This window comes from Amycolatopsis pretoriensis, assembly GCF_900107925.1.
Lineage (GTDB): Bacteria > Actinomycetota > Actinomycetes > Mycobacteriales > Pseudonocardiaceae > Amycolatopsis > Amycolatopsis pretoriensis.
Window position 1 is genome coordinate 278,740 of record NZ_FNUJ01000005.1, and the last position, 55,792, is coordinate 334,531.

The 55,792-nt window shown below is 71.2% G+C and carries 49 protein-coding genes and 3 tRNA genes (2 of these 52 running past the window's edge); 28 read left to right on the forward strand and 24 right to left on the reverse strand.

Annotated elements, in window-relative coordinates; genetic code table 11:
- Positions 1-490 carry the 3' end of a pseudaminic acid synthase gene (pseI, locus tag BLV96_RS23010; protein ID WP_086682189.1) on the forward strand. It extends 560 nt beyond the left edge of the window, so 490 of the gene's 1,050 nt are visible here — the last part of the coding sequence; its start codon lies beyond the left edge, outside the window; its stop codon occupies positions 488-490.
- Here pseI and pseC read toward each other — a convergent pair.
- Together pseC and pseB are read right to left on the reverse strand one after the other, a co-directional pair.
- Positions 487-1,617 carry a UDP-4-amino-4,6-dideoxy-N-acetyl-beta-L-altrosamine transaminase gene (gene pseC, locus BLV96_RS23015; RefSeq protein ID WP_086682186.1) on the reverse strand — a complete coding sequence of 377 codons (1,131 nt, stop codon included), beginning with the start codon at positions 1,615-1,617 and terminating at the stop codon, positions 487-489. The genes pseI and pseC overlap by 4 nt on opposite strands.
- Positions 1,610-2,593: a UDP-N-acetylglucosamine 4,6-dehydratase (inverting) gene (pseB, locus tag BLV96_RS23020; RefSeq protein WP_086682183.1), complete on the reverse strand. Its 984-nt coding sequence runs from the start codon at positions 2,591-2,593 to the stop codon at positions 1,610-1,612. Before pseB ends, pseC begins: the two co-directional genes overlap by 8 nt.
- 41 nt (positions 2,594-2,634) lie before the next feature.
- Between pseB and BLV96_RS23025 the strand changes: the two genes are divergently transcribed.
- From BLV96_RS23025 to BLV96_RS23035, 3 genes are read left to right on the forward strand one after another with little or no spacing between them, the layout of a single operon-like run.
- Entirely contained in the window at positions 2,635-3,381 is a 747-nt protein-coding gene (locus tag BLV96_RS23025; protein ID WP_208608300.1) for a cytidylyltransferase domain-containing protein, read from the forward strand.
- Complete coding sequence (locus BLV96_RS23030; protein WP_086682178.1) at positions 3,378-4,337, forward strand: spore coat protein; 960 nt, start codon at positions 3,378-3,380, stop codon at positions 4,335-4,337. Before BLV96_RS23025 ends, BLV96_RS23030 begins: the two co-directional genes overlap by 4 nt.
- A 16-nt stretch (positions 4,338-4,353) precedes the next feature.
- On the forward strand, positions 4,354-5,499 hold the full coding sequence (locus BLV96_RS23035; RefSeq protein ID WP_086682175.1) for an epoxide hydrolase family protein: 1,146 nt from the start codon (positions 4,354-4,356) through the stop codon (positions 5,497-5,499).
- 539 nt (positions 5,500-6,038) lie between these two features.
- Here BLV96_RS23035 and BLV96_RS23040 read toward each other — a convergent pair.
- On the reverse strand, positions 6,039-6,581 hold the full coding sequence (locus BLV96_RS23040) for a bacterial proteasome activator family protein (RefSeq protein ID WP_086682172.1): 543 nt from the start codon (positions 6,579-6,581) through the stop codon (positions 6,039-6,041).
- A 134-nt stretch (positions 6,582-6,715) separates the two neighbouring features.
- Here BLV96_RS23040 and BLV96_RS23045 point away from each other — a divergent pair, with 134 nt between their 5' ends.
- Positions 6,716-7,915: a cysteine desulfurase-like protein gene (locus tag BLV96_RS23045; RefSeq protein ID WP_086682167.1), complete on the forward strand. Its 1,200-nt coding sequence runs from the start codon at positions 6,716-6,718 to the stop codon at positions 7,913-7,915.
- On the opposite strand, the gene BLV96_RS23050 is transcribed toward BLV96_RS23045, so the two are convergent.
- Positions 7,912-8,889: an NAD(P)H-quinone oxidoreductase gene (locus BLV96_RS23050; RefSeq protein WP_086682164.1), complete on the reverse strand. Its 978-nt coding sequence runs from the start codon at positions 8,887-8,889 to the stop codon at positions 7,912-7,914. The two genes, BLV96_RS23045 and BLV96_RS23050, sit on opposite strands and share 4 nt — an antisense overlap.
- Positions 8,890-8,971: 82 nt before the next feature.
- Between BLV96_RS23050 and BLV96_RS23055 the strand changes: the two genes are divergently transcribed.
- Positions 8,972-10,513 carry a M28 family metallopeptidase gene (locus BLV96_RS23055; RefSeq protein WP_208608301.1) on the forward strand — a complete coding sequence of 514 codons (1,542 nt, stop codon included), beginning with the start codon at positions 8,972-8,974 and terminating at the stop codon, positions 10,511-10,513.
- Positions 10,514-10,563: 50 nt separating this feature from the next.
- Here the strand turns inward: BLV96_RS23055 and ypfJ are convergent, their stop codons facing one another.
- Entirely contained in the window at positions 10,564-11,496 is a 933-nt protein-coding gene (ypfJ, locus tag BLV96_RS23060) for a KPN_02809 family neutral zinc metallopeptidase (RefSeq protein WP_086682161.1), read from the reverse strand.
- A gap of 506 nt (positions 11,497-12,002) precedes the next feature.
- Here ypfJ and BLV96_RS23065 point away from each other — a divergent pair.
- Complete coding sequence (locus BLV96_RS23065) at positions 12,003-12,476, forward strand: MarR family winged helix-turn-helix transcriptional regulator (protein ID WP_208608302.1); 474 nt, start codon at positions 12,003-12,005, stop codon at positions 12,474-12,476.
- 37 nt (positions 12,477-12,513) lie between these two features.
- On the opposite strand, the gene BLV96_RS23070 is transcribed toward BLV96_RS23065, so the two are convergent.
- The 3 genes from BLV96_RS23070 to BLV96_RS23080 form a co-directional block, all read right to left on the reverse strand.
- A tRNA-Ser gene (locus BLV96_RS23070) sits at positions 12,514-12,600 on the reverse strand.
- 463 nt (positions 12,601-13,063) lie between these two features.
- Positions 13,064-13,906 (reverse strand): patatin-like phospholipase family protein, encoded by an 843-nt coding sequence (locus BLV96_RS23075; RefSeq protein ID WP_167379703.1) that lies wholly within the window; start codon positions 13,904-13,906, stop codon positions 13,064-13,066.
- A 30-nt stretch (positions 13,907-13,936) separates the two neighbouring features.
- Complete coding sequence (locus BLV96_RS23080) at positions 13,937-14,218, reverse strand: DUF2277 domain-containing protein (RefSeq protein ID WP_086675629.1); 282 nt, start codon at positions 14,216-14,218, stop codon at positions 13,937-13,939.
- A 102-nt stretch (positions 14,219-14,320) separates the two neighbouring features.
- On the opposite strand from BLV96_RS23080, the gene BLV96_RS23085 reads away from it, so the two are divergent.
- Positions 14,321-15,262, forward strand: coding sequence for an Ldh family oxidoreductase (locus BLV96_RS23085; protein WP_167379704.1), 942 nt, complete (start codon positions 14,321-14,323; stop codon positions 15,260-15,262).
- On the opposite strand, the gene BLV96_RS23090 is transcribed toward BLV96_RS23085, so the two are convergent.
- Together BLV96_RS23090 and BLV96_RS23095 are read right to left on the reverse strand one after the other, a co-directional pair.
- The gene (locus tag BLV96_RS23090) at positions 15,259-15,483 is read right to left on the reverse strand and encodes an RNA-binding S4 domain-containing protein (RefSeq protein WP_086675627.1); all 225 of its coding nucleotides are present in this window, start codon (positions 15,481-15,483) and stop codon (positions 15,259-15,261) included. The genes BLV96_RS23085 and BLV96_RS23090 overlap by 4 nt on opposite strands.
- Positions 15,484-15,490: 7 nt before the next feature.
- Entirely contained in the window at positions 15,491-16,294 is an 804-nt protein-coding gene (locus tag BLV96_RS23095; protein WP_086675626.1) for a trypsin-like serine peptidase, read from the reverse strand.
- Between the two features lie 149 nt (positions 16,295-16,443).
- Here BLV96_RS23095 and BLV96_RS23100 point away from each other — a divergent pair, with 149 nt between their 5' ends.
- Both BLV96_RS23100 and BLV96_RS23105 read left to right on the forward strand, forming a co-directional pair.
- The gene (locus BLV96_RS23100) at positions 16,444-17,262 is read left to right on the forward strand and encodes an SDR family oxidoreductase (RefSeq protein ID WP_086675625.1); all 819 of its coding nucleotides are present in this window, start codon (positions 16,444-16,446) and stop codon (positions 17,260-17,262) included.
- Positions 17,263-17,352: 90 nt separating this feature from the next.
- The gene (locus BLV96_RS23105; protein ID WP_086675624.1) at positions 17,353-17,964 is read left to right on the forward strand and encodes a hypothetical protein; all 612 of its coding nucleotides are present in this window, start codon (positions 17,353-17,355) and stop codon (positions 17,962-17,964) included.
- 2 nt (positions 17,965-17,966) lie between these two features.
- On the opposite strand, the gene BLV96_RS23110 is transcribed toward BLV96_RS23105, so the two are convergent.
- Both BLV96_RS23110 and BLV96_RS23115 read right to left on the reverse strand, forming a co-directional pair.
- A complete protein-coding gene (locus BLV96_RS23110) occupies positions 17,967-18,626 on the reverse strand; it encodes a response regulator (protein WP_086675623.1) in 660 nt (219 codons plus the stop codon).
- A complete protein-coding gene (locus BLV96_RS23115) occupies positions 18,623-20,206 on the reverse strand; it encodes a sensor histidine kinase (RefSeq protein ID WP_086675622.1) in 1,584 nt (527 codons plus the stop codon). Before BLV96_RS23115 ends, BLV96_RS23110 begins: the two co-directional genes overlap by 4 nt.
- A 194-nt stretch (positions 20,207-20,400) precedes the next feature.
- On the opposite strand from BLV96_RS23115, the gene BLV96_RS23120 reads away from it, so the two are divergent.
- From BLV96_RS23120 to BLV96_RS23135, 4 genes are all read left to right on the forward strand, one after another.
- Positions 20,401-21,207 (forward strand): ABC transporter ATP-binding protein, encoded by an 807-nt coding sequence (locus BLV96_RS23120; protein WP_086675621.1) that lies wholly within the window; start codon positions 20,401-20,403, stop codon positions 21,205-21,207.
- Entirely contained in the window at positions 21,197-22,081 is an 885-nt protein-coding gene (locus BLV96_RS23125) for an ABC transporter permease (protein ID WP_086675620.1), read from the forward strand. Before BLV96_RS23120 ends, BLV96_RS23125 begins: the two co-directional genes overlap by 11 nt.
- Before the next feature lie 13 nt (positions 22,082-22,094).
- Positions 22,095-23,144 carry an ABC transporter substrate-binding protein gene (locus BLV96_RS23130; RefSeq protein ID WP_086675619.1) on the forward strand — a complete coding sequence of 350 codons (1,050 nt, stop codon included), beginning with the start codon at positions 22,095-22,097 and terminating at the stop codon, positions 23,142-23,144.
- Between the two features lie 191 nt (positions 23,145-23,335).
- On the forward strand, positions 23,336-24,046 hold the full coding sequence (locus BLV96_RS23135; RefSeq protein WP_086675618.1) for a G1 family glutamic endopeptidase: 711 nt from the start codon (positions 23,336-23,338) through the stop codon (positions 24,044-24,046).
- Between the two features lies 1 nt (position 24,047).
- On the opposite strand, the gene BLV96_RS23140 is transcribed toward BLV96_RS23135, so the two are convergent.
- Both BLV96_RS23140 and BLV96_RS23145 read right to left on the reverse strand, forming a co-directional pair.
- The gene (locus BLV96_RS23140; RefSeq protein WP_086675617.1) at positions 24,048-24,656 is read right to left on the reverse strand and encodes a DUF1345 domain-containing protein; all 609 of its coding nucleotides are present in this window, start codon (positions 24,654-24,656) and stop codon (positions 24,048-24,050) included.
- Positions 24,657-24,747: 91 nt separating this feature from the next.
- Positions 24,748-27,657, reverse strand: a complete 2,910-nt coding sequence (locus BLV96_RS23145) for an ATP-binding protein (protein WP_086675616.1) — start codon at positions 27,655-27,657, stop codon at positions 24,748-24,750.
- Between the two features lie 445 nt (positions 27,658-28,102).
- Between BLV96_RS23145 and BLV96_RS23150 the strand changes: the two genes are divergently transcribed.
- The gene (locus BLV96_RS23150) at positions 28,103-29,206 is read left to right on the forward strand and encodes a S1 family peptidase (RefSeq protein WP_086675615.1); all 1,104 of its coding nucleotides are present in this window, start codon (positions 28,103-28,105) and stop codon (positions 29,204-29,206) included.
- A gap of 95 nt (positions 29,207-29,301) precedes the next feature.
- On the opposite strand, the gene BLV96_RS23155 is transcribed toward BLV96_RS23150, so the two are convergent.
- The 3 genes from BLV96_RS23155 to BLV96_RS23165 all read right to left on the reverse strand — a co-directional run bounded on the left by BLV96_RS23155 (position 29,302) and on the right by BLV96_RS23165 (position 31,597).
- Positions 29,302-29,706, reverse strand: a complete 405-nt coding sequence (locus BLV96_RS23155; protein WP_086675614.1) for an SsgA family sporulation/cell division regulator — start codon at positions 29,704-29,706, stop codon at positions 29,302-29,304.
- Between the two features lie 154 nt (positions 29,707-29,860).
- The gene (locus tag BLV96_RS23160) at positions 29,861-31,087 is read right to left on the reverse strand and encodes an MFS transporter (RefSeq protein ID WP_086675630.1); all 1,227 of its coding nucleotides are present in this window, start codon (positions 31,085-31,087) and stop codon (positions 29,861-29,863) included.
- Between the two features lie 36 nt (positions 31,088-31,123).
- Complete coding sequence (locus BLV96_RS23165; protein ID WP_086675613.1) at positions 31,124-31,597, reverse strand: Lrp/AsnC family transcriptional regulator; 474 nt, start codon at positions 31,595-31,597, stop codon at positions 31,124-31,126.
- Positions 31,598-31,810: 213 nt separating this feature from the next.
- On the opposite strand from BLV96_RS23165, the gene BLV96_RS23170 reads away from it, so the two are divergent.
- A complete protein-coding gene (locus BLV96_RS23170) occupies positions 31,811-32,800 on the forward strand; it encodes a beta-ketoacyl-ACP synthase III (protein WP_086675612.1) in 990 nt (329 codons plus the stop codon).
- On the opposite strand, the gene BLV96_RS23175 is transcribed toward BLV96_RS23170, so the two are convergent.
- Genes BLV96_RS23175 through BLV96_RS23185 form a run of 3 tightly spaced genes read right to left on the reverse strand, consistent with a single transcriptional unit; the run spans position 32,788 to position 35,811 of the window.
- Entirely contained in the window at positions 32,788-34,287 is a 1,500-nt protein-coding gene (locus BLV96_RS23175) for an adenylate/guanylate cyclase domain-containing protein (protein WP_086675611.1), read from the reverse strand. The genes BLV96_RS23170 and BLV96_RS23175 overlap by 13 nt on opposite strands.
- 28 nt (positions 34,288-34,315) lie before the next feature.
- Entirely contained in the window at positions 34,316-35,128 is an 813-nt protein-coding gene (locus BLV96_RS23180) for a class I SAM-dependent methyltransferase (RefSeq protein ID WP_086675610.1), read from the reverse strand.
- Positions 35,128-35,811 carry a FadR/GntR family transcriptional regulator gene (locus BLV96_RS23185; RefSeq protein WP_086675609.1) on the reverse strand — a complete coding sequence of 228 codons (684 nt, stop codon included), beginning with the start codon at positions 35,809-35,811 and terminating at the stop codon, positions 35,128-35,130. The genes BLV96_RS23180 and BLV96_RS23185 overlap by 1 nt, the downstream gene beginning before the upstream one ends.
- Before the next feature lie 44 nt (positions 35,812-35,855).
- Between BLV96_RS23185 and BLV96_RS23190 the strand changes: the two genes are divergently transcribed.
- Together BLV96_RS23190 and BLV96_RS23200 are read left to right on the forward strand one after the other, a co-directional pair.
- The gene (locus BLV96_RS23190) at positions 35,856-36,479 is read left to right on the forward strand and encodes a GNAT family N-acetyltransferase (RefSeq protein ID WP_086675608.1); all 624 of its coding nucleotides are present in this window, start codon (positions 35,856-35,858) and stop codon (positions 36,477-36,479) included.
- 260 nt (positions 36,480-36,739) lie between these two features.
- A complete protein-coding gene (locus BLV96_RS23200; RefSeq protein WP_086675607.1) occupies positions 36,740-37,516 on the forward strand; it encodes a sulfite exporter TauE/SafE family protein in 777 nt (258 codons plus the stop codon).
- On the opposite strand, the gene hisC is transcribed toward BLV96_RS23200, so the two are convergent.
- The gene (gene hisC, locus BLV96_RS23205; RefSeq protein WP_086675606.1) at positions 37,506-38,561 is read right to left on the reverse strand and encodes a histidinol-phosphate transaminase; all 1,056 of its coding nucleotides are present in this window, start codon (positions 38,559-38,561) and stop codon (positions 37,506-37,508) included. The two genes, BLV96_RS23200 and hisC, sit on opposite strands and share 11 nt — an antisense overlap.
- Positions 38,562-38,707: 146 nt before the next feature.
- On the opposite strand from hisC, the gene BLV96_RS23210 reads away from it, so the two are divergent.
- The 6 genes from BLV96_RS23210 to BLV96_RS23235 all read left to right on the forward strand — a co-directional run bounded on the left by BLV96_RS23210 (position 38,708) and on the right by BLV96_RS23235 (position 46,389).
- Positions 38,708-39,337, forward strand: coding sequence for a dienelactone hydrolase family protein (locus BLV96_RS23210; RefSeq protein WP_086675605.1), 630 nt, complete (start codon positions 38,708-38,710; stop codon positions 39,335-39,337).
- A 19-nt stretch (positions 39,338-39,356) separates the two neighbouring features.
- A complete protein-coding gene (locus tag BLV96_RS23215) occupies positions 39,357-41,336 on the forward strand; it encodes an acetoacetate--CoA ligase (RefSeq protein ID WP_086675604.1) in 1,980 nt (659 codons plus the stop codon).
- Between the two features lie 37 nt (positions 41,337-41,373).
- Positions 41,374-43,089 (forward strand): phosphatidylglycerol lysyltransferase domain-containing protein, encoded by a 1,716-nt coding sequence (locus tag BLV96_RS23220; RefSeq protein WP_086675603.1) that lies wholly within the window; start codon positions 41,374-41,376, stop codon positions 43,087-43,089.
- A gap of 65 nt (positions 43,090-43,154) precedes the next feature.
- Positions 43,155-43,244 (forward strand) — tRNA-Ser (locus BLV96_RS23225).
- Between the two features lie 46 nt (positions 43,245-43,290).
- A tRNA-Arg gene (locus BLV96_RS23230) sits at positions 43,291-43,364 on the forward strand.
- Between the two features lie 187 nt (positions 43,365-43,551).
- Positions 43,552-46,389 (forward strand): AfsR/SARP family transcriptional regulator, encoded by a 2,838-nt coding sequence (locus tag BLV96_RS23235; RefSeq protein ID WP_143051018.1) that lies wholly within the window; start codon positions 43,552-43,554, stop codon positions 46,387-46,389.
- Positions 46,390-46,395: 6 nt separating this feature from the next.
- Here BLV96_RS23235 and BLV96_RS23240 read toward each other — a convergent pair whose 3' ends face one another.
- Together BLV96_RS23240 and BLV96_RS23245 are read right to left on the reverse strand one after the other, a co-directional pair.
- Positions 46,396-46,962 carry an RNA polymerase sigma factor gene (locus BLV96_RS23240; protein WP_086675601.1) on the reverse strand — a complete coding sequence of 189 codons (567 nt, stop codon included), beginning with the start codon at positions 46,960-46,962 and terminating at the stop codon, positions 46,396-46,398.
- A gap of 118 nt (positions 46,963-47,080) precedes the next feature.
- Positions 47,081-49,681 carry a CHAT domain-containing protein gene (locus tag BLV96_RS23245; protein WP_143051019.1) on the reverse strand — a complete coding sequence of 867 codons (2,601 nt, stop codon included), beginning with the start codon at positions 49,679-49,681 and terminating at the stop codon, positions 47,081-47,083.
- Positions 49,682-49,752: 71 nt separating this feature from the next.
- On the opposite strand from BLV96_RS23245, the gene BLV96_RS23250 reads away from it, so the two are divergent.
- The 3 genes from BLV96_RS23250 (at position 49,753) to BLV96_RS23260 (ending at position 54,144) form a co-directional block, all read left to right on the forward strand.
- The gene (locus BLV96_RS23250) at positions 49,753-50,928 is read left to right on the forward strand and encodes a S8 family peptidase (RefSeq protein WP_086675599.1); all 1,176 of its coding nucleotides are present in this window, start codon (positions 49,753-49,755) and stop codon (positions 50,926-50,928) included.
- A 244-nt stretch (positions 50,929-51,172) separates the two neighbouring features.
- On the forward strand, positions 51,173-52,801 hold the full coding sequence (locus tag BLV96_RS23255; protein ID WP_091389474.1) for a glycosyl hydrolase family 18 protein: 1,629 nt from the start codon (positions 51,173-51,175) through the stop codon (positions 52,799-52,801).
- A complete protein-coding gene (locus BLV96_RS23260; RefSeq protein WP_086684770.1) occupies positions 52,798-54,144 on the forward strand; it encodes a cellulose binding domain-containing protein in 1,347 nt (448 codons plus the stop codon). The genes BLV96_RS23255 and BLV96_RS23260 overlap by 4 nt, the downstream gene beginning before the upstream one ends.
- Positions 54,145-54,205: 61 nt before the next feature.
- Here BLV96_RS23260 and BLV96_RS23265 read toward each other — a convergent pair whose 3' ends face one another.
- Complete coding sequence (locus BLV96_RS23265) at positions 54,206-55,507, reverse strand: aspartate aminotransferase family protein (protein ID WP_086684766.1); 1,302 nt, start codon at positions 55,505-55,507, stop codon at positions 54,206-54,208.
- Positions 55,508-55,594: 87 nt separating this feature from the next.
- On the opposite strand from BLV96_RS23265, the gene BLV96_RS23270 reads away from it, so the two are divergent.
- On the forward strand, positions 55,595-55,792 hold the beginning of the coding sequence (locus BLV96_RS23270) for a LysR family transcriptional regulator (RefSeq protein WP_086684763.1). The gene runs 720 nt beyond the window's last position; only the first 198 of its 918 coding nucleotides appear in the window; its start codon is at positions 55,595-55,597; its stop codon lies off the right edge, out of view.

Genomic DNA, 55,792 nt, shown 5'->3' on the forward strand with positions numbered 1-55,792 from the left:
CGCGAGCTACCCGGCGTCGCCGACCGAGAGCAACCTGCGCGGCCTGCCGCTGCTCGCGGGCCTGACGCAGACGCTGGTGGGTCTGTCCGACCACACCCCGGGCATCGGGGCGCCGGTCGCGGCCGTCGCGCTAGGCGCGGTGGCCATCGAGAAGCACGTCACGCTGGCCCGGGCCGACGGCGGCGTCGACTCCGAGTTCTCGCTGGAGCCGTCGGAGCTGGCCGCCCTGGTCACCGAGACGCACCGCGCGTGGGAAGCACTGGGGCAGCCGGTGCTGGGCCCGCGCGAGAGCGAGAAGGAGGGCCTGCGGCTGCGCCGGTCCCTCTACGTCGTCGAGGACGTGCGTGCGGGCGACGAGGTGACCGCGGCGAACGTCCGCTCGATCCGGCCCGCGGGTGGCTTGGCACCGGCCGAAATCACCAAGGTCGTGGGGCGCACCTTCCGCGTCGACGCCGCGAAGGGCACGCCCCTGACCTGGGACCTGCTCTAGAAGAACGCGCGCACGGCGTCGACGACGCGGTCGACGTCGGCGTCCGTCAGCGACGGGAACAGCGGCAGCGACAGCTCCTGCTCGTAGTACGCCTCGGCGTTCGGGCAGAGGCCGCGCCGGTAGCCGAGGTCCTCGAACACCGGGTGCCAGTACGCCGGGATGTAGTTCACCTGGACGCCGATGCCGGCCCCGCGCAGGTGCTCGAACAGCGCCTTGCGGCGGCCTTCGAGGACCCGCAGCGGGTAGAGGTGCCACACGGGATCGGCGCCCGGGCGGCTCGGCGGCGTCGCCACGCCGTCGAGGTCGGCCAGCGCCGCGTTGTAGCGGGCGTGGATCTCGGCGCGGCGCTTCTTGAACTCGGCCAGCCGGGTGAGCTGGCTGGACCCGAGTGCGCAGAGGACGTCCGGCAGGCGGTAGTTCAGGCCGAACTCGTGCACTTCCTGGTGCCAGCCGCCCTCGTCGGGGTAGCGCTGCTCGGCGCGGTCGCGGACCAGGCCGTGGTTGCGGAACTTCCGCGCCCGGTCGAGCAGCTTTTCGTCCGGCGTGACGACGGCGCCACCTTCGGCCGTCGTGAGGTTCTTCGTCGGGAAGAACGAGAACGTCGTCAGGTCGGCGATCGAGCCCACCGGACGGCCCTGCCAGGAGCCGCCGACGGAGTGCGCCGCGTCCTCCAGCAGCAGCGCGCCGGCGCCGTGGGCGATCTCGGCGAGTGCGTCCAGCTCGGCTGGGTGCCCGGCGTAGTCGACGGCGGCGATGACCTTCGTGCGGTCGGTCACCGCCGCTTTCGCCGCCTCGACGTCGAGGTTGCCGGTGTCCGCCTCGACGTCGGCGAAGACCACCTTGGCGCCGTGCAGCGCGGCGGTCGCGGCGGTGGCGACGAATGTCATCGGCGACGCGACGACCTCGTCACCGGCCTTGATGCCGGCGGCCGCGTAGGCGACGTGCAGCGCCGCCGTGCCCGAGGTCACGGCGACGGCCGGTGTCCCGCCGGTGTGCGCCGCGAGGTCCGTCTCGAACTGCTGGACCGCGGGGCCGGTGGTCAGCCAGTCGCCGCGCAGCACGTCGACGACGGCCTGGATGTCCTCGTCGCTGATCGACTGGCGGCCGTAGGGGAGGAAGTCAGGCATGCTGCTCGACCAGTTCGCGCAGCTCCTCGCCGTTCAGCCAGAGGTCGTTGGTGTCCGAGCGGTAGGCGAAGCCCTCCGGCATCGGCGTGCCGTCCGCCGGCGGCTGGAAGCCCCAGCCGGCCAGGTGCGGCTGCACGACGTAGCGGTCCTTGAGCTGGACCGTCCGGCGCGCGTCGTCCGGGGCGATCATCTCCTCGTGCAGCTTCTCGCCCGGGCGGATGCCGACCTCGTGCATCTCGCTGCCCGGCGCGATCGCCTGGGCCAGGTCGACCAGCCGCATGCTGGGGATCCGCGGCACGTACAGCTCGCCGCCGTGCATCTGGTCGAACGAGTCGACGACGAACCGGACGGCCTGGGGGAGCGTGATCCAGAACCGGGTCATGTCCTTGTGCGTGATCGGCAGCGACTCGCCCTGCTCGGCCAGCTTGCGGAAGAACGGGATGACGCTGCCGCGCGAGCCCATCACGTTGCCGTAGCGGACCACGGAGAAGCGCGTCACGTGCGCGGCCGCGTAGTGGTTGCCGCTGATGAACATCCGGTCGGCGCACAGCTTGGTGGCGCCGTAGAGGTTGATCGGGCTGGACGCCTTGTCCGTCGACAGCGCGACGACCTTCTTGACGCCGGTGTCGATCGCGGCCTCGATCACGTTCTGCGAGCCCACGACGTTGGTCTGGACGAATTCGAACGGGTTGTACTCGCCGGTGTCGACCTGCTTGAGCGCGGCGGCGTGCACGACGTAGTCGACGCCGTGCATGGCGCGCTCCAGCCGGCGCCGGTCGCGGATGTCGCCGATGAACCAGCGCAGGCGCGGGTCGTCGTTGAACAGCTGCCGGGCTTCGTACTGCTTCAGCTCGTCGCGGGAGAGCACGACCAGCCGGCTCGGGTTCAGTTCGGCGAGCGCGTGCGCGATGAACGCCTTGCCGAAGGAACCGGTCCCGCCGGTGAGCAGGATGCTGGAGCCATCCAGCTCGGACATCGTTGACCTCCGCGTTTCGGTGACTGTGGCCGTCGGCCATCATGTCACCCATGCGTGAAGCGCCCGTGGTCAACGCCGTCATCCAGGCCCGGTCGTCGTCGACCAGGCTCCCGGGCAAGGTGCTGCGCCCGCTCGGCGGCCGCAGCGTGCTGGGCTGGGTGGTCCGGGCCGCGGCGGCCGCGTCCGGCGTCGACCAGGTGGTCGTCGCGACCTCTTCGGACGCTTCGGACGACGACGTCGCTCTCGAAGCCGCCCGCTGCGGTGCCGTGGTGGTCCGGGGGCCTTTGGACGACGTCCTCGAGCGGTTCGCGGTGGCGTTGCGTGAGCACCCCGCCGACGCCGTGATCAGGCTCACCGCGGACTGCCCGCTGCTCGACCCGGCGTTGATCGGCCGGCTCGCGACGCTGTGGCGGGCCGAGCCGTCGCTGGACTACGTGAGCACGACGCTCGTCCGGACGCTGCCACGCGGGTTCGACGCCGAGCTGGTGCGCGCTTCCGTGCTGGCCGAGCAGGTCGCCTCCGCGACCGGCGCGGACCGCGAGCACGTGACTTCGGGGATCTATTCGCAGCCTTCGCGCTATTCGTGCAGCGGCGTCGTGGTGAGTCCGGCCGCCGACGACCTGCGCGTGACGCTCGACACCGCCGAGGACTGGGAGCTGCTGACCGCTTTGGTGGCCGAACTCGGCGACGGCGTCGGCGACTGGCGCGCGGTCGTCGGGCTGCTGCGGTCGCGGCCGGACCTGGTGGCGCTGAACGCGCACGTCGAGCAGAAGAAGGTCGGTTCGTGAGGTTGCTGCTGCGCGCGGACGCCTCGGCGTCGATCGGCGCGGGGCACGTCGCGCGGATGGTCGCCTACGCCGAGCGGGCGGTGGCGCGGGGCTGGTTCGTCGCTTTCTCGGGCAGCGTCGACGGTGTCGGGTGGCTCGCTTCGCGCTTCGACGAGCTGGGCGTCACGCGGGTAGCTTTCGACGCTTCCGGGTTCGACGCGGTGGTCGTCGACCACTACGGCCTCGGTGACCTGCGGAGCGAGGTCAACGCTTCGGGCGCGCTGCTGGTGTCGATCGAGGACGACGTGTTCGGTCGGCGGCCCGCGGACATCGTCGTCGACTCGGGGTTCGCGCCTTCGTCCCGGCCCGAGGACGGCTCGGACGTCCTGCTGCGCGGTATCGCGTACGCGCCGCTGCGGGACGTCGTGCGGTCTGTGCGCCGGGTGCCCGCCGGGCCGCCGCCGCACGTCACGGTGGCCCTCGGCGGCGGCGACCAGTGGGCGCCCACGGTCGGGTTGCTGCTTCGCGCGCTTCGCGACACGGAGCTGCCCTTCGCGGCGGACGTGCTGGTGCGCGGCGAACCGTCGCTGCCCGCTCTGCGGCCGGGCCAGTCGGTCCGGATCGCGGCGCCGAGCCCCGCGCTGCTGGAGCTGTTCGCGACGACGGACGTCGCGGTGAGCGCGGCCGGGGTGACGTTCGTGGAGCTGTGCTGCCTCGGCGTCCCGACGGCCGCGGTGCGGCTGGTGGACAACCAGGAGCCGGGCTACCGGGCGGCGCTGGACCTCGGTTTGGCGGTGGGTCTCGGCCCCGCCGAATCCCTTTCTTCGCGGCTGCCGGCGGTGACGGAAGTGCTGCGGTCGCTGTTGTCCGACGCGGCGCTCCGCGAGCGGTTGTCGGCGACGGCGTCGTCCACAGTGGACGGCCGGGGCGTGGACCGGGTACTGGATCGCCTCGAGGACCGGATCTGTCCGCGATAGCTCCTACTGTCGGGATATGACGATCACGCCGTTCCGCATCGACGTTCCCCAAGCCGATCTCGACGATCTCCGCGCGCGCCTGGCGAACACGCGTTGGCCCGATCAGCCCGCCGACGCCGGCTGGCGGCTCGGGGCGCCGGTCGACTACGTGCGTGAGCTCGCCGAATACTGGCGCACGGGCTTCGACTGGCGGGCGCAAGAGGAGCGCATCAACGGCTTCCCGCAGTTCACGACTTTCATCGACGGCACGACGGTGCACTTCCTGCACGTAGTTTCCCCGGAGCATGGCGCGACACCGGTGCTGCTGACGCACGGCTGGCCGGGTTCGATCGTCGAGTTCCTGGACGTGATCGGGCCCCTGACGGACCCGCGCGCTTACGGCGGCGACCCGGCAGACGCGGTGACGGTGGTCGTGCCGTCGATCCCGGGCTACGGCTTCTCGGGCCCGACGCCGACGCCGGACTGGGGACCGGACCGGATCGCGCGGGCGTTCGCCACGCTGATGACGCTGCTGGGTTACGAGCGCTTCGGCGCCCACGGCGGCGACTGGGGCGCGACCATCTCGCGCGAGCTGGCGGTCCAGTTCCCGTCGCGGCTGCTGGGGATCCACGTGACGATGCTGGCGTCGGCGGTGGCGCGTTCGTCGGCGGACCTGGAGGGCTTGACGGGCGACGAGCTGGCCGCCGGCCGCCGGTCGCTGGAGAAGGGCCAGGCGTTCTCGGCATCGGGCACGGGGTACGCGATCCTCCAGGCGACGAAGCCGCAAACGCTTGCGTACGGCCTGCACGACTCCCCGGCGGGCCAGCTGGCGTGGATCGCGGAGAAGTTCCGTTCGTTCTCGAACACGTCAGGAGACCTGATCGACCGCGACGACCTGCTGGCGGACGTGTCGATCTACTGGTTCACGGAGACGGCGAACTCCTCGGCCCGCCTGTACGCGGCGCTCACGGGAGGGTGGGGAGCACCCCCGGCGCCGAACCCGGTCCCGACGGGAGTGGCGGTCTTCCCGGACGACATCGGTCTGCCGATCCGGACGCTGGCGGAGCGAACGGACAAGATCGTGCGCTGGACGGAGTTCCCGAGGGGCGGGCACTTCCCGGCGCTGGAGGAACCGGACGCCTTGATCGGCGACATCCGGGAGTTCTTCCGCTCACTGGGCTGAGGGCCACAGGCCGGCGGTCGGTTGGTGCTCGCGGGCCGGTCCCGGCTGGTGGCGATCCGATCCCGTTCCTCCAGATTCACAAACCGGGGACGAGCACTGTCGACGCCGCAGCGGCAGGGGCGTTTCGCGGTCCAGCTGATTCCGGCTCGCCGGACCGCCTCCCGATCCCTGCCCCATCAACACACGGAAGCGGCCGCCGCTGCGGCCGACGCCAGGACCGATCCCAGCGAATGCCGCATCCCGCGCTGATTCCGCGGGGCACATATCTATGCCAGGTATTCACGCAGGTCAGCTACCTGATCGAGGTCGCTGGAGGCCAGTCGGGGCCAGTACGGCGGGGGTGCGAGACGACGCAGCAGTAGGCACGGCTGTTTGCAGATCATGGGCCACAGGCCGGGAAAGCGGCCCCCGCCCTTCCCTGGGGGCCGTCCCCTTGGCCAGTCTATCGGCGCGCCCGGACGAAACTCGCTGCCGAGCGAGTTATCCACAGGGGTTGTCCACATCCCCCTCGGTCTGTGGACAACCCCCGGGACAAACCCTCAGAGGTACTGGCCCCCGGGCCCATGCGGCTCAAGACCCCCACCGCCGGCCGAAGGCCCGGCCGGCAAGCCGCGCCGCATCTGCTCCAGCTGGACCCGGGCCGCCATCTGCTGGGCGAACAGCGCCGTCTGGATTCCGCTGAACAACCCCTCCAGCCACCCCACCAGCTGCGCCTGGGCGATCCGCAGCTCGGCGTCCGACGGGGTCGAGTCGTCCGTGAACGGGCGGACCAGCCTCTCCAGCTCGTCCTGGAGCTCCGGGGCCAGCGAGGCCGCCAGCTCCTTCACCGACGTCTGGTGGATCTCGCGCACCCGGTTGCGGGACGCGTCGTCCAGCGGGGCCGCGCGGACCTCCTCCAGCAGCTGCTTGATCATCGTGCCGATGCGCATCACCTTGGCCGGCTCTTCGATGAGCTCGCCCACCGCCTCGGCGTGCTCCGCGCCCTCGAGCGGCGAGCCGTCCTGCCCGACTACCACCACGTGGGGTGAAGATTCGTTGCTCGCGTCACCCGCTGTGAAGTTCGGCTCGGTCATGTGCTCCATCCTGGCTTGCGTTCGCCACGCTCCGCGACACCCGCGGGGTGTCCGTCTCCGAGCGTAGCCGTAAACCGGGTTCCCGGTGGCTCTCCACCCAACCCCGGACGCACGGCGAAACCGCACGTCCGTACGGTGTCCCCATGGCGTTCGACGTCGCTCGTATCCGTGGGCTCTTTCCCGCGCTGGGTGACGGCTGGATTCACTTCGACGGCGCCGCCGGAATGCTGGTCCCGGAACAGGTCGCTTCGGCCGTTTCCACGGCGATGCGCGCCCCGGTGTCCGGGCCGGGCGGAGCGTTTCCGGCCTCACAGCGCGCGGAAAGCATCGTGACCGCGGCCCGCAGGGCCGTGGCCGACCTGGTCGGGGCCGACCCGGCCGCCGTCGTGCTCGGACCCAGCTCACCGGTGATGCTGCGCCGCCTCTGCGACGCGCTCGCCGAGCGCTGGACCATCGGCGACGAAGTCGTCGTGTCGAGGCTCGACGAACAGGCCAACCTCGCGCCGTGGCAGCGGGCCGCGAAGCGCGTCGGCGCCGTCGTGCGCTGGGGTGAGATCGACATTGAAACGTGCGAACTTCCCGCGTGGCAGTACGAGCAGCTTGTGTCGGCGCGCACCAAGGCCGTCGCGGTCACGCTCGCGTCCGGGTCCGTCGGCACCCGGCCCGACGTGCCGACCATCATCGAGTTCGCCAAGCGGGTCGGCGCGCTCGTCGTCGTCGACGCCACCTACGCCGCGCCCTTCCTGCCGCTGGACATCACCGCGCTCGGCGCCGACGTCATGGTCGTGTCCGCCCAGGCCTGGGGCGGCCCGTCGGTGGGCGCGCTCGTCTTCCGCGACCCCGAGCTGATCGAACGGATCCCGTCGGTCTCGCTCGACCCGATGGCACGCGGTGCCGCCCGGCTCGAACTCGGGCCGCACGCCTACCCGCTGCTGGCCGGGCTGATCGCGTCGATCGACTACCTCGCGGGCCTCGACGACGCCGCGTCCGGGTCTCGCCGCGAGCGGCTGGTCACCTCGCTCGGCTCGGCGAAGTCGTACCACGCCGGCCTGCTCGCGCAGCTGTCGACGGAACTGCTGTCGCTGCGGCACATCATGGTCATCGGCAACGCCATGCGCCGCATCCCCGCGCTCGCCTTCGCCGTCGCCGGCAAAAAAGCACCCGAGGTCGCCGAATACCTGGCGTCGCAAGGGTTGTGCGCCTTCGCCGATGACGGCGCGGCGGGCGTCTTCGCGTCACTGGGTGTCGGAGAAGTGGGCGGCGCCGTGCGGATCGGGCTCGCCCACTACTCCAACGTCTTCGAGATCAACCAGCTCGTGAGGGTCCTCGAAGAACTGCGTTAGGACTTCGCGGCCAGCAGGACCTTGCCGAACACCGAGCCTTCTTCCAGGATCCGGTGCGCGTTCGCGGCTTCGGCCATCGGTACGACCTGCCCGACGATCGGCTTGACGAGACCGTCGGAAACCAGCGGCCACAGGCGTTCCCGGACGTCGGCGACGATCGCCGCCTTCTGGTCCAGCGGCCGGAAGCGCAGGCCCGCCGCGAACACCGACGCCCGCTTGCCGAGCAGTGAGCCGACGTTCAGCTCGCCCTTCACCCCGCCCTGCATGCCGATGATCACCAGGCGCCCGTCCTGCTGCAGCGCGTCGACGTTGCGCTGCAGGTAGGACGCGCCCATGTTGTCGAGGATGACGTTCGCGCCACCCGTCTCGGCCTTGAGGACCTCGACGAAGTCCTGGTCCTTGTAGTTGATCGTGAGGTCGGCGCCGAGCTGGCGGCAGCTTTCGAGGCGGTCGGCCGAACCCGCGGTGACGGCGACGGTCGCGCCCAGCGCCTTGCCGACCTGGATGGCGTGCGTGCCGATGCCGCCGGCGCCGCCGTGGACCAGCAGCACCTCGCCTTCGGTGAGCTTCGCGTGCATCACGACGTTCGCCCACACCGTGCACGCCACCTCGGGCAGCGCGGCCGCGGTGATCAGGTCGATCTCGCCGGGCACCGGCAGCAGCTGCCCGGCCGGGATGACGGCCTTCTCCGCGTAGCCGCCGCCGGCGAGCAGCGCGCAGACCTCGTCGCCGACGTTCCACCCTTCGACGCCTTCGCCGAGTTCCGCGATCGTGCCGGAGCACTCCAGGCCGATCGTTTCGCTCGCGCCGGGCGGCGGCGGGTAGTGGCCCTGGCGCTGCAGGAGGTCCGCCCGGTTCACCGCACTCGCCGCGACGTCCACCAGCACCTCGCCGGGGCCGGGCCGCGGATCCGCGACCTCCGCCCACTCGAGAACTTCCGGGTCACCTGGTTCACGGATGGTGATCGCGTACATGTGTCGACTGTATACCGGGCGGCGAACTTCCCGCCGAATGACGCATTGACGTCCTTCGCAATCGGAACAAAGGTGAGCAACCATGTCACTCTTCCGAAAGAGAACCCTCCCGCCGGTGGCCCTGGCCGCCTGCGCGACGCTGGCGCTCGGACTGACCCCGGCCGCCGCGGCGAACACGGTCCCCGACGGTCCTGCCCTGGCGAAACAGCTCGTCAAGAAGGTCGACGTCAACGGCGTCAACCGGCACCTGATCGCCCTCCAGCGGATCGCCGACACCAACGGCGGCACCCGGGCGGCGAGCACCGCGGGCCACCAGAAGTCCGCCGAGTACATCGCGACGAAGCTCGAGGCGGCCGGCTTCCAGGTCACCCGCCAGGAGTTCCCGTTCACCTACGCCGAGACCCTGGCCGAGAAGCTGACCGCAGGCGGTCAAAACGTCCCGGTGATCGCGATGGAGTACACCGTCTCGACCCCCGTCGGCGGCATCACCGCGCCGCTCGCCGTGATCCCGGTCGACGACACCAGCGGCTGCGAGGCCACCGACTACACCGCGGACGTCGCCGGCAAGATCGCGCTGATCAAGCGCGGCGGCTGCTCGTTCGCGCAGAAGCAGGAGACCGCCGCGGCGGCGGGCGCGATCGGTGCCATCGTCTACAACAACACCGACGGCGACCTGAACGGGACTCTGGGGGATCCGGCCGTCGCGAAGATCCCGACCGGGGGCGTGACCGCGGCGAACGGGGCGCAGCTGGCCACCCTCGCCGGGCAGCCGGTGACGCTGGAGCTGCGCGCGTTCCAGGAGGCGCGGACCAGCTACAACGTCATCGCCGAGACCAAGACCGGCCGCAAGGACAACGTCGTGATGCTGGGGTCGCACCTCGACAGCGTCCCGGCCGGCCCGGGCATCAACGACAACGGCAGCGGCTCGGCGACCCTGCTCGAGACGGCGCTGCAGCTGGGGAGCAGCCCGAAGGTCAACAACGCCGTCCGCTTCGGCTTCTGGAGCGCGGAGGAGTTCGGCCTGATCGGCTCGACCTACTACGTCGACCAGCTGCCCTTCGAGCAGCAGCTGGACATCGCGCTGTACCTGAACTTCGACATGATCGGCTCGCCGAACGCCGGGTACTTCGCCTACGACGGTGACAACTCCGACGGCGTCGGCGCGGGCGCGGGCCCGTACGGCTCGGCGCAGATCGAAAAGACCTTCGTCGACTTCATGCAGGCCGCGCGGGGCGTGTCCCTCGAGGGCACCGACTTCACCGGGCGCTCGGACTACGGCGAGTTCATCGCCGTCGGCATCCCGGCCGGCGGCCTGGACACCGGCGCCGAGGTGCTGAAGACCCCGGCGCAGGCGGCGAAGTGGGGCGGCACGGCCGGCATCGCGTTCGACCCGTGCTACCACCAGGCCTGTGACAACCTGGGCAACATCGACCGGGTCGCGCTGGACCGCAACGCCGACGGCGTCGCGTGGGCCCTCGGCGTCTACGCGACGAGCACCGAGAGCGTCAACGGCGTGAAGCCGGGCAAGAGCAAGACGGCCAAGCAGAAGGCCGCCGAACGCGGTGCGCAGCGGAACTTCTCCGCCCGCGCCGTCGCCGGTGACCCGCACGCGCTGACCGCGTAACCACACGAAAAAGGGGCCGTCCCGCGCTGGGACGGCCCCTTTTTTTCGTCCTAGCCCAGGTTGTTCGTGCCGAAGGTGTCGCAGCGGGCCGGGTCGCCGGTCTGGAAGCCGGTGGTGAACCACTTCTTGCGCTGCGCGGACGTGCCGTGGGTGAACTTCGAGCGGTCGACCTGGCCGCCGCCGAGGTTCTGCTGGATGTAGTCGTCGCCGATGCGGGACGCGGTGTCCAGCGCGGAGTTGATGTCGTCCTGCGTGACGTCGGTGATCAGCGGCTTGCCGTTCTCGGTCGGCGTCGTCGAGGCGTGGTTGGCCCAGACGCCGGCGTAGCAGTCGGCCTGCAGTTCCAGGCGCACCGAACCGGACGTCGGGCCGGTGCCGGTGCCCTTCTTCGACGTGCCGAGCAGGTTCTGCACGTGGTGGCCGTACTCGTGCGCGAGGACGTACGCCTCGGTGAAGAGGCCACCCTGCGCGCCGAAGCGGGTCTTCAGCTCGTCGAAGAAGGAGAGGTCGATGTAGACCTCGGAGTCGGCCGGGCAGTAGAACGGGCCGGTGTCGGAGGTGGCGCTGCCGCAACCGGTGCGGACGCCGCCGTTGAAGAAGTTCGTCGGCGCCTTGCGGTAGGTCGAACCGGAGCGGGAGAACTGCTGCGTCCAGTAGTCCTGGACGGAGTTGACGATCGCGACGATCGCGCAGTCGTGGTTCTTGTTGGCGTCCGCGCCGGTCTTGCACTCGCTCGACAGCTTCGAGTTGTCGACCTGCTGACCGGAGCCGACGCCACTGAGCCCGCCGCTCAGGCCGTTGCCGCCGCCCAGGCTCACCCCGCCGAGCTGGGAGAGCACGAAGTAGATGATCAGCCCGACGACGCCGAGCCCGCCACCGCCGAGCGCAACGCGGCCGCCGATCCCGCCGCCGCCGCCTCCACCGCTTCCGCGCAGGTCCTGGACTTCGGAGGCGTCCAGGCCGGCGTCGTCGTCGAATCTCACCCGCGAATATTAACGAGCCTGGGCCCGGCCGTCGCGCTGACGGCCGCACCCAGGCTCTTGTACCGAGGTTTGTCTTTGGTCGAGCGGTTGGCCGCGTGGGGCCGGCGTTCAGGCGCTGTCGTCACGACTGCCGAGGTCGTGACCCGATACAGGCCCGATCGACGCCGTATGCGTGAACGCATGGAAGCCCGCGCGTGTGGCTGTCCTCAATCGCGCCCGGCCCGTTCTTGAGCCGTTCCGGTCGCGGGGCGCAGCCGGCGGTCAACCGCGAGGATCACCCGCCACGCAACCACCTGACCTCTCCCGGCGGCGAGCCGGGCCGGCACGTCACCGTCGCCGCGCCTTACCCTGGCCGACCATCCGCCGACAAGCAGAATGCGCCTTTTCCGGCCGAGTCTCAACCTTTTCGTAACCCCACCTTCGGGCGATGTTGCGGGGACGTTTTCACCCGCACGCAGTTCGGACTCGGACCGCGCGGTCCCTTGATCAGCGTTCTAGGCTGCCTTATGACCGAGGAGCCGCCCGTGCGTTGGTTGAACGAAGCCGAGATGGCTGCCTGGCGCTCCTACATCGTCGCGACCCTGCGCCTCCGGCAGCGGCTGCACCGCGAACTGGCCGACCGCCACGACGTGTCGCTCACCGACTACGAGGTGCTCGTCTGCCTGGAGATGCAGGCCGGCCACCGGATGCGGATGTCGGAGCTGGCGGTCCTGATGGGATCGACGAAGAGCCGGCTGTCCCACCAGGTCGGCCGCCTCGAGGACGCGGGCGTGGTCCGGCGCGTGCGCGACCCGGAGGACAAGCGCGGCGTCATCACGGAACTGACGCAAGAGGGCAAGGCCCTGCTGGAAAAGGCGGCGCCGACGCACGTGGAAGGGGTGCGCGAGCACCTGATCGACCTGCTGAGCCCCGAAGAACAGGCGACGATCGCGGCGGCGTTCGACCGGGTCTTCGAGCACCTGGAGCAGGTGGAGGGCTGAAACCCGGGCGCGGCTACTTCGCGCCCGGGGGCCGGAGCGGTAGCGGTGGGATTCGAACCCACGGAGAGGTTGCCCCCTCGCATGTTTTCAAGACATGTTCCTTCGGCCGCTCGGACACGCTACCTCGCCCCACGAGGGTAGCCGACGAGGTCGGCGCCGTTGCCCGGGTGGGCTTCCCGCCGCGGAACGCGCCGGCCTCGGCGGGGCCGGTGTGATCGCCGGAGCGTGGGCGGCGGGCCGGACACAGCGGCTCGCCGCGGGCGGCCCTGCCGTGGCCCGGCTCATCGCGAGCGCTGCGGACAGCGAACCCCGGCGCGCGCCGAGGTGCCCGGCGGCCGCGCGGCTTGGTGAACTTGGGCTTGGCGAACCCTGGCGCGCGCTGAGGTGCCCGGCGGCCGCGCGGCTTGGTGAACTTGGGCTTGGCGAACCTCGGCGCGCAGTGAGGTGCCCGGCGGCCGCGCGGCTTGGCGAACTCGAGCTTGGCGAACCACGGCGCGCGCCGAGGTCCCCCGGCGGACGCGCGGCTCGGCGAACCCCGGCCTGGCGAACCGGGCTCGGCGCTCCCTCGCCTCGGCGCGAACGCCGGCCTAGGTCCAGCTGAGCGTCAACGCCGCCCCTTGCGCTCTCCCCGCTTCCGCCGCCGGGGTCCGGGTCGCCGGGTCGAGCGGGTTCGCGCCGATCGCCGCCACCGAAGCCTCGTCCGGGGTGATCAGCGCGACCTCCGCGCCCGCCGCGCGCAAATCCTCCAGCACCTCCGGCAGCGGTTTCTCCATCGGGAACGGCGAATCCGCCGCTCCCAGCGGGGACACCACCGTGACGCGGGTGCAGCCCGTCGCGTAGTCGGCGTTGTCGGCCGAGCGGACGCCGCCGTCCACGTACCGCTTGCCCTCGATCGTCACCGCCGGCCAGATGCCCGGGACCGCGCAGCTCGCCGCCACCGCGTCGACCAGCGACACCCCCGACGCGCGGTCGAACCGCCGGGGCTCACCGGTCGAGGTTTCCACCGCCACGATCACCACTCGCTGCTCCGGCCATTCGTGCACCGGCAGCCGTTCCGCGACCACCGCGCGGCGGTCGGCTTCGGGCACCGTCTCGGCCGTGAGCGCGAGCCGGCTCACCGCGCGCCGGACCTCGGCCGGGGTCGCCGCGCCGGTGACCGCGCCGCCGAACTCCGCCGCGAACTTCTCGAAGTCGACCTCCACCGGGATCTCCCGGCTCTGCCGCGCCGGGTCCGCTTGGCGCGCGTACAGCTCCGCCAGCGCCACCCCGCTCGTCACCTGCGCCGCGACGACCGAGCCCGCCGACGTCCCGACCAGCAGGTCCGCGCCCGTCAGGTCCTGGCCGTGTTCGGCCAGCCCGGTCAGCAACCCCGTCATCCACGCGACGCCGGCGACTCCGCCGCCGCCCAGCACCAAACCCTGTCCGCCCATGCGGCCAGCCTAGCGACGGGGTCCGACAATTTACGGGCGCTTCAGCGCCTGGGCCGCGATCCGCGCCCGGACCTCGGGACGGCGCAGCGGCGGCACGGTCGCCGGTGGCTGACGGCGTTCGGGCAGCTGCTCGAGCAGTTCCGCGGTGATCCGGGTGATCTCGGCGACCGCCGCTTCGAACGGCTCGCGCGTGGCGTCCGAAAGCGACTGCACGCCGGTCACCTTGCGGACGTACTGGCGGGCCGCGGCCTCGATCTCCTCGCCCGTCGCGGCCGGCTGGAGCCCCCGGAGGGTGGTGATGTTTCGGCACATGCCGCCCAGGGTACGTCGCTTCGGACTCCTCGATCACACGGTCGGGTAGGGCCGGGCGAACCTCGTTGACGCCCGCCCCCGCGCTTGGGCAATGTCGAGGAAGTGCCACTCAGACCGCGTCCCTTCCGCTCCGCCCGCCCCGAACCCCGCGTCCTCGAAGAAGAAACGCCGGAAACCCCGATCCCCGAACAGGCCTGGCCGAGGGTGCGGGCCGACGAGCTGGTCACCCTCGTGGCACACGTCTTCGCCGCGCACGGCTTCCCCGAAGCACGCGCCCGGATCGCCGCGGAAGCGCTCTGCCACGGCGACCTGACCGGCTCGCCGGACACCGGCGTCGCCGACCTGACCCGCGTCCACCTGCCCCTGCTGGAATCCGGGCACGTCGTGCCGCACGCCCAGCCGCTGATGATCGCCGACCGCGGGGCCGCCGCGCTGCTCGACTACCGCCGCGCGTCCGGGCTCTGGGCGGTCGGCGACGCCATGGACCGGGCCGTGGCGCGGGCCGGCCGCTTCGGCGTCGGGCTGATTTCGCTGCGCGGGATCGGGCCGTTCGGCCGGGCCGGGCACCACGCCGCCCGCGCGCTGCCGCACGCCATGATCGGCCTGGTCCTCGCCGCGGGCGGGGAACCTGGCCAGCCGGTGAACCCGCTCGGCATGGCCGCGCCCGGCGGCGCGTACCCCGAGTTCGTCTTCGACATGGACAAGCCGGGCGAGGAAGCCGCCGGCCTGACGCTGCTGGTCGAGGTCCTCGCCGGCGTGCTCTCCGGCGTCGCCGACCACGAACACGACACCGGCCTGCTGGTGCTCGCGATCGCGCCGACGACGTTGCGCAGCGCCGACGGCTTCTACCGCGCGGCCAGCGCGCTGTTCGGCAGCATGCTCGGCTGGGAAGGCGGCGCGCCGATCCGGTACCCCGGCTGGCGCGAGGCGCAGCACCTCGAGCAGTGCCGGGCGCTGGGGGTGCCGCTGCCCGGCCCGGTGCGACGGGAGCTGGACGCGCTGGCCGCGTCGATCGGCCTGCCGCCGCTGACCAGCGTCGGTTAGGCGACCAGGACGACCTTGCCGCTGTCGGCGCCCACCGTGACGACGTCGCCGTCGGTCAGCTGGCGGCCGCGGCGGGTCTCGACCTCGCCGTTGACCGTGACCTCTTCGGCGTCGATCAGGTCCTTCGCGTGGGAGCCGTCTTCGGCGAGGCCGGCCAGCTTGAGGAACTGGCCGAGCCGGATGGGCTCGCCGGTGATGGGTACGTCGACGGGATCGCTCATACGCGCATCATGCCCGGGCGGTCGTCTGCCGGTAGAGGGCCTGGACGTCCGTGTCGAAGTAGCTCGAATACGACGTGTCCGGGTCGTCGCCGCCGTACTCGAACCCGCCGATGACGCCGACGACCGTGCCGAGGCGGGTCTTCGGGTCCGGCGAGGTGACCCACGGGCCGCCGCTGGTGCCGGTCGGGAAGCCCGCGCAGTCGACTTTCAGCTGGTAGGTGTCCTGCTTGCTCGTCGTGTTCCGGCAGACGGCGGGTACCTCGGAGTCGTCCGGGTAGCCGGTGAGCGTGATGGCCTGCTCGAACGCCGTGCCGGTGGCCAGGGTGTTCGCGCCGACCAGGCTTTCCAGGGACCTCGCGGCCCCGGTCTGGTGGGCGGTGGCGAAGCCGACGTCGAGGTCCGGGTCCGACGAGCTGCTCCAGCCGGGCGCGACGAGCTCGTCGGCCACCGTCCAGTAGCCGAACGGCGCGACGCCGTCGTGGTAGCCGGGCGCGAAGGTGACGCCGGTGAGGTAGTCGCCGCCCTCGCCGTCGTGGATGCAGTGGGCCGCGGTCAGCAGGACGTCGCCCTGGTCGCTGTGGACGACGCTGGCGGTGCAGTAGTGCGCGCCGTCGAGGAACAGCGCGCCGACCGCGGGGCTGGACACCGCGGGCAGGTCGGGCGTCGACACCGGCGCCGCTTCGACGACCCCGGCGTCCGGCGGGGTCGCGTTCGCCGTGCGCGCCGGCCGGGTCGCGAAGACGACGAAAGCCGCGCCGAGCAGCAGGACCGCGGCGAGGGTGAGCAGGACGGCGGGCCGCCGCACGCGCATCGCCTCCTCGTCCAATCTCGCAGGGTCCACTCGCCCCCGGGGCACCGACCCCATCACCTTAAGGCGCCGCACCGACACTTTCGGCACACCCACAGCAAGCTCACAGCCGCTAGTATCCGTAACTCGGGAGTAACACCCAAGGAGGGCCGATGAAGCAGTTCGCGGACAAGGTCGTGGTGGTCACCGGGGCGGGCTCGGGGATCGGGCGGGCGCTCTCGCTCGAGTTCGCCCGTCGCGGGGCGCGGATCGCGCTCTCCGACGTCAACGCCGCGAACGCGGAGGAAACCGCGAAACTGGCTGGTGACAACGCCCGCGCGTACACCCTGGACGTCGCCGACCGCGCCGCCGTGCTGGCCCACGCCGACGAGGTCGCCGAGGAGTTCGGCCGCGTCAACGTCGTCGTCAACAACGCGGGCGTGGCGCTGGGCGCGACCGTCGAGGAGATGACCTTCGAGGACTACGACTGGCTGATGGGCATCAACCTCGGCGGGGTCGTGAACGGGACGAAGGCCTTCCTGCCGCACCTGATCGCCTCCGGCGACGGGCACGTCGTGAACATTTCCAGCGTCTTCGGCTTCGTCGGCGTGCCGACGCAGAGCGCGTACAACGCGGCGAAGTTCGCCGTTCGCGGATTCACCGAAGCGCTGCGCGAAGAAATGCTGATCGCGCGGCACCCGGTCGCGGTGAGCTGCGTGCACCCCGGCGGCATCAAGACGAACATCGTGCGCAACGCGCGCAGCATCGCCGACGACCAGGAGGAGGCCGCCCAGGGCTTCGAGCGGATCGCGCGGACGACGCCGGAGAAGGCGGCGCAGACGATCCTGCGCGGCATCGAGCGGAAGTCCGCGCGGATCCTCATCGGACCGGACGCCTACGTCATCGACGCGATCCCGCGCGTGCTCGGCTCGGCGTACCAGCGGCCCTTGGCGATCCTCGCGCGCATGGGACTCAAACAAATGGGCAACTAGGCTTCACTCATTCAGGTTGCCTTTCGGACAGCGTCGTCCGAAATGGTCCAGAATGCGTGGGGTCCGCCAGTCCCGTCCCGGAGGTCCCCGATGCTTCGCACCGCACCGCGCAGTGCGACCCGTTCGTCCAGCGACCGCACCGCGGTGGAACTGCTGGACCGCACCGGCATCGTCGCGGCGAGCCTGCCCCGGCGCCGCCGCACCGACGACGACCTGCCCGCCGCCGAGCCGATCTTCACCCGGCCGCCGGTGTGCGACCAGGACCTGCGGCCGAAGTCGGTCGTGATCCGGCGCCGCGCCCGCACGTGGCTGGGCAGCGGCGCCGCGGTGCTGCTCGTCGCGGCCGGCTGGCTCGCCGGCGGCCTGGCCACCGGGAGCCTGTTCGGCTCGCCGCCGGCCGACGTCGCCCAGCTGGACGCGCGCCCGGCCGTCGCCGAGGCACCCCCGCAAGCCCCGCAGGCGCCGGTCGCCACGCCGGCCCCGTCGACCGTGTACGTCCCCGTGCCCGCGAAGCCGGCCACGAAGAACGTGCAGGCGAAACCGCAGCCCAAGAAGAAGCCGGCGGAGACCGACGAAGCCCGCGTCGACCTGCCGTCACCGACGCCGACGTCGGCCAACCTCGTCCAGTCCTGGGTCGGCGTGGCCGAAAGCATGATGCAGCAGTACCAGTACCGCGCGGACACGACGACCACGCGCCGCTGACGTCAGGCGTCGCTCCAGCGGTACTCGTGCTCCGGGCGCCCGGTGGCGCCGTAGCGCAGCCGCATCTGGACCGTTCCGGACTCGGCGAGCGCCGTCAGGTACCGCTGCGCCGTCGCCCGCGCCATGCCCAGTTCGCCCGCGACCTCCGCGGCCGACAGCGGGCGCCCGGCGCGCCGCAGCTGCTCCGAGACCAGCCGGGACGTCGCCGTCGACTGGCCCTTCGGCGCCGACGTGCGGTCCTGGTCGTGCAGCACGCGGTACGCGCGGTCGACGTCGTCCTGGGCCAGCGCGCGGTCTTCGCCGAGCAGGCCGCGGAAGCGTGCGTACGAGGTCAGCCGTTCCGCGAGCTGGCGTGTGGTGAACGGCTTGATCAGGTAGTTCAGCGCGCCGGCCCGGATCGCCGCCGCGACGGACGCGCTGTCGGTCGCCGCGGACAGCACGATCGTGTCGGTCTGCAGCTCCGGGAGCACCGCGAGCCCGGACTCGTCGGGCAGGTAGACGTCGAGCAGGATCAGGTCCGGCGCGAGCTCCCGGACGCGGGCGCGCGCCTCGGCCGCGGTGTGCGCGGTGCCGACCACCGCGAAGCCCTCGACCTCCTCGACGAACCCGGCGTGCACCCCGGCGACCCGGAAGTCGTCGTCGACGATGAGCGTGCGGATCATCCGTCCTCCGTCAGCATTCCGGGCAGTTTCGCGACGAACAGGGCACCCGTCTCGCCGTCGCCGGGACCGGCCAGCCAGACGTCGCCGCCGTGGGCGCGCGCGGCCTGGCGGGCGAGCGCCAGCCCGAGGCCGTGGCCGGGCGCGATCTTCGTCGAGACACCTTCGTCGAACAACGTCCCCCGCAGGTCCTCCGGCACACCGGGCCCACTGTCCACAACGGACAGGTGCAGCGTCCCGCCCTCGGCCAGCAGGCTGATCTCGACGGTCGCCGGCCGCCGCGGGCCCATCCGGGCGGCGTGCAGGGCGTTGTCGACGAGGTTGCCGATCACGGTGTTCGCGGCGATCGGGTCGGTCACGGTCGTCGGCACCCAGGTGTCGTCGGCGAGCTTGAGCGTGAGACCTTTTTCCTGCGCCTGCTCGGTTTTCGCGACGAGCAGCGCCTGCAGGTACGGGTCGGCGACGGCGTCGCCCAGCTCGCTCGGGCGCGCCGACGGCGAGTCCGTCAGCGTCTGCAGGTACTCGACGGCTTCGGTGTGGTGGCCGAGCTGGAGCAGCCCGTAAAGCGTGTGGAGCCGGTTGGCGAACTCGTGCCGCTGGGCGCGCAGGCCGTCGGACAGCGCGCGGATGCCGTCGAGCTCGCGGGTGAGCGTGTCGAGGTCCGTGCGGTCGCGGAAGGTCAGCACCGTGCCGATGTCCCGGTCGTCCAGCCGGACCGCGCGGGAATTGACCACCAGGACCCGGTTTCCGGCCACCGCAAGCAAGTTGTCGACCGGGCGTCCCTCGGCGACGGCCTTGTGCAGCCGCGGGGAAAGCTCCAGTTCGGACAGACCCGCGCCGAGCGGGAGTTCGGTGCCGAGCAGGCGTTCGGCTTCGTCGTTGCGCACCGAGACGCGGTTCGCGTCGTCGACGGCGAGCACGCCTTCGCCGATCCCGTGCAGCACGGCTTCGCGTTCGTAGAGCAATTCGGTCAGCTCGTGCGGTTCGAGGCCGTGCGTGACGCGCCGCAGCCGCCGGTTCAGCAGCGCCGACGCGCCCGCGCCGAGCAGCAGCGCGCCGCCGGCGAACAGCAGCGTGATCACCAGGAGCCGGTTGAAATCGCCGGTGGGGTCGGCTATTTCGAAGCCGACACTCACTTCGCCGACCACCCGCCGGTGATCCGGTGTCCAGATCGGCGTCTTGCTGCGGACGGACAGTCCAAGCGTGCCGCTCGCCACGGTGTTGACGTCGTCCAGCCCGGCGAGCGCCCGGTCGGCCGAGGTGCTGACCTTCTTGCCGATCTCGCTCGGTGTCGGATGCGCCAGCCGGATGCTGTTGTCGTCGGTGATCACGACGAACAACGCGTCCGTCCGCTCTCGCACCGCCAACGCGCGTTCCTGGAGCGCGCCACCGGGGATCTTCGCGGCCGTGTCGGCCATGACGACCGGATCGACCGCCACCGACTTCGCGATGGCCAGCGCGCGCTCGCCGTACTGCTCGTTGAGCGTCCGGGACAGCAGCACGCTCACCAGCGCGACGCCGATCCCGACCACGAGCACGACCACGCCGATCTGCAGCAGCAGCACCTGCCGGCTGAACCGCATGCTCGGGAAGAGCGCCCTCTTTGGCATGACTGGGGACCATACCCCCAGGTCAAGCGCGTGCGCTAAATGAGCAAAACATTCAGAACGCACAGCTCGCGCGGAGAACGTCGACAAGCTTCACGCGGACGCCACGCCTACTTAACGTCCTCTCCCAACGCGTGACCCCCACCACGTGACGAAGGAGTCACCTCCCCATGGTCCCCCCACTGATCGAACTCACCGGAGCCACCAAACGGTTCCCGAGCGGGTCCGGTTCCGTGCACACGGCCGTCCGCGATCTGACCATGACCGTGCAGCCCGGCGAGTTCGTCGCCGTCGTCGGCCCCACGGGGTGCGGCAAGTCGACGACGCTCTCGCTGGTCTCCGGCCTGCAGCCGCCGTCCGCCGGCCGGGTGCGGGTGAACGGCGAGGACGTGAAGTCCATTCCGGACGGTGTCGGCTACATGTTCCAGACCGACGCGGTGATGCCGTGGCGGTCGGTGCTCGACAACGTCGCGTCCGGCCCGCGCTTCCGCGGTGCGTCGAAGTCCGAGGCCCGCGCGCAGGCCGTCGACTGGATCGCCCGCGTCGGGCTCGCCGGGTTCGAGAAGTACTACCCGCACCAGCTCTCCGGCGGCATGCGCAAGCGCGTCGCGCTGGCCCAGACCCTGGTCACCAAGCCGAAGATCATGCTGATGGACGAGCCGTTCTCGGCGCTGGACGTCCAGACGCGGGCGCTGATGCAGGACGAGCTGCTGCGCCTGTGGTCCGGTTCGGGGGCGGCGGTCATCTTCGTGACGCACGACCTCGACGAGGCGATCGCCTTGGCGGACAAGGTCGTCGTGCTGACCACGTCGCCGGCCACCGTGAAGGACGTCTTCGAGATTCCCCTGGAGCGGCCGCGGAAGGTCGAGGACCTCCGGCTGACCGAGGAGTTCCGCAAGCTCTACGCGGACATCTGGGAATCGCTGCGCAGCGAGGTCGACAAGGCCCGCGAGAAGGGAGCGAGCAATGTCGCTTGAGACCCCCGCGGCCCCGGCCGCTTCCCTGCCGGTGCTGGAAACCGAGCAGGACATCCTGACCAAGGCCAAGCGGGCGACGTCCCGGCGCCGGCGCAACACGTGGCTGCTGCGGCTGGCCCTGGTGGTCGCCTGGCTCGGCAGCTGGGAGCTGACGGCGACCTACTGGATCGACCCGTTCTTCTACTCGAAGCCGTCCCGCATCTGGGAGCGGCTGGTCGAGTGGATCACCGCCGGGACCGACTTCGGCTCGCTCTGGTACCAGCTGTGGGTCACCGTCGAGGAAGCCTTGGTCGGCTTCGCCATCGGCGCGGTCGCCGGTGTCATCTTCGGCGTGATCCTCGGCCGCAGCCAGTACCTGGCCGACGTGCTCGCGCCGTTCATCAAGGCCGCCAACGCGGTCCCGCGCATCGTGCTCGCCTCGCTGTTCGTCATCTGGTTCGGCCTCGGGCTGGCGTCGAAGGTCGCCACCGTCGTCGTGCTGGTGTTCTTCGTGGTGTTCTTCAACGCCTTCACCGGCGCCCGCGAGGTGGACCGCAACCTGATCGACAACGCGCGGATCCTCGGCGCCGGCCGGATGCAGGTGATCAAGGCGATCGTGCTGCCGAGCGCGACGTCGTGGATCTTGTCTTCGCTGCACACCGCGTTCGGCTTCGCGCTGATCGGTGCGGTCGTCGGCGAGTACGCCGGGTCCAAGGCGGGCATCGGCTTCCTCATCTCGAACGCGCAGGGCACGTTCGACTCGGCGGGCATCTACGCCGCCATGATCATCATCACCGTCGTGGCCCTCGTGGCCGAGTGGGGCATCGGAAACCTCGAGAACCGGCTGCTGCGGTGGCGGCCCTCGATGTCCACCTCCACCCAGACCGTCATCTGAAAGGACCGAATCGATGAGGATTCGCCGAATCGCCGGCGCGCTCACCGCGCTGACCGTGGTGGCGGCGCTGACCACCGCCTGCCAGGACTCCCGCACCGCCGCGACGGGCGAGGGGGGCAAGCCGAAGGTCACGATCATGGTCGGTGGCCTGGAGAAGGTCATCTACCTGCCCGCCATGCTCACCCAGCAGCTCGGCAACTTCGCCGCGCAGGGCATCGACGTCGAGCTGCAGAGCGAGCAGTCGGGTGCCAACGCCGAGACCGCGCTCGTCGCCGGGCAGGTGCAGGGTGTGGTCGGGTTCTACGACCACACGATCGACCTGCAGGCCAAGGACCAGTGCATCAAGAGCGTGGTCCAGCTGGCCAACATCCCGGGCGAGGCCGAGGTCGTCGGCACCGCGCACGCCGACGCGATCAAGAGCTCGGCCGACTTCAAGGGCAAGAAGCTGGGCGTCACGTCGCTCGGGTCGTCCACGGACTTCCTGACGAAGGCGCTGGCGGCCAAGGCGGGCGTCGGGGCCGACCAGTACACGCCGGTGAAGGTCGGCGCCGGGCAGACGTTCATCGCCAGCCTGGACAACGGCGGCATCGACGGCGGCATGACGACCGACCCGACGATCGCGCAGCTGACCAACACGGGCAAGGCGAAGGTGCTCTACGACCTGCGCACGCCCGAGGGCACGAAGGCCGCGCTGGGCGGGCTTTACCCGGCGTCGTCGCTGTACATGAGCTGCGACTTCGTGGACCGCAACAAGGACGCCGTGCAGAAACTGGCCAACGCCTTCGTGGCCACGCTGAAGTGGATCGGCCAGCACAGCCCGGAGGAGATCGCTGCGAAGATGCCGCCGTCCTACAGCGGTGGCGACAAGGCGCTGTACGTCAAGTCGGTCAAGGACAGCATCGGGATGTTCAACGGCGACGGCAAGATGGACGCCGACGGCGCGAAGAACGTCCTCGAAGTCCTTTCCAGCTTCTCGAAGAACGTGCAGCCGAAGAAGGATTCGATCGACCTGTCGAAGACGTACACGACCGAGTTCGTCGACGCGGCCGCGAAGCAGGGCTAGCAGCCCCGCTCACCTGACCGGGCGGTTGGTGAGCGAAATGGACCCGTAAAGGCCTCTTTCCCCCGCGGAGGCCTTTACGGGTCTTTTCGGACAATGGCAAGACCATGCGAAAGTAGCTACCTTCTTTTTCGCGTTGCTCCAACACTTGGGGAACGGTTTTCCCGGTCCCCCTCGGTGAACGGAGTCCCCGCATGTCCAGAATCCTTTCGTCGCGTGCTGCCCGCGTCCTCACGGCCGTCGCCGCGGCTGCCGCCGGTCTCGCCGTCTCGGGTACCGCGCACGCGGCTGTCGAGTACGGCTCGCACTTCCACGGCCACCAGTTCTCCGGTGGTAACTGGGGCGGTTACGTCAGCTTCGGCAGCTTCACGACGGCGACGGCGAGCTGGACCGAGCCGACCGTGACCTGCCGGTCGAGCAACGACCTGTTCGCGCCCTGGGTCGGCATCGACGGCGACGGATCGTCCACAGTGGAGCAGACCGGCGTCGAGACGGACTGCTCGAGCGGCCGTCCGGTGTATTCCGCCTGGTACGAGATGTACCCGGCCGCGCCGGTCTACTACAACGTGTCGGTCGGCGCGGGCGACCACATCACCGCGACCGTGACCCGCACGGCCACCAACACCTACCGGCTGGACCTGTCCGACACGACCAAGGGCTGGACCAAGACGACCACGAAGTCGCTGACGTCGAAGCACGCGTCGGCGGAGGCCATCATCGAGTCGCCGACCGACTCCTACCCGACCATTTCCGGCGGCATCAAGTTCACCGGCGTCAAGTTCAACGGCACGAACCTGGCCTCGACCAACCCGTCCGCGCTGAACGCCGACGACCGCGGCACGAACACCTGGATCCCGGGCGCGATCGGCTCGGACGGCCAGAGCTTCACCATTTCGCGCCACTGACTCATTTCAGGTTGTTGATCGCCCAGGCGACCACCATCACCGCGAGGATGAGTGAAATGACGGCTTGCAGCATCATCGTCAGCTTCGCCCAGATCCGCAGCGGCATGACGTCGGTGGGGCTGAAGGCGGCCGCGTTGGTGAACGAGAAGTAGAGGTAGTCCAAATAGGACGGTTCCCAGTCCTGGTGCGCCAGGTCCGGGTCGGCCATCTGCGGGAACTGCAGGTCGGGGAACTCCGCCCGGCCCGCAGCCCGCCGGCCCGGGCCGCCGCGGTCGAACTCCCAGTACCAGAGGGAGAAGGCGACGATGTTCGTCCAGTAGACGATCCCGCCGGTGACCAGCACGGCCCCGGCGTGGTCGCCGATCGTGCCGGCCGCGATGCGGTAGACGAGCGTGACCGCGGACCCGGCGTTCACCGCGGTCACGGCGGCGACGAGCAGCAGCGAGATGACCCGTTCGACGGCGCTGAACTGCGACATCCGGCCCGGGTTGACCAGCAGCAGCGCGACGACGAGCAGCCCCGAGACGGCGGGCAGCAGCCACCGCGGCTGCAGCGCCATGTCGTCGGGCAGGACGACCTGCAGCACGAGGGTGGCGACGACGACGCCCATCGCGGGCCAGCGCGTCTCCCCGGAGGTCCGCCGGCGCCAGGCGGGAAGTGCCTCTTCTGTCACGCGCCCAAAGTAGGACGACCCGGCCCGGCTAGCCAGCCGGTGCCGTCGTCACCTCGCCGGGCAGCTTTCTCGCCACGTCCGTTCTCGACCGCGCGCCCAGCTTCCGCAGCACCTTCGCGACGTGCTGTTCCACTGTGCGCGGCGAGAGGAACAGCCCGTCCGCGATCTCGCGGTTCGTCCGGCCCTCCGCCAGCATCCGCGCGACTTCGCGTTCTCGCGGCGACAACTCGCTGCCGTACCCGCGTCGCCCGCGTTGTGAAGGCGCCCACGCGCCGTGCTCCCGCAACTGGTGGCGGCAGCGTCCGGCGTCCCGGGTCGCGCCCAGGTGCTCGTACGCCTCGGCCGCCGCGGTCAGCTCTTCGACGGCGTCCCGGTTGCCCGCGGCGAGCCGGCACATCGCCGCCCGTTCCCGCATGGCCGTCGCCGGGTACGGCATCGGCAGCGCCGCGTACCCCGACGCGGCCTCGTCGAACAGCGTCGCCGCGGCCAGGTGCTTGCCGCGTGCCTCCAGCAACACCGCCCGGCCGGCCACCAACGCGGCCGCGGCGACCGGCGCGTCCCGGTCTTCGATGCCCCGGGCGAACGCCTCGACCACGCTGTCGGCCTCGGGCCAGCGCCCGGCCCGCGCGTACGCCTGCGCCGCCGCCGGGACCAGCGCCGCCGCCCAGATCCAGACGCCCTTGCGCCCGGCCGCGGCCACCGCCGTGTCGGCCACCGCGCACGCGCCGTCGACGTCGTCGGTCGCCAGCAGCACCGAGATCAGCACCCCGGCGGCCGACAGCACCACCGGGATCGGCCCGCGGTCCGGCGCGTGCACGCTCGCCGCCGTCAGGTGCCGTTGGGCGGCAGCGAACTCCCCGCGCACGGCCGCGAGGCCACCGAGCACCAGCGACGACTCCATGACGATCGGGCCGAGTTCCGGATAGCTGTCCCGCAGCTGCTCGGCCGCTTCGGCGAGGCCGGACCAGCGCCCGCGCACCCAGTCCAGCCGGACGCGGGTGCCCTGGATCAGGCCGATCGCGTACAACGCGCCCGCGTCGGTCGCCCGCCGGACGCCCTCGGTCACCAGCCGTTCGGCGCGGTCGAGGTGGCCCGCCCACGACTGGCCGTCGGCGAGGTTGCACCACAGCCGGGCCAGCTGGACGCGCTCGGCGACCGTGCCGACGGTGTCCGGGAGCGCCTCGAACTCCGCCCACGCCGAGCCGTCGCCGACATGCGACGCCGCCGCGATGCGGTCGGCGGTCAACGCCAGCCGCAGCTCGGGGTCGTCGAGCCGGTCGTACACCTCGCCCGCGCGGGCGCGCCAGGATTCGTGCCACGACAACGGCGTCAGCCCGTCGATCGGCTGGGCGAGCAGCGTGATCCCGCGCGCGGCGAGGTCGGGCCGGTCGGTCAGCTCGCCGACCGCGCGCTCGACCTCGAGGCGCCCGCGGCCGAGGCCGCCGATGGTCCGGACCTGCAGCATGCCGAGGCTCAGCCGGATCGAGCCGCGCACCGACGGCGGCAGCGTCACCTCTTCGAGGACGCGCTGCAGCGTGCCGATCACGTCGGGGCGGAAGCCCCGCAGCGCGACCTGGCTCAGCTTGCCGGCGACGCGCCCGACGTCGGACTCCGCCGGGCCGGGTTCGGCGAGCACCGACTGCAGGAGGTCGATCGCGCGGGACGTCTCGCCGCGGGTGACGGCCTCGTCCGCGGCGGCTTCGGCGTAGTGGCGCCACTGGTCGACGCGGCCGGCCGCGCGGGAGTGGCGGGCCAGCAGCGTGAGTGGCGGGGACGGTTGCGCGGCGAGCACGCGGATCGCCTGCGCGTGCAGCAACGCGCGTTCGGGCCCGCTCACGGTGTCGTAGACCGCCTTGCGCGCCAACGGGTGCCGGAAGCCGTACTTGCTGTCGCCGACTTCGCCGAGCACGCCGCCGGACAACGCGGCGAGCAACGCCGTGCGGAGAGCGTCGTCGGCCAGGCCGGCGAGTTCGCCGAGCACGGCGGCTTCGGCGCCGACGCCGAGCACCGCGGCCGCGCCCGCCAGCAGCACGGCCGGCCCGGGCAGCGCGGCCAGCCGTTCGGTGACGGCTTCCCGCAGCAGCACCGGCACTTCGAGGTTCTCCAGCATCCGGTCGGACAGCACTTCGCCGACCGGCAGCCGCTCGGCCGCCTCGCGCAGGGCCCGCAGGGTTTCCTCGGTCACGAACGGGATCCCGGCGGTGCACTCGTGCAGCTTCGCCGCGAACTCGTCGGTGACGCGGGGCAGTTCGAGGATTTCGACCGCGAGCTCGCGCACGGCCGCGACGTCGAGCGCGCCGAGCGCGACCCGCGCGGAGTGCACGGCCGGGTCGGTCCGGAAGGGCGCGCCGAGCGGGCCGGGCCGCACGTCGGTCGCCGACCGGTAGGTGGCCACCACCGCCAGCTCCGGCGGCATCGAGCCGGCGAGGAACCGCATGAGGTCACGGGTGTCTTCGTCGGCCCACTGGAGGTCGTCGATCAGCACGAGTGTGGGCCCGCAGGCCTGCAGGACTTCCCGCACCGCCCGGAAGACGCGGTGGCGTTCGGCAACGGGGTCGGCGAGTGGTTCAGGCCGCGGGGGAAGCGCTTCCGCGAGCTCCGGCAGTAACGGCCGCAGCACGCCGGCGACCGGGCTGAGCGGGCCGAGTTGCGCGTCGCCGACCTCGCGAAGCGCTTCCAGGACGGGCCCGTAGGGAAAGGGTTCCCGCAGCGGCTGGCAGGCGCCGGTGAGCACGCGGCCGCCGTCGAACTCCTTGCGGCGCCCGATCTCCGCGAGCAGCCGGGTGCGGCCCATGCCCGGCTCGCCCTCGATGAGCACGGCGGCCGGGCGCCGCTTGAGCACATCGACGATCGTGTCGAGCTCGGTGTCGCGCCCGGTCAGCCGGGCGGGTCCCGACCGGACGCTCACCGAGGTGGGGCGGGGAGCCGTGAGCCACATGACGCGCCCTCCTCGACCTACCGGGGTGTGCGCGGAGCCTAAGCAGCGCTCGACGCTCCGTAAACCATTTACCGAATAGGTGGTCGGTACCGCCGTCACACGTCCGCCTACTCGCTGTCACCGGTTTGCCGCGGGATCCGCTGGCCCGGCGTCACCGCGCGTGCGAAACGTCGGCGTTTCGCACGATCCGGCGGTGCTTAACACGTTCAGGGTGGCGAGGCGGCTACCGAAAGTAGTGTCCGGAAACCCTACTTAAGGACCTGTCCGACCGGGTGACAGACCATGGTCGAGACCGCTTGGAGCAGGGGATTCGTCCGGGGTGAATGCGTATACCCATTCGCCGGGCGCCCGGATTGCACCGTAACGCCCACTGCGGGGACGCTCACCCGGGGGAGTACCACTGCGTGGCCGGTGCAGAGCCGCGCGTAACCACCTAGGGAGAAGCATGAAGATCGCCAGACTCTTCGGTGCCGCTGCCGCCGCGGTGACGATGACGGGTGCGCTCGTCGCGGTCGCCGTCCCCGCGTCGGGCCAGGACCTGCTGAACCCGGACATCGTGCCCGCCATGCAGCGCGACCTGGGCCTGACCCACGACCAGGTGCTGACGCGGCTGAAGAGCGAAGACGTCGCGAACAAGGTCACCGAGGCCGTCAGCGCGACGCTCGGTGACGCGTTCGGCGGCGCCACCTACAACGCCGCCACGGGCAAGGCGCACATCCAGACGACGGACGCCGCGTCGGTCGCGAAGATCCAGTCGTCCGGGGCCGAGGCGGAGGTCGTGAAGTTCAGCGCCCGCCAGCTCGACTCCACTGTGGACAGGTTCAAGGCCCTCGACGCCTCCGCGCCGTACGCGATCACCGGCTGGGGCGTGGACTCCACCACCAACCGCGTCACGCTTTCGGTGCTGCAGGGCCAGCGCGCCGCCGCCGACGCGTTCCTGACGAAGTCCGGTGTGGACAAGTCGTCGGTGACGATCCTCGACGCGACCTCGAAGCCCACGCTGCACGCCAACATCCGCGGTGGGGACGCCTACTACATCGGCGGTTCGTCGCGCTGCTCGGTCGGTTTCGCGACCACGACCGGCTTCGTCACGGCGGGCCACTGCGGTGCGCTCACCGGCGGCGGCGCGCTGACCGGCTCGAACGGCGCGTCGCTGGGCAGCTGGATCACCTACCGCTTCCCGGGTGTCGACTACGCGGCGGTTCGGACCAACAGCAACTGGACCCCGGTCGCGCAGATGAACAACGGCACCGCGGTGCGCGGGCAGTCGAACGCGGCGACCGGCTCGTCGGTCTGCAAGGCCGGCTCCACCACCGGCTGGACCTGCGGCACGATCGGCGCGAAGAACCAGAGCGTCCGCTACTCCGAGGGCACGGTCAACGGCATGACCGCGACCAACGTCCGCTCGGCGGCCGGTGACTCCGGCGGCGGCTTCATCAGCGGCAACTCGGCGCAGGGCGTCCTGTCCGGCGGCAACACCAGCGTGACGTACTTCTACCCGATCGCCGGCGCGCTGTCGGGCACCGGCACCACCCTGAAGACCAGCTGATCCCCGGCTGAAACAGCGAAAGGGCGGGTTTCGAGTGCCTCCAGCGCACTCGAAACCCGCCCTTCGTCCTCGCCGCGGGATTGGGAGGTTCGGGGTCAGACGTTGCTGATCTCCTCGATCAGCCCGTCGACGTCGAAGTGCGCGCTCTCCTCGCCGAGCGGCACCAGTTCGTAGGAGGCGTCGAGGAACGTGCGGACGTCCTCGACTTCGAGCTCGAACGACGCATAGCCGTCCGGTGACTCGATTTCCAGGGTCAGGAAGTCTTCGTCCTCGGAGAGGTCCGGGCGGATCCGGACGTCCCCGAGGCCGGCCGGCTCGTCGATGCCGTCGACCAGGAGGTCACGCGCGAAGGTCCACTCGATCCACCGGCCGCGCTCGGTCCGGAACGCGACGGTGACCGCGAACGGCTCTTCGGCGTGGTAGGAGAGGCGGGACAGGACGGGCGTGGTGCTTTCGTTCAGCACCACGAACTGGCTCTGGTGAACGGCGTCGGTCTGCATGGCCCCTCCTGGACTCCGGTGGCGGTTCGCGCGGCGCGAACTGTTCGAGGAGGAGATGACCAGGCACGACGGTCATGACGAAGAAACTCTCACGTTCACTTGATCGGTTGCATCCGTCCATTGTGGTGTAACGTCCGGCACATACCCCTTGCGTTCACCCGGCGACTGCCGGTGACGGTTCGCGCAACGCCTCGGGCAGCTTCTTCCGCAGCGCGAGCAGGGCCGGGACGGCTGCGGTGCTGGTCAGGGCCAGAACGGTCCAGGTCAGCGCGTTGCCGACGCTGAGCAGGGCGGCCAGCAGCCCGGGCGCGAGCGCGACGGGCAGACCCCACGAGAGCTGGAAGATCGAGCTGGCCCGGCCTTCGGCGCCGGCCGGAGCGGCCGCGGCGGCCGCCGCGGTACCGGTGGGGCCGAACATCGCTTCGGCGACGGAGAAGCCGAGGCTCGTCACCATGATCAGCGCGGCGGCCACGGGCAGGGGGACGATTTCCAACGGGATCAGCAGGGCGAAGGAAACCGCGAAGAGCCCGGCGGCGCCGAGGAGCCCGGCGGTCCGGCTGCGCCCGGCGAGCAGCGAGACGATCGGGCGCTGCGCGGTCACGACGACCACGGTGCCGAGGGTGATGGCGGTCCCGGCGATCCACTGTGGACCGTGCAGCAGATCCCGCACGACGATCGGGAGGACGGCGAACTTGCTCGCGCTGGCGAGCGTGAAAGCCGTGTGGGTGACGCAGAACCCGGTGAAGGGCCGGTTGGCCAGCACGGCCCGCCAGCTCCCGGCGGAGCTTTCACGTGAAAGCTCCGCCCCCTGGTCGGCACTTTCACGTGAAAGTGCCGGCAGCAGCGCGATCAGGCCCGCCGCCACCGCGAAGCTCGCCGCGTTCGCGTACGCCAGCGCGTGGAACGCCGCCTGGCTCGTGATCGCCGGCAGCACCGCCATCGCGGCCGCACCGACCCCCGCGCCCGCGAAGCGCCCGACCGTTTGCGTCGCCAGCATCCGGTCCGTCTCGGTCCCCGACGTCAACCGGGCGACCATCGGCGCGTTGCACGTCCAGAACAACCGGTCGCCGAAGCCGGCGACCACCGACACCGCGATCACCGGCCAACTGGTATGGACCAGTGGGTAGGCGCAGAAGGCCCCGAGCCGCACGAGGTTGCCCGCGATGAGCAGCGCCCGCGGCCCGAACCGGTCCATCGCCACCCCGGCCATCGGGCCCGTGACGAGCGCGAGCAGCGCCCCGGTGCTCAGCGACGTCCCGGCGTCGAGCAGGCCCATGCCCTGCCCGTGCACGAGGAACAGCAGCGCGAACGGCACCCACAGCCCGCTGCCGAGCGCGTCGATCAAGGTCACGGCCAGGAAGATCCGGCGGTTCCGGAGCATGCTCACCCCCAGGTGGACAGCGCTCCAGCGTATCGCTCAGAGGCCGAGCGGGAGGGTGAGCCCGACCTTCACCCGGTCCATCGCCACGCTCGTCGTGAAGTGCCGGACGTTCGGGTTGTCGAAGAACATCCGCCGGGTGAACGCCTCGAAGCCGGTCATGTCCGGGCACGTCACCACCAGCACGAAGTCGGCGTTGCCGGTGACGTAGTAGCACTGCTGGACGCAGTCGTCGGCCAGGACCTGGCGGCGGAACGCGTCCAGGACCGCGAGGTTCTCGCGCTCCAGCTCGACCATGACCACGAACGTCATGCTCAGCCCGAGCGCCTCCGGCGACAGCACCGCGACCTCGCGCTCGATGACGCCCGCCTCGCGCAGCCGCTTGATCCGCCGTTGCACCGCCGCCGCGGAGAGGCCGACCTTCGCGCCGATCGTCTCGGCGATCGTGCGGGCGTCCTCCTGGAGGCAGGCGAGGATGGCGATGTCCAGCTGGTCGAGGTCGGGTGTCTGCACTCCAGCAGGCTAACCGGGACCTACGACGATTTGCCGCGAGTTCGCTTCCGGCTCACCCCACCGTGACCCCGCTCACTACTCCGTCCGAGGGGAAAGTGAAACAACTTTTTTCGTGACCTGGAACACAACTCACCGGTCTACCAGGGGGTAGCCCATAGAAGTGGAAGACCAGCCGGACGCTCCGCCAACCCGCCGGCGTGGGGAGGCTCTCCCGTGCCCGCACCTGCCGCCGTGCTGACCGGCCTCGGCTCGTGGCTGCCGACGAAAGTCCTGGACAACCACGAGATCGCCGCCCGGCTCGACACCACGGACGAGTGGATCCGGACCCGCACCGGCATCCGGGAGCGCCGCGTCGCGGGGCCGGAGGAGTCCACTGTGGATCTCGCGGTCGGGGCGGGCCGTGAGGCGCTCGGCGGGGGTTCCGCCGACATCGTCGTCCTCGCGACGTCGACCCCCGACCAGCCCTGCCCGGCCAGCGCGCCGCAGGTCGCCGCCCGGCTCGGGCTCGGCACGGCCGCGGCCTTCGACGTCAACGCCGTCTGCAGCGGGTTCGTCTACGCGCTGGCCACGGCGGCCGGCTTCCTCGCCGGCGGCCTGGCCGAGCGCGTGCTGGTGATCGGCGCCGACACCTTCACCACGCTCATCGACCCCGGGGACCGCACGACGGTCCCGATCTTCGGCGACGGCGCGGGCGCGGTCCTGCTGCGCGCCGGCGAGCCGGACGAGCCCGGCGCGTTCGGCCCGTTCGACCTGCACAGCGAGGGCGAGCACGCCGACCTGCTGTGGGTTGAGGCCGGCGGCGCGCGGCGGCGGCTGTCCGACCAGCCGAGCGACCGCTTCCTCGCGATGCAGGGCACCGCGGTGTTCCGGCACGCCTGCGCGCGGATGGCCGAGTCGTCGCGGACGGTGCTGGACCGCGCGGGCTGGATGGTCGGCGACGTCGACCGCTTCGTCGGCCACCAGGCGAACATCCGGATCCTGCAGGCGACGGCCAAGCAGCTCGGCATGCCGGCCGACGCCGTCGTCGCCAACATCGACCGCGTCGGCAACACCAGCGCCGCGTCGATCCCGCTCGCCCTGGCCGACGCCCGCGCCGACGGCACCCTCGCGCCCGGGCACCGCGTGCTGCTCAGCGCGTTCGGGGCGGGGCTGACCTGGGGTTCGACGGTGCTGCGCTGGCCGGATCTGGGTCAGCTGTCCTGAGGTTTCGGGCCGGCCGTCCAGGTCGGCGTCGCCTCCTGACGGCCGCGCAGCTCCAACTCGCCGTGTTTCTCCCAGTGGGCGCCTTCGCTCGGCAACGCGGCCGAGACGACGGCGTCGCTGGCGAGGATGCGTGAGGGCACCGCCTTGGCCAGCTCGGTCAGCCGCGCGGCCTCGTTGACGGCGTCGCCGATCACGGTGTACTCGAGCCGGCTGCTGGCGCCGAGCTGCCCGGCGAACACCGGGCCGCTGGAGACGCCGATGCCGAGGTCGAGCTCGCCGTCCGCGCACACCTCGTCCCGGATCGCGCGGGCCGCGGCGAGGGCGGCGGTCGGGCCGTCCGCGAGCCGGGTCGGGGCGCCGAAGATGCACAGCGCGGCGTCGCCCTGGAACTTGTTGACGAGCCCGCCGCGGGCGTTGACCGCGGAGACGACGGCGGCGAACAGCCGGTTCAGCTTCCGCACCAGCTCCTCGGGCGGGGTGCGGTAGGCGAGCGCGGTCGAGTCGACGACGTCGACGAACAACGCCGTCACCTCGCGGACGTCGCCGGACAGCGACGCGCCGTATTCGAGGGCGTGCCGGGCGACGTCGGCGCCGACGTGCCGGCCGAAGAGGTCGCGCATCCGCGCCTGCTCGCGCAGACCGGCGGCGAGCTGGTTGACCGACGTCTGGAGCAGGCCGATCTCGCTGGAGTCGTCGACGTCGACGGCGACCTCGTTGTCGCCACGGGCGATCCGGTCGAGGGCCACGCGCAGCCGGTGCAGGGGCGCCGCGACGGCCCGGGCCAGCAGCGCGGTCCCGATGGCACCGACCGCGAGGCCGATGACCGACAGCATGATCAAGCTCGCGGTGTGGTTGCCGGAGCCGAGGTCGGGCGGCGTGGCGACGAGCAACACGCCGACGAACGGGACGCCGCTGGCCAGCGCCCAGGTGACGACCAGCCGGGTGAGCACGGTGACGGGCAGCGACCCCCGCGGCGGCAGGATGCCGAGGGCGATGGTCATCACCGGCCGCGCGACCCATTCGGCGGCGAGGTAGGTGAGCCCGACGGTGGTGAGGCCACCGAGCCCGATGACGGTGGCCATGCCGACGGCGTCTTCCCCTGAGCCGAGCACCCCGGCGAGCACGCTGAGCACGACGGTCCCGATGAGCCAGAGCGTCCCGCTGACGACGGCCATGTCGACGGGCAGCCGCAGGGCCCGGCGGGCTTCGCTTTCCGACGGCGGGCGGCCGAGCACGAACCAGATGGCGGTCCGCCGCTGCAGCCAGGCGGTCCAGAGCGTCCCGGCGAGCAGCGACCCGGCCACGATGGCGGCGGCGGTCAGACCGAGGACCCAGCCGCGGTCGCCGACGTCCCCGGGCAGGCCTTGGAGGAGGAGAAGGAGGGCGACGACCCCGGAGCCGGCGACGCTGGAGCCGATGCCGAGCCCGGCGAAGCCCAGGCTGGTGCGCAACACGACCCGGAAGTTCCGCACGGCGATCTTGCGCACGGCGTTGATCGTACGGCCGGAGTTCCGGTCAGAAGCGGTACCGCACGATGTTCGCCATCCGCGCCATCGGGGGGAAGTACTTCAGCATCCGCAGCTGGAACCGCGTGACCGGCCGCATCCGGGCCATGACCGCCGGCGTCGACCAGTGCGCGGCGTCCAAAGAGGACACCAGCGTCAAGCCATAGCGCTCCAGCTCGTGCGGGTCGTCGATGCCCCAGTGCAACGTCGCTTTCGCGCGCCGGACCGGGGTGTTCAGCTTCTGCGCCTTGATGCCCAGCTTGCTGAACACGTCGCAGACCAGTTCCCCCGAAGGGAACTTCGCGACCAGCCGGCGGATCAGCTCGGTGCCGTCCGCGGGCGTCAGGTACATGGTTAGGCCCTCGGCGACGATCAGCGCCGGGCGGTCCGAAGGCACCTGGTCCAGCCACCCGAAATCGGTCACCGACGTGCCGATGTTCGTGTGGTTCGGCGCCGCCGCGTAGAGCTTCTCGCGCAGCTCGACCACCTCGGGGTAGTCGACGTCGTACCAGTGCACCGTCGCCGGCGGGGCGAGGCGCTGGAAGCGCGTGTCCATGCCGCAGCCCAGGTGCAGCACGATCGCGTCCGGGTGCCCGGCCAGGTACTCCGCGGCCTGCTCGTCGATCGGCTTCGCGCGCAGGACCACGCTCACCGCCGAGTCCCGCGTGATGCCGAGCTTGGCGAAGTCGTAGTCGATCTGGCGGACGGCTTCGTCGGCCGCGTGGTCGCCGAGGATCGGGTCGGCCTCGCGGCTGTCGAGCGCGCGGCCGTAGAGCGTGGCCAGCATGGTGGCCTTTTCCTCGGTGAAGTGCACCTTCTCCATCAGCGTTCCTCCGCGGCGAAGTCGTGCGCGTACGTCTTGGCGTCGACCAGGTGCTTCAGCGTCAGCTCGCGGGCCGCGGCCGGGTCGGAGCGGCGGATCGCGTCGAGGATCGCGCGGTGGTCGTCGACCGCCTTGCGGATCTGGCCCGGCAGCCGCAGCGCCGCCCGCCGCTCCTCGCCGACCAGGGCGAGCACCGACCGCAGCAGCCCCGCGACGTCGTCGTTGCCCGCGTTCTGCGCGATCACCCGGTGGAACTCGGCGTCGGCGGCGATGACGTGCAGCATGTCGCCGTCCTCGGCCGCCCGCGCCATCTCGGCGACGTTGTCCTCGAGCCGGCTCACGGTTTTCGCGGTCGCCTGCCGGGCGAGCCGTTCGGCGAGCGTCGGCTCGACGGTCGCGCGCAGGTCGAAGAGCTTTTCGACGAGCTGGTCGTGCTCGGTGAACCACGTCCGCAGGGGCTGTTCCTGCTGCTCGCGGACGTAGGTGCCGGAGCCGGCGCGGATCCGGACGTACCCGATGGAGTCGAGGACGCGCAGCGCCTGCCGCAGCGAGCCGCGGCTGATCCCGAGGTCCTCGCACAGGACGCGCTCGGCGGGCAGCCGGGAGCCCGGCGGCAGGTCGCCGGAGTCGATCCGCGCCCGCAGCCGGTCGACGGTCGCGCTCCAGACCTGCTCGGTGTCCACGCGGCCATCCTCTCAGCTCGCGGAAACTGTCGGGGGTGCCTGTCATGATCACGGGCATGGACATCCTGGGGGCATGGGTGCGGGGCTGGGTGGTCTCGCGGGCGGTGCCGGAAGCGGTCGCGGAGCCGGACGGCTTCCGCGTCGACGTCGGCCTGCCCGGCCACCGCGTCCGCTACCTGCTGCGGTCGCCGCCGGCGGTGGCCCCGCGGGCGCGGACGGTCGCGGAGCCGGGCACGTGGCTGAAGACGTGCGGCGCGCGGGAAGAGGTGCTGGCGGGCCTGACACCCGAGTGGGAGGCGAGGCCGACGGAGTACTTGATGACCTTCGACGGCGGCATCCCGCCCGCCGAGGTGCCGGCGGGGTACGACGTGACGGTGAACGGTGACGAGCCGCTGTGGTCGGTATCGGTGACGGCGGGCGGTGAACCGGCGGCCCGCGGCTGGGTCGCGGTGGCCGACGGCGTGGCGGTGTTCGACCGGATCGTCACCGAGCCCGCCCACCGGCGCCGCGGGCTCGGCCGAGTGGTGATGCACCGCCTGGGCTCGGCGGCCGGCGTGCCGTCGAGCGCGTTGCTGGCTTCGGGGGCCGGGCACGGTCTTTACGGCGCCCTCGGCTGGCGGGTGGCGTCGGAAGTGGTGCCCGCCCAGGTACCGGAAGGAGCGCGATGACCGCGCGGTTCAAGGACCTCGCCCTCGACGCGACCGACCACCAAGCCCTGGCCGACTGGTGGTGCCGCGCGATGGGGTACGTCCGCCGAGACTCCCTGACCGCGCCCGGGACACCGACATCGAGTGGGACGTGCTCGCCGACCCGGAAGGGAACGAATTCTGCGTCTTCACCCCGAACTGACTGTCTCGCCCGCCACATCTGGGCCCATCCGCTTCGCGGCCCCACGTCAACGTGCTTAGGCTCCGCACGTGAGTGCTAAATGACGTGGTGGCACGCGGTGATCGTCGTGGTCGCCGGGATCTGGGCGGGCACCATCAACGCCGTCGTCGGGTCGGGGACGCTCGTGACGTTCCCCGTTCTCGTCGCGCTGGGCTACTCGCCCGTGACCGCGACGACGTCCAACGCCATCGGCCTCGCGCCCGGCACCCTCAGCGGTGCCTGGGGGTACCGCCACGAGCTGAACGGCTACTGGCCGCAGGTCGCGAAGTTCGCCGTCGCGTCGTTCCTCGGCGCCATCGGTGGCACCATTCTGCTGCTGTCGCTGCCGAAGGACGCCTTCGAAGCCGTCGTCCCGGTGCTCGTCGGCCTCGCCGTCGTCCTCGTGATCGTGCAGCCGCGCGTCTCGAAGTGGGTCGCGAAGCGCCGCGAAGAGAACGGCGAGACCGAGCACAAAGCCGGTCCGCTGCTGATGTTCTTCATCTTCCTCATCGGCATCTACGGCGGGTACTTCACCGCCGCGCAGGGCGTGATGCTCATGGCGGTCATGGGGATGCTGCTGTCCGAACCGCTGCAGAAGCTCAACGGCGTCAAGAACGTCCTCGCCGCCGTGGTGAACGTCGTCGCCGGCGTCATCTACGCCTTCGTCGCGCCGATCAGCTGGCCCGTCGTGCTGTGGCTGGCCGTCGGCTCGACCGCCGGCGGCTTCCTCGGCGCGAAGATCGGCCGGAAGCTGCCGCCGGCGGTGCTGCGCGGCGTGATCGTCGTGATCGGCATCGCCGCCGTCGTCCAGCTGGTCGTCAAGCAGTTCAGCGACTGAAGTCGCGCGCCGCGGCCAGGAAGAGGTCGTTCTCCTCGCGGGTGCCGATCGTCACGCGCACGCCGTCGCCGGCGAACGGGCGCACCACCAGCTTGCGGTCCAGCGCGTGCTCGGCGAACGGCACGGCCTGCTCACCGAGCGGCAGCCAGACGAAGTTCGCCTGCGTCTCGGGCACCTGGTAGCCGGCCGCGAGCAGCTCGTCGCGCACCCGCCCGCGCTCGGCGACGATCTCCTGGCAGCGCGCCAGCAGCTCGTCGGCGGCGTCGAGCGACGCCAGCGCGGCCACCTGGGCCAGCATGTTCACCGAGAAGGCGACGTACACCTGGCGAAGCGCGTCCGCGATCGCCTCCGGCGCGACGGCGTAACCGACGCGCAGGCCCGCGAGGCCGTACGCCTTCGAGAAGGTGCGCAGCACCATGACGTTCGACCGCGTCCGCGTGTACTCGACGCCGTCGGGCACCTCTGGGTCGGTGACGAACTCCTTGTACGCCTCGTCCAGCACCACCAGCACGCGCTGCGGGACCGCGTCGATGAACCGCTCGAGCTCCGCGCGGCGGATCGCCGTGCCGGTCGGGTTGTTGGGGTTGCAGACGAAGACCACGCGCGTCCGGTCGGTGATCGCCGCGAGCATCGCGTCGAGGTCCAGCTCCTGGCCCTCGGTGATCGGGACGAGCACGGGCTTCGCGTGCGCCACCTGCGTGACGATCGGGTAGGCCTCGAACGACCGCCAGCCGAAGAGCACCTCGTCACCGGGGGCGCAGGCCGCCTGGATCGTCTGCTGGCACAGCGACACCGAGCCGCAGCCGATCGCGACGCGCTCCACCGGCACGTCCAGCTCGCGCGCCAGCCGCTCGCGCAGCACCTGCGAGCCGGTGTCGGGGTAACGGTTGATACCGGCCGCGGCTTCGGCGATCGCCTGCGCGACGCTCGGCAGGGCGCCGCCCGGCACCTCGTTGCTCGCCAGCTTGATCGCGCCTTCGATCGTCCGGCCGGGGATGTACTTCGGCAACGATTCGAGGTCGGCACGGGGGGACACGGACGACATCTTCGGCGCTCCTCCGATTGAACGGGACAACCCCGTCACCGTATCTTTTCCGGCCGCCGCCCCGCGACTCCCTTCAGGCGGTATGTGACCAGGAGACCTGCCAGACTGGGTTCCTTCCGTTCACCTCCAAGTGATTGAGTGACGCAATGACGTCGACCAGCACCGTGGACTACCAGCGCACCGACGGCCGGGCCCTCACCCTGACCTTTTCGGAACCGGAAGGGTCGCTACGCGGCGGTTTGGTGGTCCTGCACGAGGCGGACGGCGTCACGGACGGCGTGAAGCTGCTGCTCGCCAGCCTCGCCCTGGAGGGCTGGCTGACCGTCACCCCGCACCTCGAAAACGCGGAGCTGACGCAGCAGGACCTGCTCGACGCGACGGACATCACACTCGCCTGGCTCGTCGAGCGCGGGGTCGAGGCCGACCTGCTCGGCGTGATGGGCTTCGACCTGGGCGGCACCGCGGCCCTCGTCGTCGCTTCGCACCGCCGGCTGGGCGCGGCCGTGAGCGTCGGCGGGCAGCAGACCGCCGAACTGCCCGCACTGGTCGAAATCGCCGGGAAGCTCACCAGCCCGTGGCTCGGCATGTACGGCGACGCCGGCGACGAGGCGGGCGGCGCCGAGGTCGAGCGGCTGCGTGACGCGGCGGCGTCGGCGAAGGTCGCCACCAACGTCGTCCACTACCCGGGCGCGAACCACCGCTTCGACGCCGACCCCGGTGCGGCCGCCGAGGCGTGGCAGCGGACCCTGAACTGGTTCGACGCCCACCTGCGCTGATCGGGATTACGCTCGTGACGTGACGCACACCGCCGACGCCCCCGAAGTGCTCTGGCGACCTGAGCCGAGCCACGTTGCCGACACCAAGATCGAAGCTTTCCGCCAGTGGCTGCGTGCCGAACGCGGCGTCGAGGTGGACGACTACCGCTCGCTCTGGGAGTTCTCCGTCGAGCGTGGCCCGGAGTTCTGGACGGCGGTCGCGGACTTCCTCGGCGTGCGCTGGCACGACCAGCCCGGCGAGGTTCTCTCGGGCGAGATGCCGAACGCGGTCTGGTTCGACGGCGCCACGCTGAACTACGCCGAACACGCGCTCACCCCCGGCGTCGCGGGCGCGCCGAAGGGCGACGACGAGCTCGCGGTGATCTTCCACCGCGAAGACGGCTTCGCCGACCACCTCACGTACGGCGACCTTCGTGCGCAGGTCGGCGCCGCGCGGGCGGCGCTGCTCGAACTGGGTGTCGGCAAGGGCGACCGCGTCGTCGCGCTGGCCCCGAACTGCCCGCAGACGCTCGTCGCGTTCCTCGCCACGGCGAGCATCGGGGCGATCTGGTCGTCGTGCTCACCGGACTTCGGTGCCCGCGCGATCGCGGACCGGTTCGTGCAGATCGAGCCGAAGGTGCTCTTCGCCGTCAACGCCTACGCGTACAACGGCCGCGAGTTCGACATCCGCGGCACGGTCACCGATCTGCGGGCGAAGCTGCCGACGCTGACCGCGACCGTGCTCGTCCAGTACGTCGGCGAAGGCCGGCTGGACGGCGCCCTGGACTGGGACGGTCTGCTCGCGAAGCACGCGGGCGCGACCCTGCTGTTCGAGCCGGTCGAGTTCGCGCACCCGCTGTGGGTGCTCTACTCGTCGGGGACCACCGGCCTGCCGAAGGGCATCGTGCACGGCCACGGCGGCATCACCCTCGAACACCTCAAGGCGCTCGCGCTGCAGACGGACCTCGGGCCGGGCGACCGGTTCTTCTGGTTCAGCACCACCGGCTGGATGATGTGGAACTTCCTGATCTCCGGCCTGCTGGTCGGCACGACGATCGTGCTCTACGACGGCAGCCCCGGGCACCCGGACCTGAACGCGCTCTGGCACCTGGCCGAGCAGCACCGCGTCACGTACTTCGGGACGTCGGCGCCGTTCATCCAGAGCTGCCTGAAGGCCGGCATCAAGCCCGCCGAGCGCTACGACCTCACGGCGTTGCGCGCGCTCGGCTCGACCGGCGCGCCGCTGAGCGTCGAGGGCTTCCGGTGGATCGTCAACGAGGTCGGCAAGGGCGTCCAGATCTGCTCGGTCTCCGGCGGCACCGACCTGTGCGCGGCGTTCGTCGCGTCGGCGCCCGACGTCCCGGTGTGGCTGGGGGAGCTGTCCTGTCCGGCGCTGGGGGCGGCGGTCAACGCGTTCGACGAAGCCGGCAACGCGGTCGTCGAAGAGGTCGGCGAGCTGGTCATCACGAAGCCGATGCCGTCGATGCCGGTGTTCTTCTGGAACGACCCGGACGGCTCGCGCCTGCGTGAGGCCTACTTCGAGATGTACCCGGGGTTGTGGCGCCACGGCGACTGGATCCGGGTCACGAACCGCGGCTCGGCGGTGATCTACGGCCGCAGCGACTCGACGCTCAACCGCGGCGGCGTCCGGATGGGCACGGCGGAGTTCTACCGGGTCGTCGAGGGCTACGACGAGATCGCGGATTCCCTGGTCGTGGACACCTCGGCGGCCGGCAACGAGGACGGTCGGCTGATCTGTTTCGTGGTGCTCGCCGGCGGCGCTTCGCTCGAAGACGTCGAGCCGCGGCTGAAGAAGGAGCTCCGTAGCGCGCTGTCACCGAGGCATGTACCCGATCGGTTCGTCGTGGTTTCGGAGATTCCCCGGACTTTGAACGGTAAAAAGTGTGAAGTACCGGTGAAGAGGATTCTGGCCGGTGTGGCTCCCGACCGGGCTGTCAGCCGCGACGCGCTGGCGAACCCGGAGGCGTTGACGCCGTTCGTGGAGCTCGCCGGGGGATAGATGGGGGAAGCATGATCGTCCACAACGGGTTGTACAGGTGGTGACGGGGACACGCGCGCAGACCACCTGGCGGGTGGCGGGGGCCACCACCGTGGGGGTGATCACCTGGGTGACCCGGCTGGCCGGACTGATGACGCTCGTCTCGGTCCTGGTGCCGGCCGGGCGCCGCAACCTGCGCGGGCACCTGTCGGAGTGGCTGGAGCTGCCGCAGGAGGCGACGGTCGCGGCGGCGACGGTCGCGCTGGTCACGGGCGTGCTGCTGGTGCTGCTGGCGGCGGGTCTGCGGCGGCGCAAGCGCCGGGCCTGGCAGCTGGCGGTCGGCGCGACGGTGCTGCTCACGGTGTCGCACATCGGGCTGCGGCACGTCTTCGGCGCCGGGATGGTGTCGGTCGTGCTGCTGGTCGGCCTCATCGCGAGCCGGCGCTACTTCGTCGCGAAGCCGGACCCGGTGGTCGGGCGCTGGCGCGCGGTGCGCGTGTTCCTGCAGCTGGCCCTGGCCGGGTTCGTGATCAACGTCATCCTGCTGTCGGTGGCTTCGCGCGCGGTGCTGGCGCCGATGAGCTTCCCGGACCGCCTGGCGGAGTCCGCGCTGGCGCTGGTCGGGGCCAGCGGACCGGCGGTGTTCCACCAGATGTGGCTGGAGGACATGACGGCGGCCGTCGGGCTGCTGTTCGGCCTCGCCGCGGTCCTGGTGTCGGCGTACTTCCTGCTGCGCTCGGCCGAGCCGGCGCCCCGGCTGACCGACGACGAGGTCGACCGCCTGCGCAAGCTGCTCGACGAGCACGGCGAACGGGATTCGCTCGGCTACTTCGCGTTGCGGCGGGACAAGTTCGCGGTGTTCTCGAAGACGGGCAAGGCCGCGGTCACCTACCGCGTGATCGCCGGCGTGGCGCTCTGCTCGGCCGACCCGCTCGGCGACCACGAGGCGTGGCCGGGCGCGATCGAGGAGTACCTGGAGGTCTGCCGCCGCAACGGCTGGGTGCCGGCGGCGATGGGCGTCTCGGAGCTCGGCGCGACGGTCTGGGCCCGGTTCGGCCTGGAGGTCCTGGAGATCGGCGACGAGGCGGTCGTCGACGTCGACGGGTTCACGTTGGACGGACGCGTGATGCGCGGCGTCCGCCAGGCCGCGGCCCGCACGAAACGCGCGGGCTACAAGGTGCTGGTCCGCCGCACCGAGGACCTGCGCCCGGGCGAGCTGGCCGAGCTGGAGGTCCTGGCGGCCAACTGGCGCGGCACGGACACCGAGCGCGGCTTCTCGATGGCGCTCGGCCGCATGGGTGACGCGGGGTCGGTCCTGGTGACGGCCGAGCAGGGCGGCCGCGTGCGGGGCGTGCTGCAGTTCGTCCCGTGGGGCGCGGCGGGTCTGTCCCTGGACGTCATGCGCCGCGACCGCTCGGCCGACAACGGCGTCAACGAGCTGATGATCTCGGAACTCCTCCTGGCGGCGCGCCGCCACGGGATTTCCCAGGTGTCGCTCAACTTCGCGGCGTTCCGTTCGCTGATGGAACAGGGCCGGCGCATCGGCGCGGGCCCGGTCGCGAAGACGGCGGCGAAGGTCCTGCACTTCTTTTCGCGCTGGATCCAGATCGAGACGCTGTACAAGTTCAACGCGAAGTTCCAGCCCCGCTGGGTCCCGAGGTACTTGGTTTACCCGGGCGTCCGCGAGCTACCCCGCGTGGGCATCGCGACGTTCGAGGCCGAGGGGCTGGGAGGCCGGTCTCCGCGCCTGCTCAGGTTGCTGCAACGGGCTTGAGGGGGGTGCTATTCGGGGGCTCTTCGAGGGTGTGTAACCTATCTGAGCAGTGGTCGTTGGGCCCAGGAGGCTTCGCCTAGTCTGGTCTATGGCGCCGCACTGCTAATGCGGTTGGGGGTAACCCCCCCTCCCGGGTTCAAATCCCGGAGCCTCCGCTGGTGCCCGGTTCGCCGGGTGCTAGGTTAGAGAACAACTGAACACGCGCCCGTAGCTCAGCTGGATAGAGCATCTGACTACGGATCAGAAGGTCAGGGGTTCGAATCCCTTCGGGCGCACGTCTGGTTGAGACAGCAGTACACAGGCCCAGTGCCTCCTTCGGGAGGCGCTGGGCCTGTTTGCTTTTGGCCCGATCCCTGCCGGAGCAATGATTCGAAGCCGCGTCAGGCGGAATTCGCGCCGGAACGCGTTGTGACCGCAGTCAGGTTATCGGCGGTGTACGCTCGGTGAGTGGTGGTCTGTCGGGTGTTGGGGCCGACGGAAGTGGAAGCCGGCGGCGCCGGCGTCGATCTTGGTGGGCCGTTGCCCCGGCGGCTGTTCACCGCGCTGGTGATGGCCGAGGGAGAACCGGTTTCCGACGGTCGGCTGGCCGAAGCCGTGTGGGGTTCGGATCCGCCGGCTCGGGCGGCCGCCGCGCTGCAGGTCTACGTTTCCCGGCTTCGCGGGGCGTTCGGCAGCGGTGGGCGGGATCTGTTGGAGCGCACCGGATCGGGCTACCGGTTGCGAGTTCCGCCGGGGGCCGTCGATGCGGATCGCTTCGTGCGGCAGGTCGAGCGGGGGCGGCAGCTGCTCGCCGAGGACAACGCCGCGCCGGCGCTGCACGCGTTCACCGAGGCGTTGACCTGGTGGCACGGTGAGCCGTACGCGGATCTGCTGGCCGGCCCCGATGTGCTGGCCGCGCGCAGCAGGCTGGTCGAGCTGCGCGAGGTGGCGATCGAGGAGCGGCTGGCCGCGCGACTGTCGACGGGGGACGCACCGGGTGCGGTGGCCGAGCTGGACGCTGCGGTGCAGGCCGCGCCGTACCGCGAGCGGCGGTGGGCGCTGCTCATCCTCGGGCTGTACCGCTGCGGACGGCAGGGCGACGCGCTCGCCGCGCTGCGTCGCGTGCGGGGGCTGCTCGCCGCCGAGCTCGGCGTCGATCCCGGGCCGGAGCTGCAGCGGCTGGAGCGGCTCGTGCTGGCCCAGGACCTTCGGTTGCTGCTGCCCGAAACGCCTTCGGCGGCCCCGCCCGCACCGGCCGGCGGCCTGGCCGCGGCGCGCGGCTTCGCGCGTCCGCTGTCTTCGTTCCTCGGCCGCGACCGTGAGCTGACCACGGTGGCCCGGCTGCTGGCCGAGCGGCGGCTGGTCACCCTCGTGGGCCCGGCCGGGGTGGGCAAGACCCGGCTGGTCGTCGAGTACGCCGCCACCCTGCCCGACGCCGACGGTCCGTGGCTGGTCCGGCTGGCCGACGTCGGCCAACCCGAGGTGATCGTCCACGCGATCGCCAACGCCGTCGGCCTGGCGCAGGTGGCCGGTGAGCCCCGGCAGGCCCTGCGCGACGCGCTCGCCGGCCGGGCCGGGCTGCTCGTGCTGGACAACTGCGAGCACCTCGTCGGCGCCACCGCCGAGCTCACCATCGAGCTGCTCGCCGCCTGCCCCACGCTGCGGGTCCTGGCCACCAGCCGGGAACCGCTGGGGGTCGACGGCGAGGCCACCCTCACCGTGCACCCGCTACCGCTGCGAGCCGGCGACGGCACGGACGGCTCGGCGATGGCGCTGCTGCTGGACCGGATCAGGGCGGTGCGTCCCGGCTGGACACCCACGGACGAGGAACGGGCACTGGCCCGGCAGGTGTGCGCGGCGTTGGACGGCCTGCCCTTGGCCATCGAACTGGCCGCCGCCCGCGCGCGGCTGCTCGGGCTCGGGGAGATCGCCGAATACCTGCACGACCGGTTCGCCCTGCTCGGACCGGTCGCCCGCGGCTCGCTGGCCCCGCACGCCACGCTGCAGGCGGCGATCGCCTGGAGCGTCGAGCTGCTCTCCGACGACGACCGGGAGCTGCTCCTCCGGCTCTGGCCGTTCGAGGGCGGATTCCCGCTGGAGGCGGCCGAAGCGGTTCGCCCGGTGGGCTCGGCCGGCACCTCGGCGTTGGAGTCGTTGTCGTCGTTGGTCACCCGGTCGGTGGTCAGCGCGGACACCACCGTGACACCCACCCGCTACCGGCTGCTGGAGACCATCCGGGCCTACTGCCAGGCCATCGACCCCGACCCGGGCGACACCCGGCGGGCGCACGCGAGCTGGGTGCGCGACCTGGCCGCCCAGTGCACGGCGGACGTCCGCGGACAACGACACGGCGGCCGGGCCCTGCGAATCCTCGACCGGGAGCTGCCGAACCTGCGCGCGGGCATCGCGCACGACCTGACCCACCAGCCCGAACACGCCCTGCGCACCGTCGGACTGCTCGACTGGTTCTGGCTGCGGAACGGCCACTCGGCCGAGGGCCGCCGGCTCATCGACACCGCCCTGCGCGCCGCACCCCACGCGGCACACGCCAACCGCGCCCGCGCCTACCTGGCCCGCGTGATCAGCGCGGCCCTCTTCGCCGACGAGGCCGAGGTGCGGCGGATGTTCGAGGAAGCCCGGGTCGCGATCGGCGAGCCGGCCGACGACGAACACCGTGCGCTGTACGCGAGCCTGCAGTACTACCGCGCCATGTTCTGGCTGACCACCGGCCAGGTCCAGGACTCCCACGACGCCGCGGACGAGGCCGTCGCCATCGGTACCCGGCTGGGGCTGGACTGGATCCGCATCGCCGGGCTCAGGACCCGCAGCGCCGCGCTCATCCACCTCGGACACGTCGCCGCCGGCGAAGCCGGACTCATCGACACCATCGAGCAGGCCCAGCGAACCGGACAGTCCTGGTCGGCCGGCTGGTCGGAGCTCGCGCTCGCCCTGTCCTACCTCAACCGCGCGCATACCGACCCGAGCCGCGCCATCGACGCGCTGTGCCGCGCCCTGGAACGGTTCCGCCACCAAGAGGACAGCGTCTTCACGCTCGCCGTGCTCCACACCGGCGTCCATGCCCTGGTCCTCGCGGGCCGCCCGCACGACGCGGGACAGCTGCGCGCCGCCGTGCACCACCACGCCGTCCGGCTGGGGTTTCGCCCCGATCTGTTGCGGCGCTTCGGCTCTCCCGACAGCGACCACGTGGTCGACACCGCACTCGGCCCGGACGACCGCGACACCGCTGCCGCCGAAGGGGCCGCCCTGAGCTGGCTCGACATGATCGACCTGCTCACCTCGGCGCGAACAGCCCCCGGCTGAGCGGACCTACGCAGCGGCCGCGGTGATCAGCGCGGTGATGGCGGGGTTGCGGCGCAGGCGGCCCAGACAGCGTTGCCGGGTCGGTCCGATGGTGCCGACGGGTATCCGGAGCGTCGTGCTGATCTGGGTGTAGGGGGCAGGCGGGTCGCGGAAGAGCATCGACATCAGGTGCCGGTCCCGGTCCGGCAGTGTCGCGATGGCGTGCCGCAGGGTGGTTCGCCGCTCCAGCTCCAGGAGCTGTGCGTCGGGCTCCGGTCGGGTGTCGGCGATGTCCCATTCGTCGGTGCAGGTCTGACGAGCGTGGTGGCGCAGCACGGCGAGGCATTCCCGCTGGGTGGTGACGGACAGCCAGCCGGGCAGTGCGGCGGGCGTGCGCAGGTCGGCCAGGTGGGTCACCAGCCGCAGCCAGACCACGCCGGTCACGTCGTCGATGTCCGCGGCGGCCAAGCCGTGGCGGTGGCACACCGACCGCACCAGCGGGGTGTAGCGCCGCACGATTTCCCGCCAGCCGGCCGGGTTTCCGCGCACGGCGTCGTGCACCAGACGGTCCACGAGATCGTCGTTGTCTGACATCGTGTCTCCAGCGATGAGGATCCGGCCGCCTTGCGGGCCGGAATCGGTTGTCCGCCTTTCTAAGCGGTCCGGCCTGCGGACGGCCTGCAATCCACCTGCAGGCGTGGAGCAGGTCTCTTCAATCGCCGCCGATGCTGACGAAACCGGCCGCCGCGGCGAGGTCGGCCAGGCTCCGGTCACGCATCTCTTGCTGGGCCTCGGCCAGCGCGACCGGTGCGGGGCGGCCGGTGGCCATCCCGCGGTGCAGCGCGATCATCAACGGCGCGGTCTCGGCGTCCGGGATCGGCATCACCGAAGCGATCAACCGGGTGGCGCTCCGGCTCATGAACGTCGTGCTCAGCCCCAGCAGCTCGTCGCCGGTCCGCACCACCGAACGGCCGCCGTCGCAGCACGCGAGGATCACGGTGTGCGGCACCCGGGGGAGCCGTTCGAGGTCGTACGCGATCAGCGGGCCGTCGGCCAGCCGCAGCGAGGAGAACAACGGGTTGTCGGTGTTCAGGCTGCCGTGCGTCGCGAGGTGTGCCACCTCGGCGTCGGCCAGTGCGGCGAGCACTCCGTCGACCGTCGCGGTGCCGTCCACCAGGGGAGTGCAGCCGTGGATGGCGGCGACCGCGAGCGCTTCGTCCCGGGCACCGGGCAGATCGGGGCCGGCCGCCACCAGGACCGTCCTGGCGGGACGGACCGGCGCACTGGACGCGGCGCACCACAAGGTCGCCGACGGCGAGACGGTGACCGGACGGCCGAGGCAGGAGGGCAGCACCGACCAGGGCATGCTGTGCAGGAGACCGGTCGGCACGAGCACCAGCGGCCGCCGGTCCAGCTCGGGAAGCGGCCCGAGCAGCAAGTCGTCGAGCCGCCGGGCCGTGTCGGCGAGCAGCGCGGCCGCCGCCGGCTGGGCCGGGCCCTTCCGCGCCAACCGGTGCAGTGCGAACAGCAGTCGTTCGGTCGACTCGGCGATCAGGGAGACCGGCCCCAGCGGGCGCAGCCGCAGCCGTCGGTCGACCAGGGTGAGCGCGTGCAGGATTCCGTCCCATTGCACGAATTCCGCGAGCGCCCGCTCCCCCAACGCCGTACCGAGCCGGTTCGGCCGAACCGGCTCGACCGCCGGTCCGCCGGACTGTGGCGGGTGCAGCCGGCAGTGGTCCCGGATCTGCCGCTCGAGCGTCAACTGGCGGTGCGCCGGGCTCGGCCGGCCCAGGCTGATCTCCGCCGAAACCGACCGGAGCCGCGCGAGCAGTCCGGCCAGCACGGGATCCTCCGCGGGCAGCACCGGCCGGTGCAGCAGCCGGTTGGCCCGACCCCGCTCGGCCCACTCCAGCACACCGGCGGGCCGGCCGGCGCGGATCGCGGTCCGCAGCCCCAGCTCGCTGAGCTCGACCCGGTGGGCGGCGGAGTGCACCCGCAGATCGGTCGCGCCCAACGCCGCCGCGTGCTCGTCGAGCACCCGCAACCCCGCTCGCGCCGCCACCGCGGCACCGCGCGGGTCGTCGTTCTCCTCGCGCAGCCTCGCCTCGGCGAACCACCCGCGCGCCCGGATCGCCGCCGGGCCGCGGCCGCGGGCCCTGGCCGCCTGACGGAGCTGCTCGCCACCCTGGTCGGGCCGGCCCCGGAGGAACGACACCCGGGCGGCCACCACCCGCGCCTCGACCTCGGCCGCCGGCCAGCCGCTGCCGGCGAGGGTGCCGACCATGTCCTCGACGAGCACGGAGCTGATGCGTTCTCCCTGCCCCAAGGCGAGTTTGGCGCGGTATCGGGCGAGTCTCGCCAGCGCCGTCCACGCGGCACGTCGCTGGCGGCTGAAGCCGCGCAGCGCGAGGTCGGCCTGTTCGAGGCAACGCTGCCAGTCGCTGTCCAGGAACGCGATCTGCGCCAGGAGCAGCCGCAGCTCCGGGATCTTGAGCCGGCGTTGTTCCCGCTGGCAGGCGACGATCGCGCGTTCGGCGAACTCGCGTGCCTCCGAGGTCAGGCCCACCGACAACAGCAGCTCGCCGTGGTCCTGCAGTACCGCGGCGAGCTGACCGCCGTGCTCGGCGATGGTCCGCTCGGCCGTGGCCAGGTGGTCCAGCGCGGCCGGCACGTGGCCGCGCAACGCGGCGACGAACCCGAGGTTCTGTTCGACGATGCCGACCGCGAGGCCGCGCCCCAGCGCTCTGGACACCTGCCCCGATTCGCGGAGATCACGGACCGCGGCCGCGAAGTCGTGCAGCCAGCCGTGCACGATCCCGCGATTGACCAGCGCCCGGGCGACGCCGACCCGGTCGTCGATCCGGCGCAGGTACGGCAACGCGCGGTCGAGGTCGGCCAGCGCCTCGTCGAGCCGGCCGATCTCCACCAGAATCGCGCCTCGTTGCGCCCGGATCCGCATCAGCGCGTCACCCTGAATGCCATTCAAGGCACCATCGATCTCACCGAGAGCCAGTTCCGGCTTTCCCCGCAGAATCAACGCGTAGGCCAGCCTGATGCGCGCTTCGCTGACCAGTTCGGCCGAATCGGCGGCCAAGCCGTGGTCGACGGCTCTGCGAAGGTGCCGGATCGCGGTGGCCAGTTCACCACATTGGACCAGCGAATGGCCCCACGCTCGTTCTGCTATCGACGCTGCTGCGTTGTCACCTTCGCGCCGGGCACTGCGGGCTGCCTCCGAGGCCGCGCTCACCGCGCTGCTCGGATTCAGATCCGCCAGCCGCGCGGCGTTCTCGGCGACCTCGAGCGCAGCTGTCACGTATCAACCTCGCGGGTCGCGGCTCCGTATATTTCAAGTGGTTTTACCATACCCGGGGAAAGGGGAGCTCGATGAGTGCTGAATTGATCATCGACGCGAGGCATTGTCAGTTGGTCGTTGACTTCCTGGGCGACCACCTCCAGCTTCCGGGGGCGCGCGTGATCGAGGTCGACAAACGGCTCGATCTCGCTCTGGTCGACGTCCCCGGGGTGGCGCCGGCGCTGATCGATCCGCAGGCCGGCGAACCGATCGAACCGATCGAAACCGTGCTTCGTGAATTGCGAACCCAGTTCGGCAGCGCCTTCGGCGGCTGGTCGCCGGAGATGGACAAGAACAACGAAGTGGCCAACGTCGTGACCTGGCCGGGAACGAAGGGGGCCGCGAACGATCCGCAACTGCCGGTCGGTCCGGCGACCTGGCAGCGAGTCGTGCAGGAGGCGCACCCCGGCGGCGGCGTCGATCCGGCGATGGGCCGGGACGTCAGGATCTGCGTCCTGGACACGCACATGTCCGCGCACCCGGACTTGGCGGGCGCGTACATCGCGGTCGAGCACGGGCTCCTCCAGGCCGGGGCGACGCCGCCGTCGGCGGGAGACGGCCACGCCACGTTCGTCGCCGGTCTTGTGCACGCGTACGCGCCGGCGGCGACCCTGATCACCGACTGGTTCCTCAACCAGAACCAGTCCTCCGCGCTGACCTGGGACGTCGCCAAGAAGCTCGCCTCGTTGGCCGGCCGTGGCTTCGACGTGGTCAACCTTTCGTTCGGATCGCGGACCGTCGGCGGAAGTGTCCCGTTCGCGATGCGCCGGGCGATCGAGAAGCTGTCGGCCGACACGCTGGTGGTCGCTGCGGCCGGGAACCACGGCGCGACCGACCATGCGAAAGCGCCCATGTGGCCGGCGGCGCTCCCGGGCGTCATCGCGGTCGGCGCGACCGGCCAGGACGGTTGCCGTGCTCCCTTCAGTCCCAACCTGCCGTGGGTGGAGTGCACGGCACCGGGGACCGACGTGCTGTCCACCTACCTGACCGGCCCGGTGACCCTCTACTCCGGGGACCCCTCGGACCCCGCGGAATTCCACGGCTTCGCCAGGTGGAGCGGTACCTCGTTCGCCGCCGCGAAGGTGACCGGGATGATCGCGGCCCGGACCGTGCCCGAGCGCGTGAGCGCGAAGGACGCGTTCAACCTGTTGCTGACCGACCCGGATTCAGTGGTGAAGCCCTTCGAATGGCAGGAGGAGCCGGAGTAGCTCCGGCACTACGCCGATCGACTCGCAGCCGAGCCCGGTTCGCCGGGTTCGGCTGCTTTGCGTAACTGGACTGGACCAGTGAGCTGACCTTCGTCCCGGCTGGTCAGCCTCCGGTCGGCACTCTCCGTGGTTGTTCTTCCTTAATTGGTCTGGACCACGTAACGTCTTCGCAAACGGTGCGAAAACGCCGCCTCGGTCCCCCCGCGGTGCCGCGCCGTTCCCGTACCTGGCTCAAGGGAGAGCGATGTCCAGAAAGAGATGGCACCTCCTCGGTTTGTTCACCGCGGTCGGCGCACTCGCGGTCGGTCTGGTGACCGTGCCCGCCAGCGCCGCCGGCGGCGTCAGCGCCAACTTCAGCAAGGGCTCCGACTGGGGCTCCGGGTATGAAGGCAAGTACACGATCAACAACGGCTCCGGCTCGACGCTGGCCGCCTGGACGGTCGAGTTCGACCTCCCGTCCGGCGCCAAGATCGCGTCGCTCTGGGACGGCAGCTACACCGCGGCCGGCCAGCACGTCACCGTCAAGAACTCCTGGAACGGCAACGTCGGCAACGGTTCGACCGCGAGCTTCGGCTTCAACGTCAGCTACTCCGGCACCTACTCGGCGCCGGCGAACTGCAAGCTGAACGGCGGGTCCTGCGACGCCGGCGGTGGCACCCCGACCACGACGCCGACCACCCCGACGCAGCCGACGACCACCCCCACCACCCCGACCACGCCCCCGACGACGACCACCACCACGCCGCCCCCGCCGGGTGGCCTGAAGAACGTCGGCTACTTCGTGCAGTGGGGCGTCTACGGCCGCAACTACCACGTCAAGAACATCGAGACGTCCGGCTCGGCCAGCAAGCTGACGCACATCAACTACTCGTTCGGCAACGTCACGAACGGCTCGTGCACCGCCAACGACGACCCCTACGCCGACTACCAGAAGACCTACGACGCCGCGGGTAGCGTCGACGGTGTCGCCGACACCTGGGACCAGCCGGTCGCGGGCAACTTCAACCAGCTGCGCAAGCTGAAGAAGCTGCACCCGGGCCTCAAGATCATCTGGTCGTTCGGCGGCTGGACGTACTCCGGTGGGTTCGGCCAGGCCGCGCAGAACCCGGCCGCCTTCGCGCAGTCGTGCTACAACCTGCTGAAGGACCCGCGCTGGGCCGACATCTGGGACGGCATCGACATCGACTGGGAGTACCCGAACGCGTGCGGGCTCTCCTGTGACTCCAGCGGCGCGAACTCGTACAAGAACCTGCTGTCCGCGCTGCGGTCGAAGTTCGGCTCGTCGTTCCTGGTCACCTCGGCCATCTCGGCGGACGGCAGCAACGGCGGCAAGCTCGACGTCGCCGACTACGCCGGTGCCGCGCCGTACGTCGACTGGTTCAACGTCATGACCTACGACTACTTCGGCGCCTGGGCGCCGCAGGGCCCGACGGCTCCGCACTCGCCGCTGACCAACTTCACCGGCATCCCGACCCCGGGCTTCTACTCCGACGCCGCGATCCAGAAGCTGAAGAGCAAGGGCGTCCCGTCGAGCAAGCTGTTGCTGGGCATCGGCTTCTACGGCCGCGGCTGGACCGGCGTCACGCAGTCGACCCCGGGCGGCACGGCGACCGGCCCCGCGCCGGGCACCTACGAGCAGGGCATCGAGGACTACAAGGTCCTGAAGAACACCTGCCCGTCGACCGGCACGTTCGCCGGCACCGCGTACGCCAAGTGCGGCAGCAACTGGTGGAGCTACGACACCCCGGCGACCATCGGCGGCAAGATGTCCTATGCCAAGCAGCAGGGTCTCGGCGGCGCCTTCTTCTGGGAGCTGACCGGTGACACCACGGGCGGCGAGCTCATCACCGCGATGAAGAACGGCCTGTCGTGACGCGCCGGTGGTTGCCCGCACTCGGGCTGGCGGCCGCGGCCGCCACGATCGGCGCGATGTTCGTGATCGCGCCGGCGAACGCGGCGGGCGGGGTGTCCGCGACCTTCTCGAAGGGCTCCGACTGGGGCACCGGGTACGAAGGCAAGTACACGATCGCCAACGGCTCGGGCTCGACGCTCGCCGCCTGGACCGTCGAGTTCGACCTGCCGAGCGGGGCGAAGATCTCGTCGCTGTGGGACGGCAGCTACACGGCGTCCGGCCAGCACGTCACGGTGAAGAACTCGTGGAACGGCAACGTCGGCAACGGCGGTAGCGCGAGCTTCGGCTTCAACGTGACGTACTCGGGTTCGTACGTCGCGCCGTCGAACTGCAAGCTGAACGGGGGTTCGTGCTCCGCCGGGGGCACACCCCCCACGACCACGACGCCGCCTACGACGACGACCCCGCCGACGACGACCACCCCGCCGCCGGGCGGCCGGGGCGCGCCCTACCTGTACATGGGCTGGGGCAGCCCGCCGAACCCGCAGACGGTGATGAACGCGACCGGGATCAAGTGGTTCACCATGGCGTTCATCAACGCCTCCGGTGGCTGCAACCCGGCGTGGGACAGCAGCCGGCCGCTCTCCGGTAGCGCCGACGCCACCGCGATCTCGCAGATCAAGGCGGCGGGCGGCCAGGTCGTCCCGTCGTTCGGCGGCTGGAGCGGCAACAAGCTCGGGCCGAACTGCTCGACGCCGGCCGCGCTGGCCGGTGCCTACCAGCAGGTGATCAACGCGTACGGGCTGAAGGCGATCGACATCGACATCGAGAACTCCGACGAGTTCGAGAACGAGGCCGTGCAGGACCGCATCCTGGGCGCGCTCAAGATCGTCAAGCAGAACAACCCGGGGATCCAGACGATCCTTACTTTCGGCACGTCGACGACCGGCCCGAACTTCTACGGCAACCGGCTCATCGACCAGTCGAAGGCCCTGGGCGCGAACGTGGACGTGTACACGATCATGCCGTTCGACTTCGGTGGCGGCGCGAACATGTACAACAGCACGACGAGCGCGGCGAACGGCCTGCGGGACAAGCTCAAGTCGACGTTCGGCTGGAGCGACGCCACGGCGTACGCGCACCTGGGCATCTCGGGCATGAACGGGCTGTCCGACCAGCAGGAGCTGACCGACCTGTCGACCTGGACCCAGATCACGAACTGGGCCAAGTCGAACAAGATCGCCCGCCTGGCGTTCTGGTCGGTCAACCGCGACCGGGGCTGCCCCGGCGGCGGCGTCCAGTCGGCGTGCAGCGGCATCGCCCAGAACGACTGGGACTTCACCAAGGTGACGGCGGGCTTCTGACGTCGTCGTGAACGAAGGCCTCCTTGCCGGCTCCCCGGACCGGCAAGGAGGCCTTCTTCGTTCAGAGCAGCTTGACCGCGTCCCCGATCGCCTGGTCCAAAATGGACACACCCAGTGAGATCTCCTCTTCGGACGCCGTGAGCGGCGGCGCGATCCGGAACACCCCGCCCATCCCGGGCAGCTGCACGATGTTCATGTGCAGCCCCAGTTCGAGGCAGCGCTGCGTGACCCGCGCGCCCAGCTCGTCCGAACTGCGCTTGGTTACCCGGTCCACCACCAGCTCCAGCCCGGCCAGCAGGCCGCGGCCGCGGATGTCGCCGACGACCTCGTGCCGGGAAGCGATCTCCTCCAGACCCCGGCGCAGCAGCGCGCCCAGCTCGAGCGCTCGCGCGTCGAGGCGGTCGCGGGTCAGGACGTCCAGCACCGTGTTGCCGACCGCCGCCGGGAGCGGGTCCGACACGTGCGTCGTGAAGAACAGGAACCCGCGGTCGTGCGCTTCCCGCTCGATCTCCGCGCTGGTCAGCACCGCGGCGAGCGGCAGGCCCGCGCCGAGCGTCTTCGACAGGGTCAGGATGTCGGGGACGACGCCGTCGCGTTCGAACGCGTACCAGTTCCCGGTGCGGCACAACCCCGTCTGGGCTTCGTCGAGGATCAGCAGCATCCCGCGTTCGCGGCACTTTTCGGCCAGCGCGGCGAAGTAGCCGGGCGGCGGCTCGATGATCCCGCCGGAACTGAGGATCGGCTCGGCCAGGAACGCGGCCAGGCTGCCGACCGACTGCGCGTCGATCAGCTCGAACCCGAAGTCCAGCTGACGGCGCCAATCCAGCTCGCCGGAAGCGTCGGTGAAGTCCGGGCGGTACGCGTTCGGCACCGGGATGGCGAAGTTGCCGGGTGCGGCCGGCCCGTACCCGCGACGGCCCGCGCTGTAGGTCGCGCTCGCCGCCGCCTGCGTCATGCCGTGCCAGGACCGCGCGAACGAGACGATCTCGTGCTTGCCGGTGACCAGCTTGGCCATCCGGACGGCGGCCTCGTTCGACTCGGCGCCCGTGGTCAGCAGCAACGCCTTCTCCAGCGGCGCCGGCAGCGTCTCGGCCAGCCGCCGGGCCAGGTCGACGACCGGGCGGCTGAGCATGCCGCTGAAGAGGTGGTCGAGCTTGCCGACCTGCCGCCGGACGGTCTCGACGATTTCGGGGTGCCCGTGGCCGAGGATGGCGCTCATCTGGCCGGACGTGAAGTCCAGGATCCGGCGGCCGTCCTCGGTGAAGACGAAGCTGCCTTCGGCGTGGTCGATGATCTCGTGGGTGAAGGCGCCGCCGTACCGCACGAGGTGCCGGTCGACGTCGGCCCAGAAGGTGTCAGCCATGCCAACGACGTTAAGTCCGCCCCGAGCGACACGTCCAGCTCACAATTCCGGCTGTCCTGTTCGGATTTTCCGTACAACAATGGGGCAATGCTGAACCCGTGGCGCCTGAGGCTGCTGAGCCGGCTCGACACGCTGGGCACGGTCCGCGCGGTGGCGCAGGACGCCAACCTGAGCGCGTCGAGCGTGTCGCAGCAACTGGCCGTGCTCGAAGCGGAAACCCGCACCCAGCTGCTGGAACGCACCGGCCGCCGGGTCCGGCTGACCCCGGCGGGCCTGATGCTGGCG

What these genes read in the sequence shown, in the direction of transcription:
- BLV96_RS23265 (WP_086684766.1), bottom strand. Translation starts at nt 55,507, where the DNA reads ATGGCTGACACCTTCTGGGCCGACGTCGACCGGCACCTCGTGCGGTAC.
- BLV96_RS23210 (WP_086675605.1), top strand. Translation starts at nt 38,708, where the DNA reads ATGACGTCGACCAGCACCGTGGACTACCAGCGCACCGACGGCCGGGCC.
- BLV96_RS23200 (WP_086675607.1), top strand. Translation starts at nt 36,740, where the DNA reads ATGACGTGGTGGCACGCGGTGATCGTCGTGGTCGCCGGGATCTGGGCG.
- BLV96_RS23045 (WP_086682167.1), top strand. Translation starts at nt 6,716, where the DNA reads ATGGCGTTCGACGTCGCTCGTATCCGTGGGCTCTTTCCCGCGCTGGGT.
- BLV96_RS23065 (WP_208608302.1), top strand. Translation starts at nt 12,003, where the DNA reads ATGACCGAGGAGCCGCCCGTGCGTTGGTTGAACGAAGCCGAGATGGCT.
- BLV96_RS23110 (WP_086675623.1), bottom strand. Translation starts at nt 18,626, where the DNA reads ATGATCCGCACGCTCATCGTCGACGACGACTTCCGGGTCGCCGGGGTG.
- BLV96_RS23160 (WP_086675630.1), bottom strand. Translation starts at nt 31,087, where the DNA reads ATGCTCCGGAACCGCCGGATCTTCCTGGCCGTGACCTTGATCGACGCG.
- BLV96_RS23145 (WP_086675616.1), bottom strand. Translation starts at nt 27,657, where the DNA reads ATGTGGCTCACGGCTCCCCGCCCCACCTCGGTGAGCGTCCGGTCGGGA.
- BLV96_RS23025 (WP_208608300.1), top strand. Translation starts at nt 2,635, where the DNA reads ATGTCACCCATGCGTGAAGCGCCCGTGGTCAACGCCGTCATCCAGGCC.
- BLV96_RS23040 (WP_086682172.1), bottom strand. Translation starts at nt 6,581, where the DNA reads ATGGAGCACATGACCGAGCCGAACTTCACAGCGGGTGACGCGAGCAAC.
- BLV96_RS23035 (WP_086682175.1), top strand. Translation starts at nt 4,354, where the DNA reads ATGACGATCACGCCGTTCCGCATCGACGTTCCCCAAGCCGATCTCGAC.
- pseB (WP_086682183.1), bottom strand. Translation starts at nt 2,593, where the DNA reads ATGTCCGAGCTGGATGGCTCCAGCATCCTGCTCACCGGCGGGACCGGT.
- BLV96_RS23075 (WP_167379703.1), bottom strand. Translation starts at nt 13,906, where the DNA reads ATGGGCGGACAGGGTTTGGTGCTGGGCGGCGGCGGAGTCGCCGGCGTC.
- BLV96_RS23105 (WP_086675624.1), top strand. Translation starts at nt 17,353, where the DNA reads ATGCTTCGCACCGCACCGCGCAGTGCGACCCGTTCGTCCAGCGACCGC.
- BLV96_RS23130 (WP_086675619.1), top strand. Translation starts at nt 22,095, where the DNA reads ATGAGGATTCGCCGAATCGCCGGCGCGCTCACCGCGCTGACCGTGGTG.
- BLV96_RS23115 (WP_086675622.1), bottom strand. Translation starts at nt 20,206, where the DNA reads ATGCGGTTCAGCCGGCAGGTGCTGCTGCTGCAGATCGGCGTGGTCGTG.
- BLV96_RS23250 (WP_086675599.1), top strand. Translation starts at nt 49,753, where the DNA reads ATGAGTGCTGAATTGATCATCGACGCGAGGCATTGTCAGTTGGTCGTT.
- BLV96_RS23125 (WP_086675620.1), top strand. Translation starts at nt 21,197, where the DNA reads ATGTCGCTTGAGACCCCCGCGGCCCCGGCCGCTTCCCTGCCGGTGCTG.
- BLV96_RS23090 (WP_086675627.1), bottom strand. Translation starts at nt 15,483, where the DNA reads ATGAGCGATCCCGTCGACGTACCCATCACCGGCGAGCCCATCCGGCTC.
- pseC (WP_086682186.1), bottom strand. Translation starts at nt 1,617, where the DNA reads ATGCCTGACTTCCTCCCCTACGGCCGCCAGTCGATCAGCGACGAGGAC.
- BLV96_RS23190 (WP_086675608.1), top strand. Translation starts at nt 35,856, where the DNA reads ATGATCACGGGCATGGACATCCTGGGGGCATGGGTGCGGGGCTGGGTG.
- BLV96_RS23080 (WP_086675629.1), bottom strand. Translation starts at nt 14,218, where the DNA reads ATGTGCCGAAACATCACCACCCTCCGGGGGCTCCAGCCGGCCGCGACG.
- BLV96_RS23155 (WP_086675614.1), bottom strand. Translation starts at nt 29,706, where the DNA reads ATGCAGACCGACGCCGTTCACCAGAGCCAGTTCGTGGTGCTGAACGAA.
- BLV96_RS23150 (WP_086675615.1), top strand. Translation starts at nt 28,103, where the DNA reads ATGAAGATCGCCAGACTCTTCGGTGCCGCTGCCGCCGCGGTGACGATG.
- BLV96_RS23100 (WP_086675625.1), top strand. Translation starts at nt 16,444, where the DNA reads ATGAAGCAGTTCGCGGACAAGGTCGTGGTGGTCACCGGGGCGGGCTCG.
- BLV96_RS23120 (WP_086675621.1), top strand. Translation starts at nt 20,401, where the DNA reads ATGGTCCCCCCACTGATCGAACTCACCGGAGCCACCAAACGGTTCCCG.
- hisC (WP_086675606.1), bottom strand. Translation starts at nt 38,561, where the DNA reads ATGTCGTCCGTGTCCCCCCGTGCCGACCTCGAATCGTTGCCGAAGTAC.
- BLV96_RS23240 (WP_086675601.1), bottom strand. Translation starts at nt 46,962, where the DNA reads ATGTCAGACAACGACGATCTCGTGGACCGTCTGGTGCACGACGCCGTG.
- BLV96_RS23140 (WP_086675617.1), bottom strand. Translation starts at nt 24,656, where the DNA reads ATGGGCGTCGTCGTCGCCACCCTCGTGCTGCAGGTCGTCCTGCCCGAC.
- BLV96_RS23255 (WP_091389474.1), top strand. Translation starts at nt 51,173, where the DNA reads ATGTCCAGAAAGAGATGGCACCTCCTCGGTTTGTTCACCGCGGTCGGC.
- BLV96_RS23095 (WP_086675626.1), bottom strand. Translation starts at nt 16,294, where the DNA reads ATGCGCGTGCGGCGGCCCGCCGTCCTGCTCACCCTCGCCGCGGTCCTG.
- BLV96_RS23050 (WP_086682164.1), bottom strand. Translation starts at nt 8,889, where the DNA reads ATGTACGCGATCACCATCCGTGAACCAGGTGACCCGGAAGTTCTCGAG.
- BLV96_RS23135 (WP_086675618.1), top strand. Translation starts at nt 23,336, where the DNA reads ATGTCCAGAATCCTTTCGTCGCGTGCTGCCCGCGTCCTCACGGCCGTC.
- BLV96_RS23180 (WP_086675610.1), bottom strand. Translation starts at nt 35,128, where the DNA reads ATGGAGAAGGTGCACTTCACCGAGGAAAAGGCCACCATGCTGGCCACG.
- BLV96_RS23055 (WP_208608301.1), top strand. Translation starts at nt 8,972, where the DNA reads ATGTCACTCTTCCGAAAGAGAACCCTCCCGCCGGTGGCCCTGGCCGCC.